This is a genomic window from Luteibacter sp. UNCMF366Tsu5.1 (assembly GCF_900119235.1).
Taxonomy (GTDB): domain Bacteria; phylum Pseudomonadota; class Gammaproteobacteria; order Xanthomonadales; family Rhodanobacteraceae; genus Luteibacter; species Luteibacter flocculans.
Genome location: NZ_FPIS01000003.1, coordinates 1 through 57,671 on the forward strand (window position 1 = coordinate 1; position 57,671 = coordinate 57,671).

The 57,671-nt window shown below is 64.6% G+C and carries 52 protein-coding genes (1 of these 52 running past the window's edge); 27 read left to right on the top strand and 25 right to left on the bottom strand.

The window, feature by feature from the left end; translation table 11 throughout:
* Positions 1–458: 458 nt before the first annotated feature.
* Positions 459–1,664, bottom strand: a complete 1,206-nt coding sequence (tyrS, locus tag BT115_RS13845; protein WP_072323224.1) for a tyrosine--tRNA ligase — start codon at positions 1,662–1,664, stop codon at positions 459–461.
* Between the two features lie 178 nt (positions 1,665–1,842).
* Here tyrS and BT115_RS13850 point away from each other — a divergent pair, with 178 nt between their 5' ends.
* Together BT115_RS13850 and BT115_RS13855 are read left to right on the top strand one after the other, a co-directional pair.
* Complete coding sequence (locus BT115_RS13850; protein WP_072323225.1) at positions 1,843–3,300, top strand: OapA family protein; 1,458 nt, start codon at positions 1,843–1,845, stop codon at positions 3,298–3,300.
* Between the two features lie 15 nt (positions 3,301–3,315).
* Complete coding sequence (locus tag BT115_RS13855; RefSeq protein ID WP_072323651.1) at positions 3,316–4,443, top strand: anhydro-N-acetylmuramic acid kinase; 1,128 nt, start codon at positions 3,316–3,318, stop codon at positions 4,441–4,443.
* Between the two features lie 171 nt (positions 4,444–4,614).
* On the opposite strand, the gene BT115_RS13860 is transcribed toward BT115_RS13855, so the two are convergent.
* The 3 genes from BT115_RS13860 to BT115_RS13870 all read right to left on the bottom strand — a co-directional run bounded on the left by BT115_RS13860 (position 4,615) and on the right by BT115_RS13870 (position 7,083).
* Complete coding sequence (locus tag BT115_RS13860) at positions 4,615–4,908, bottom strand: hypothetical protein (RefSeq protein ID WP_250339414.1); 294 nt, start codon at positions 4,906–4,908, stop codon at positions 4,615–4,617.
* Positions 4,909–5,011: 103 nt separating this feature from the next.
* Positions 5,012–6,316 carry an AmpG family muropeptide MFS transporter gene (locus BT115_RS13865; protein WP_072323226.1) on the bottom strand — a complete coding sequence of 435 codons (1,305 nt, stop codon included), beginning with the start codon at positions 6,314–6,316 and terminating at the stop codon, positions 5,012–5,014.
* Positions 6,313–7,083 carry an exodeoxyribonuclease III gene (locus tag BT115_RS13870; protein ID WP_072323227.1) on the bottom strand — a complete coding sequence of 257 codons (771 nt, stop codon included), beginning with the start codon at positions 7,081–7,083 and terminating at the stop codon, positions 6,313–6,315. Before BT115_RS13870 ends, BT115_RS13865 begins: the two co-directional genes overlap by 4 nt.
* A gap of 114 nt (positions 7,084–7,197) precedes the next feature.
* Here BT115_RS13870 and BT115_RS13875 point away from each other — a divergent pair, with 114 nt between their 5' ends.
* The 3 genes from BT115_RS13875 (at position 7,198) to BT115_RS13885 (ending at position 9,104) form a co-directional block, all read left to right on the top strand.
* Positions 7,198–7,698, top strand: coding sequence for a GNAT family N-acetyltransferase (locus BT115_RS13875; protein WP_072323228.1), 501 nt, complete (start codon positions 7,198–7,200; stop codon positions 7,696–7,698).
* Between the two features lie 12 nt (positions 7,699–7,710).
* The gene (gene pyrE, locus BT115_RS13880) at positions 7,711–8,358 is read left to right on the top strand and encodes an orotate phosphoribosyltransferase (RefSeq protein WP_072323229.1); all 648 of its coding nucleotides are present in this window, start codon (positions 7,711–7,713) and stop codon (positions 8,356–8,358) included.
* A 98-nt stretch (positions 8,359–8,456) separates the two neighbouring features.
* Entirely contained in the window at positions 8,457–9,104 is a 648-nt protein-coding gene (locus BT115_RS13885) for a DUF4124 domain-containing protein (protein WP_072323230.1), read from the top strand.
* Between the two features lie 8 nt (positions 9,105–9,112).
* Here BT115_RS13885 and BT115_RS13890 read toward each other — a convergent pair whose 3' ends face one another.
* From BT115_RS13890 to coaBC, 3 genes are read right to left on the bottom strand one after another with little or no spacing between them, the layout of a single operon-like run.
* Positions 9,113–11,413 carry a phosphomannomutase/phosphoglucomutase gene (locus BT115_RS13890; RefSeq protein ID WP_143144574.1) on the bottom strand — a complete coding sequence of 767 codons (2,301 nt, stop codon included), beginning with the start codon at positions 11,411–11,413 and terminating at the stop codon, positions 9,113–9,115.
* A gap of 54 nt (positions 11,414–11,467) precedes the next feature.
* On the bottom strand, positions 11,468–11,923 hold the full coding sequence (gene dut, locus BT115_RS13895) for a dUTP diphosphatase (protein WP_072323232.1): 456 nt from the start codon (positions 11,921–11,923) through the stop codon (positions 11,468–11,470).
* The gene (gene coaBC / locus BT115_RS13900; protein ID WP_072323233.1) at positions 11,920–13,131 is read right to left on the bottom strand and encodes a bifunctional phosphopantothenoylcysteine decarboxylase/phosphopantothenate--cysteine ligase CoaBC; all 1,212 of its coding nucleotides are present in this window, start codon (positions 13,129–13,131) and stop codon (positions 11,920–11,922) included. The genes dut and coaBC overlap by 4 nt, the downstream gene beginning before the upstream one ends.
* A gap of 220 nt (positions 13,132–13,351) precedes the next feature.
* Here coaBC and radC point away from each other — a divergent pair, with 220 nt between their 5' ends.
* The 3 genes from radC (at position 13,352) to BT115_RS13915 (ending at position 16,914) form a co-directional block, all read left to right on the top strand.
* Positions 13,352–14,041, top strand: coding sequence for a RadC family protein (gene radC, locus BT115_RS13905; protein ID WP_072323653.1), 690 nt, complete (start codon positions 13,352–13,354; stop codon positions 14,039–14,041).
* Between the two features lie 444 nt (positions 14,042–14,485).
* A complete protein-coding gene (gene argS / locus BT115_RS13910; protein WP_072323234.1) occupies positions 14,486–16,174 on the top strand; it encodes an arginine--tRNA ligase in 1,689 nt (562 codons plus the stop codon).
* Positions 16,174–16,914: an SPOR domain-containing protein gene (locus tag BT115_RS13915; protein WP_072323235.1), complete on the top strand. Its 741-nt coding sequence runs from the start codon at positions 16,174–16,176 to the stop codon at positions 16,912–16,914. The genes argS and BT115_RS13915 overlap by 1 nt, the downstream gene beginning before the upstream one ends.
* A gap of 224 nt (positions 16,915–17,138) precedes the next feature.
* Here the strand turns inward: BT115_RS13915 and BT115_RS13920 are convergent, their stop codons facing one another.
* Together BT115_RS13920 and speA are read right to left on the bottom strand one after the other, a co-directional pair.
* Positions 17,139–17,999, bottom strand: a complete 861-nt coding sequence (locus BT115_RS13920) for an NAD(P)-dependent oxidoreductase (RefSeq protein ID WP_072323236.1) — start codon at positions 17,997–17,999, stop codon at positions 17,139–17,141.
* A 71-nt stretch (positions 18,000–18,070) separates the two neighbouring features.
* Entirely contained in the window at positions 18,071–19,960 is a 1,890-nt protein-coding gene (speA, locus tag BT115_RS13925; protein ID WP_072323237.1) for an arginine decarboxylase, read from the bottom strand.
* Positions 19,961–20,275: 315 nt separating this feature from the next.
* Here speA and speE point away from each other — a divergent pair, with 315 nt between their 5' ends.
* Together speE and BT115_RS13935 are read left to right on the top strand one after the other, a co-directional pair.
* Positions 20,276–21,133 (top strand): polyamine aminopropyltransferase, encoded by an 858-nt coding sequence (gene speE / locus BT115_RS13930; RefSeq protein ID WP_072323238.1) that lies wholly within the window; start codon positions 20,276–20,278, stop codon positions 21,131–21,133.
* Positions 21,134–21,534: 401 nt separating this feature from the next.
* Complete coding sequence (locus tag BT115_RS13935; RefSeq protein WP_143144575.1) at positions 21,535–22,017, top strand: hypothetical protein; 483 nt, start codon at positions 21,535–21,537, stop codon at positions 22,015–22,017.
* Between the two features lie 94 nt (positions 22,018–22,111).
* On the opposite strand, the gene BT115_RS13940 is transcribed toward BT115_RS13935, so the two are convergent.
* A complete protein-coding gene (locus tag BT115_RS13940) occupies positions 22,112–23,128 on the bottom strand; it encodes a hypothetical protein (RefSeq protein ID WP_255369440.1) in 1,017 nt (338 codons plus the stop codon).
* A gap of 113 nt (positions 23,129–23,241) precedes the next feature.
* Complete coding sequence (locus BT115_RS13945) at positions 23,242–24,387, bottom strand: trypsin-like serine peptidase (RefSeq protein WP_072323241.1); 1,146 nt, start codon at positions 24,385–24,387, stop codon at positions 23,242–23,244.
* A 98-nt stretch (positions 24,388–24,485) separates the two neighbouring features.
* Here BT115_RS13945 and BT115_RS13950 point away from each other — a divergent pair, with 98 nt between their 5' ends.
* From BT115_RS13950 to BT115_RS13970, 5 genes are all read left to right on the top strand, one after another.
* Positions 24,486–24,683: an antitermination protein NusB gene (locus BT115_RS13950; RefSeq protein ID WP_072323242.1), complete on the top strand. Its 198-nt coding sequence runs from the start codon at positions 24,486–24,488 to the stop codon at positions 24,681–24,683.
* Between the two features lie 69 nt (positions 24,684–24,752).
* Complete coding sequence (locus tag BT115_RS13955) at positions 24,753–25,385, top strand: nucleotide-binding protein (RefSeq protein ID WP_072323243.1); 633 nt, start codon at positions 24,753–24,755, stop codon at positions 25,383–25,385.
* A 61-nt stretch (positions 25,386–25,446) separates the two neighbouring features.
* Positions 25,447–25,917 (top strand): SixA phosphatase family protein, encoded by a 471-nt coding sequence (locus BT115_RS13960; RefSeq protein WP_072323244.1) that lies wholly within the window; start codon positions 25,447–25,449, stop codon positions 25,915–25,917.
* A gap of 9 nt (positions 25,918–25,926) precedes the next feature.
* Complete coding sequence (locus tag BT115_RS13965; protein ID WP_072323245.1) at positions 25,927–26,481, top strand: YceI family protein; 555 nt, start codon at positions 25,927–25,929, stop codon at positions 26,479–26,481.
* A 61-nt stretch (positions 26,482–26,542) separates the two neighbouring features.
* Complete coding sequence (locus tag BT115_RS13970; protein ID WP_072323654.1) at positions 26,543–28,480, top strand: phospholipase D family protein; 1,938 nt, start codon at positions 26,543–26,545, stop codon at positions 28,478–28,480.
* 3 nt (positions 28,481–28,483) lie between these two features.
* Here BT115_RS13970 and BT115_RS13975 read toward each other — a convergent pair whose 3' ends face one another.
* A complete protein-coding gene (locus BT115_RS13975; protein ID WP_072323246.1) occupies positions 28,484–29,041 on the bottom strand; it encodes an energy transducer TonB in 558 nt (185 codons plus the stop codon).
* Between the two features lie 40 nt (positions 29,042–29,081).
* Positions 29,082–30,368 (bottom strand): acetyl-CoA C-acetyltransferase, encoded by a 1,287-nt coding sequence (locus tag BT115_RS13980; protein ID WP_072323247.1) that lies wholly within the window; start codon positions 30,366–30,368, stop codon positions 29,082–29,084.
* Positions 30,369–30,554: 186 nt separating this feature from the next.
* Between BT115_RS13980 and BT115_RS13985 the strand changes: the two genes are divergently transcribed.
* Both BT115_RS13985 and BT115_RS13990 read left to right on the top strand, forming a co-directional pair.
* Positions 30,555–31,682 carry a hypothetical protein gene (locus BT115_RS13985; protein ID WP_072323248.1) on the top strand — a complete coding sequence of 376 codons (1,128 nt, stop codon included), beginning with the start codon at positions 30,555–30,557 and terminating at the stop codon, positions 31,680–31,682.
* An 80-nt stretch (positions 31,683–31,762) separates the two neighbouring features.
* Positions 31,763–34,258: an EAL domain-containing protein gene (locus BT115_RS13990; protein ID WP_072323249.1), complete on the top strand. Its 2,496-nt coding sequence runs from the start codon at positions 31,763–31,765 to the stop codon at positions 34,256–34,258.
* 14 nt (positions 34,259–34,272) lie between these two features.
* Here the strand turns inward: BT115_RS13990 and BT115_RS13995 are convergent, their stop codons facing one another.
* The 5 genes from BT115_RS13995 to BT115_RS14015 all read right to left on the bottom strand — a co-directional run bounded on the left by BT115_RS13995 (position 34,273) and on the right by BT115_RS14015 (position 41,634).
* Positions 34,273–34,728, bottom strand: coding sequence for a GNAT family N-acetyltransferase (locus BT115_RS13995; protein ID WP_072323250.1), 456 nt, complete (start codon positions 34,726–34,728; stop codon positions 34,273–34,275).
* A gap of 4 nt (positions 34,729–34,732) precedes the next feature.
* Entirely contained in the window at positions 34,733–36,118 is a 1,386-nt protein-coding gene (ntrC, locus tag BT115_RS14000; protein ID WP_072323251.1) for a nitrogen regulation protein NR(I), read from the bottom strand.
* Positions 36,115–37,122 (bottom strand): two-component system sensor histidine kinase NtrB, encoded by a 1,008-nt coding sequence (locus tag BT115_RS14005; RefSeq protein WP_072323252.1) that lies wholly within the window; start codon positions 37,120–37,122, stop codon positions 36,115–36,117. The genes ntrC and BT115_RS14005 overlap by 4 nt, the downstream gene beginning before the upstream one ends.
* A 309-nt stretch (positions 37,123–37,431) precedes the next feature.
* Entirely contained in the window at positions 37,432–40,032 is a 2,601-nt protein-coding gene (locus tag BT115_RS14010; RefSeq protein WP_072323253.1) for an AAA family ATPase, read from the bottom strand.
* Positions 40,033–40,476: 444 nt separating this feature from the next.
* On the bottom strand, positions 40,477–41,634 hold the full coding sequence (locus BT115_RS14015) for an alpha/beta hydrolase fold domain-containing protein (protein ID WP_255369441.1): 1,158 nt from the start codon (positions 41,632–41,634) through the stop codon (positions 40,477–40,479).
* Positions 41,635–41,663: 29 nt separating this feature from the next.
* Between BT115_RS14015 and BT115_RS14020 the strand changes: the two genes are divergently transcribed.
* Positions 41,664–43,406: a sensor domain-containing diguanylate cyclase gene (locus BT115_RS14020; protein ID WP_255369442.1), complete on the top strand. Its 1,743-nt coding sequence runs from the start codon at positions 41,664–41,666 to the stop codon at positions 43,404–43,406.
* Positions 43,407–43,478: 72 nt separating this feature from the next.
* Here BT115_RS14020 and BT115_RS14025 read toward each other — a convergent pair whose 3' ends face one another.
* Positions 43,479–44,234, bottom strand: a complete 756-nt coding sequence (locus BT115_RS14025) for a DeoR/GlpR family DNA-binding transcription regulator (protein WP_072323255.1) — start codon at positions 44,232–44,234, stop codon at positions 43,479–43,481.
* 110 nt (positions 44,235–44,344) lie between these two features.
* Between BT115_RS14025 and BT115_RS14030 the strand changes: the two genes are divergently transcribed.
* From BT115_RS14030 to BT115_RS14060, 7 genes are all read left to right on the top strand, one after another.
* The gene (locus tag BT115_RS14030) at positions 44,345–44,929 is read left to right on the top strand and encodes an NUDIX domain-containing protein (RefSeq protein WP_072323256.1); all 585 of its coding nucleotides are present in this window, start codon (positions 44,345–44,347) and stop codon (positions 44,927–44,929) included.
* Between the two features lie 123 nt (positions 44,930–45,052).
* On the top strand, positions 45,053–46,132 hold the full coding sequence (locus BT115_RS14035) for an alpha/beta fold hydrolase (protein WP_083527490.1): 1,080 nt from the start codon (positions 45,053–45,055) through the stop codon (positions 46,130–46,132).
* 246 nt (positions 46,133–46,378) lie between these two features.
* Positions 46,379–46,726: a hypothetical protein gene (locus BT115_RS14040; protein WP_072323257.1), complete on the top strand. Its 348-nt coding sequence runs from the start codon at positions 46,379–46,381 to the stop codon at positions 46,724–46,726.
* Between the two features lie 134 nt (positions 46,727–46,860).
* Complete coding sequence (locus tag BT115_RS14045; RefSeq protein WP_072323258.1) at positions 46,861–47,652, top strand: helix-turn-helix domain-containing protein; 792 nt, start codon at positions 46,861–46,863, stop codon at positions 47,650–47,652.
* A gap of 60 nt (positions 47,653–47,712) precedes the next feature.
* Positions 47,713–48,102 (top strand): VOC family protein, encoded by a 390-nt coding sequence (locus tag BT115_RS14050; RefSeq protein WP_072323259.1) that lies wholly within the window; start codon positions 47,713–47,715, stop codon positions 48,100–48,102.
* A gap of 233 nt (positions 48,103–48,335) precedes the next feature.
* Complete coding sequence (locus tag BT115_RS18480; protein ID WP_143144576.1) at positions 48,336–48,809, top strand: hypothetical protein; 474 nt, start codon at positions 48,336–48,338, stop codon at positions 48,807–48,809.
* 157 nt (positions 48,810–48,966) lie between these two features.
* Entirely contained in the window at positions 48,967–49,869 is a 903-nt protein-coding gene (locus BT115_RS14060; protein ID WP_255369443.1) for a hypothetical protein, read from the top strand.
* Between the two features lie 9 nt (positions 49,870–49,878).
* Here BT115_RS14060 and BT115_RS14065 read toward each other — a convergent pair whose 3' ends face one another.
* Together BT115_RS14065 and BT115_RS14070 are read right to left on the bottom strand one after the other, a co-directional pair.
* Positions 49,879–50,655: an OBAP family protein gene (locus BT115_RS14065; RefSeq protein WP_072323262.1), complete on the bottom strand. Its 777-nt coding sequence runs from the start codon at positions 50,653–50,655 to the stop codon at positions 49,879–49,881.
* A gap of 121 nt (positions 50,656–50,776) precedes the next feature.
* Positions 50,777–51,061, bottom strand: a complete 285-nt coding sequence (locus tag BT115_RS14070) for a hypothetical protein (RefSeq protein ID WP_072323263.1) — start codon at positions 51,059–51,061, stop codon at positions 50,777–50,779.
* A gap of 207 nt (positions 51,062–51,268) precedes the next feature.
* Between BT115_RS14070 and BT115_RS14075 the strand changes: the two genes are divergently transcribed.
* Positions 51,269–52,171 (top strand): LysR substrate-binding domain-containing protein, encoded by a 903-nt coding sequence (locus BT115_RS14075; protein WP_072323264.1) that lies wholly within the window; start codon positions 51,269–51,271, stop codon positions 52,169–52,171.
* A gap of 71 nt (positions 52,172–52,242) precedes the next feature.
* Here BT115_RS14075 and BT115_RS14080 read toward each other — a convergent pair whose 3' ends face one another.
* Positions 52,243–52,509: a DksA/TraR family C4-type zinc finger protein gene (locus BT115_RS14080; RefSeq protein WP_072323265.1), complete on the bottom strand. Its 267-nt coding sequence runs from the start codon at positions 52,507–52,509 to the stop codon at positions 52,243–52,245.
* A 79-nt stretch (positions 52,510–52,588) separates the two neighbouring features.
* Positions 52,589–54,055 carry an alpha-L-fucosidase gene (locus BT115_RS14085; RefSeq protein ID WP_083527492.1) on the bottom strand — a complete coding sequence of 489 codons (1,467 nt, stop codon included), beginning with the start codon at positions 54,053–54,055 and terminating at the stop codon, positions 52,589–52,591.
* A 122-nt stretch (positions 54,056–54,177) separates the two neighbouring features.
* Here BT115_RS14085 and BT115_RS14090 point away from each other — a divergent pair, with 122 nt between their 5' ends.
* Positions 54,178–55,731: an MFS transporter gene (locus BT115_RS14090; RefSeq protein ID WP_072323267.1), complete on the top strand. Its 1,554-nt coding sequence runs from the start codon at positions 54,178–54,180 to the stop codon at positions 55,729–55,731.
* Positions 55,732–55,808: 77 nt separating this feature from the next.
* On the opposite strand, the gene BT115_RS14095 is transcribed toward BT115_RS14090, so the two are convergent.
* Both BT115_RS14095 and BT115_RS14100 read right to left on the bottom strand, forming a co-directional pair.
* The gene (locus BT115_RS14095) at positions 55,809–56,732 is read right to left on the bottom strand and encodes a copper resistance protein B (RefSeq protein WP_255369444.1); all 924 of its coding nucleotides are present in this window, start codon (positions 56,730–56,732) and stop codon (positions 55,809–55,811) included.
* A protein-coding gene (locus BT115_RS14100) for a copper resistance system multicopper oxidase (RefSeq protein WP_072323268.1) crosses the window boundary here: on the bottom strand, positions 56,729–57,671 show its 3' portion. It continues 743 nt past the right edge of the window; the window shows 943 of its 1,686 coding nt (coding positions 744–1,686); its start codon lies beyond the right edge, outside the window; its stop codon occupies positions 56,729–56,731. The genes BT115_RS14095 and BT115_RS14100 overlap by 4 nt, the downstream gene beginning before the upstream one ends.

Consider the following 57,671-nt stretch of genomic DNA (forward strand, 5'->3'; position numbering starts at 1 on the left):
GTGTTAAGCATGCCGCCAGCGTTCAATCTGAGCCAGGATCAAACTCTTCACTTAAGTTTTCGACCATCCGAAGATGATCTATCTTTCTGAAGTGCTTAACCCCAACAAGAAAAAACTCATTGCTGACTTCTTTCTAGTGGGACACTTGCATTTGGTTGACTGCTTTCAGTCCACCGCAAGGCGTCCACACAATTCACCTGCGCACACTGTCAAAGATCAATCACTTGCGACATCTTTCGCTGTCGCCCTCTGAACATTTCGTCCCGAGGTGAGCCGCCCATTCTATATCGTTTTTCCTTTCCGTCAACACCCTCGTGATGCTTTTTTTCGAGGTCGCCGACGAGGCGATACAGCTACCGTAGCGTTCGTCTTTCGGCGTGGGCCGCTGCGGGGAGGCGAATAATACGGATTCCTAAGAATGCCGCAACCCCTTTTGTGAATCTTTTTTGAAAGTGCCGTTAAATCAGACGGATGCGGGCGAAGTTTCGCTTGCCCACTTGGAGCACACCCTCGAAACCGGCCGTGAAGACGCGCGCAGCGTCCTCCACCACGTCGCCGTCGATCTTCACTGCACGCTCCTTGAGCTTCCGATTCGCTTCCGAGTTGCTCGGCGTGACGCCGGCAGCCGTCAATAGAGCCGCCAGTCGAAAGCCCTCAGGCGGCGCAACGATGTCCACCATGGGAAGCAGGGACGTATCGCCCTCGCCCCTCACCACCGCATGCCAGCCGGCAATCGCCTGTTCGGCGCTCGCCGCGTCGTGGAAGCGCGTAGCGAGTTCGCGCGCGAGGCGCAGCTTGGCATCGCGTGGATTCAGCGCACCCGAAGCGATATCGGCCTTCATGGTGGCCAATTCGTCCAGCGACACCTCGAAGCTCAACAGCTCGTACCAGCGCCACATGAGCTCGTCGCCGATCTTCATCGTCTTGGTGACGATATCGATGGCCGGCTCGTTGATGCCTATGTAGTTGCCCAGGGACTTGGACATCTTGTTGACGCCGTCCAGTCCCTCGAGCAGAGGCATGGTCAGAACGATCTGCGGTGGCTGGCCGTGGTGTTCCTGCAGGGCGCGTCCCATAAGCAGGTTGAACTTCTGGTCCGTGCCGCCGAGCTCAACGTCACATTCAAGGGCCACCGAGTCGTACCCCTGCACCAGCGGGTAGAGGAACTCGTGGATCGCGATCGGCTGCTCCGATTTGTAGCGCTTGGCGAAATCGTCGCGCTCGAGCATGCGCGCCACCGTGTGCTGCGCGGCGAGGCGGATCATGTCCGCCGCGCCCATCTTGCCGAACCACTCGGAATTGAAGCGGAGCTCCGTCCTGTCGCGGTCGAGCACCTTGTAGACCTGCTCGGCGTAGGTTTCCGCGTTGGCCAGCACATCCTCGCGGGTCAGCGGCTTGCGCGTCACGTTCTTGCCGGTCGGATCGCCGATCATTCCCGTGAAGTCGCCGATCAGGAAGATGACCTGGTGACCCAGATCCTGGAATTGGCGCATCTTGTTGAGCAACACCGTATGGCCCAGATGCAGATCCGGCGCCGTCGGGTCGAAGCCCGCCTTGATGCGCAGCGGGCGCCCCAGCTTGAGACGCGCCTCGAGGTCGTCCTTCTTGATGATCTCGTCGGCGCCGCGGGCGATCAGCGCCAGGGCCTGGTCCAGCTCGTTCATGCGTTCTCTCATTCGAATGGTCTTCGGCCTTCACATTCGTATGTGAAGACGTCGTGGGGTTAATTGTGCGTTAACCGCAAGAAGCGATGCAAAGCCTTGATGGGAAAGGCGTTGACGGACTTTGCACAGGGCCGTTATGGTACGCGACAAGTCGGGGCGAGCGGATACAAGAAAGACAATGGGTGATGTGAACCGCGGAGCGCATGACGCACGCAAGCAGGCCATCCGGCGCAAGGCGCAGCGCCGTCATTCGCACTTCTATGATAGTCGCGCCGCTCACTGGTCCTTCAGTCGCAATGCGTCCGCGGAACCGCTGAGCTGGACACGCGAGCGTTGGATCCTCGCCGGCACCGCGTTCCTTCTCGTCATTCTGTCGGCGCTCGTGATTCCGGCCTGGGCCGGCGCGATGAAGAAGCAGACGGTCACCAGCGCCACGCCGCCGATCCACGCCGTTGTCCCGCTGGCCGTACCGAAGATCGATCCCGCCAGCATCAAGCCGCTTGCCCCTGTGGAAACGTGGCAGACGGTCCAGGTGCAGCCTGGACAGACCCTCGCCGACATTTTCCTTGCCCAGGGTCTCAGCATGACGGACCTGCAGCACGTCATCGACGGCGCGGGCGGTTCGAAGGCCTTCCACCAGATCAAGCCGGGCCAGGAATTCCAATTCCTTATCAGCGGCGACCACGTCCTCAAGGGCGTGCGCTTCGATCAGGACGAAGCCAGCATCGCCACGTTGCGTCTCGACGGTGCGTCGCCGCAGCTCACCACGCAGAAGCGCGACGTGCAGCGTCGCGAGCACATCGCACACGGCGAAATCGACAGTTCGTTGTTCGGTGCCGCATCCAAGGCCGGCATGAGCAACGCGATGGTGTTGAAGCTCGCGGAAGTGTTCAAGTTCGATATCGACTTCGTGCAGGACCTGCGCGTCGGCGACAACTTCACCGTCATCTATGACGACGTCTACAGCGATGGCGCGTTCCTGCGCGAAGGCGACATCGTTGCCGCCGAGTTCGTGAACCAGGGCAAGCGCTATACCGCGTATCGCTTCAAGAACAGCGACGGCAAAGTCAGCTACTTCAGCGAGGAAGGCCGTCCGCTCACCGGCTCGTTCCTGCGCATCCCCGTCGACTTCACCCGTATCTCGTCGCAGTTCAGCGCCGGTCGCATGCATCCCATCCTCGGCAAGATGCGCGCGCACAAGGGCGTCGATTATGCCGCGCCCACCGGCACGCCTATTCACGCGGCGGGCGACGGTGTGGTCAAGTTCCGCGGCTGGATGAACGGCTACGGCAACTTCGTGGTCATCCAGCACAACGCCACCATCAGCACGGCCTACGGCCACATGTCGCGCTTCGCGAACTTGCGCGTCGGCCAGCGCGTGAGCCAGGGCAGCACCATCGGCTACGTCGGCATGACCGGCCTCGCCACCGGCCCGCATCTGCATTACGAATTCCGCGTCAACAACGTGCAGCGCGATCCGCAGACGGTCACCCTGCCCAAGCCCGAACCGTTGCCGGCGGCGCAACTCGCGAAGTTCAAGAAGGAAGTGGTCGGGCCGCAACTGGCGCGACTCAACCAGGTCGACAGCAACGTCAAGCTGGCCCGCACGGACACCGGCAAGCAAGACAACGACTGACCCATGACCCAGGGCATGGACGGCCTCTACCTCGGCCTTATTTCGGGCACCAGCGCAGACGGCATCGACGCTGCGCTGGTCCACTTCGACAACGGCCGCCCCGCGCTGCGCGCGGCCGCGACGCATCCTTGGGACGATCACCTCCGTCGCCAGGTCCTGGCGGTGGCACAGGACGAAGTCCGCCTCGACCTCGACGCCTACGGTCGACTGGACGTTGCCATTGGTCGTGCCTTTGCGGATGCGGCCAGCGCACTGCTCGCGTCGGCTGCCGTGTCTTCGCGCGATGTGATCGCCATCGGCTCGCACGGACAGACGATCCGCCATCGCCCTAGCGGCGACTACCCTTTCACCCTGCAAGTGGGCGATCCCTCCGTCATCGCGGAATGCACGGGCATCGACACGGTCGCCGACTTCCGTCGCGCCGACGTCGCGGCGGGCGGACAAGGCGCTCCCCTCGTGCCGGCCTTCCACGCCACCGTGCTCCGCCCGGAGCATGGCGCCCGCGTGGTGTTGAACCTGGGTGGCATTGCCAACGTCACGCGCCTGGACGCGTCAGGTGCGGTCACCGGCTTCGATACGGGACCGGCCAATGGCCTCATGGATGCCTGGTGCCTGCGCCATCGCGGCGAAGCCTTCGACCGCGACGGCCACTTCGCGGCATCCGGCCGTATCGACGACGCGTTGCTTGCCGAACTCCTGGACGACGCCTATTTCGCACTGCCGCCGCCGAAGAGCACCGGGCGCGAGCATTTCCACCTGGCATGGCTCGACATGCATTCGCGCGTGACCGAGCTTTCGCCGGAAGACGTGCAGGCGACGCTACTGGCCGTCAGCGCCCACTCGGTGGCCGACGCCATTGCACTTCATGCAGGTGACGCCATCGACGTCGTCGCCTGCGGTGGCGGGGTGCATAACACCGCATTGATGCAGGCGATCGCCAGCCGATTGGAAGGCCGGCCGCTGCACATCAGCTCGGCCTTCGGCATCGATCCCGACGCCATGGAGGCCATGGCATTCGCGTGGCTCGCGTACCGCCGCCTGCGCGGTGAGCCTGGGAATCTACCCGCGGTGACTGGTGCCCGTGGCCTGCGGTTGCTTGGCGCCCTCTACGCGGCGCCTTCTAGGCGGGCCGACGGCCTGTAGGACCGCTGTCTTTGCCAACCCTTGTGGGAGCCGCCATGGCGGCGAGAAGCCAACGAAGCGGTGTAGCCTAGCCGCAAGGTCGCCCGTCGCCGCCATGGCGGCTCCCACAAGGGTACCCCGGCGGTTTCGCGGCGCTGCATCGAAACCACGGACACGCCCCGGAGAAACGCGTCAGAAAGTCTCGGAAGTCTTCGCAGGGCGCGGGACGACATCGGCCAGCGCAGAAGGCGAGGCCTGCGCCAGGGCGGACAGCGCATCCTGAAACGCGGCCTGCTCTTCCGCGTCCCATGCGCCGGTGAGGCGCGCGATATCGCCTGGTTCGAGCAAAAGCTCGTTGAACACGTCACCCGGGCTCAAGCCGAGCCCGTAGCGCAACGCGTGCAGGATCACCTCGTTGATCGACCAGCGGCGTTCGCGCGCAAGCGTCTTGATGCGCTCCGCCATCTGTTCGTCGATATGTCTCACCACTATATCCGGCACGTGCGTAACCTCCTCGCGCATGCCCCCTGTGGCGGCGATCTTACACAGTTTTGGCAAGCGACGAAGCTCGTCCGTCCGGCCGAGGTCATTAGTCCGTCCGGCTATGTGCCGGCACCGGCATCCGTCGCCACAGCACTGCCAGCACGATCAGCGTCGGCACGATGGATATCGTGCTGACAACGAACAGCGAGGGGTACCCGTCGCTCTTGACGAGGAAGCCGGAGAACCCGCCGAGCAACTTGCCTGGCAGGTTTGCCAGCGCACTCAGCAAGGCGTACTGCGTGGCCGTAAAGCTGCGGTTGACCAGACCTGACATGAAGGCGACAAGAACCGGCCCCGCGAACCCCTGGGCGAAGTTGTCGCCGGACAGCGTGGCAACGAATGCCCAGGTCTGACCGGGGTGGTTCGCCATGATCAGGTAGAGCATGTTCGACAGCGCGACCCCGACCGCCGAGATCGCCAGCAATCGGCGCATCTCGAAGCGGGTAACGGCCCAGCCGCCGAGCAGCGCCCCAACAATGCCGATGATGACGCCATAGACCTTCGACACCTCGGCGATCTGGGTCTTGCTGAACCCGGCGTCCTGATAGAACGGATACGCCATGACGCCAAGCATCTGGTCGGGCAGACGGAACAGCGCCACAAACAGCAACAGTCCCAGCGCAAGGCCAAGGCCATAGCGCGAAAGAAAGTCGCGGAAGGGCTCGACGAAGCCTTCCTGCACGGCAACCCGAAGCGGCACGCGCTCGCGTACGCGGTGCTCGGGCTCGCGGGCGACCAGCACGGCAACGATGGGAATGATGAGCAACCCGCAGATGGCGAGGTAACCTGCCTGCCAGCCCAGCGCATCGGCGAGGAGAAGGATGCCTGCGCCACCGGCGATCAATCCGAGGCGGTAACCCAGCGTATAGGTCGCGGCCAGCGCACCCTGCGCTTCCTGCGGCGCGATCTCCACGCGGTAGGCGTCCACCACGATGTCGATGGTGGCACCGGCCAGTGCGGCCACCAGCGTCATCGCCATGAAGCGCAGCAGTGAGGCTGTCGGCGGCATGGCGGCCATGCCGAGCAGGCCGGCCGCCAGCAGCACCAGGGCGAACATCATCCAACCCCGACGCAGGCCAAGCCGACCGAACAGCGGCAACTTGAACCGATCGACGGCGGGCGACCAGAGAAACTTGAAGTTATAGGCAAAGGTCACGTAGCTGGCGATGCCGATCGCCCCGTAGTCCACGCCGGACTCCCGAAGCCATGCCGAGAGCGTGTTGCCGACCAGCAGGAACGGCAGGCCCGAAGCCAGGCCGAAGAACAGCATGATGACGGCGCCAGGCTGGGCGAACGCCGCCACGACGCCGCGCAAGCCCTTGTAGCGAACCGCGCCTGTCGGCTCGCTCACTCGGCGTAGTCCACGGTGAACGGGGCGTGGTCCGAGAAACGCTCGTCGCGATAGATCGAGCAGCCGCGCAGGCGATCGCGAAGGCCCGGGGTCACGATCTGGTAGTCGATGCGCCAACCGACGTTGTTCGCCCGCGCCTGGCCGCGGTTCGACCACCAGGTGTATTCCACCGCATCGGGCTTGATCGCACGGAAACTGTCGACCCAGCCGATCTCCTTGAAGAGGAGGTCAAGCCAGGCGCGTTCCTCGGGCAGGCAACCCGAGTTCTTCTGATTCGACGTCCAGTTCTTGATGTCGTTCTTCGTGTGCACGATGTTCCAGTCGCCGCACAGCACGTAATCGCGGCCGCTCGTCGCCCACTCGCGCAGGATCGGCGTCAGCCATTCCATGATCCGGAACTTGTACTGCTGACGTTCGTCGCCCGACGACCCGGACGGGATGTAGAAGGACACGACGCTGAGGTTGCCGTAGCGGGCCTCGATGTAGCGGCCCTCGCAGTCGAAGTCCTCCCGACCCAGCGACACGCGCACTTCGTCCGGCTCACGCTTCGAATAGATGGCCACACCGCTGTAGCCCTTCTTGCTGCGGGCGTCGTGATAGAAGCAGTGATGCCCATCGGGGCGGAACATGGGATCGGTGAGCTGCGCCTCCTGGGCCTTGGTTTCCTGCAGGCAGACGACGTCGGCGTCCTGCTTGCGCAGCCACTCGAAGAAGCCCTTGGTGGCGGCGGAGCGGATGCCGTTGGCATTCAGCGAAATAATGCGCATGGGACCTTGCAGTTGACGTTCGACGATCCGCCATCATAACCCGCAGCCGATGCCTCCCAGACGCTGCGGGCTCTCGCCGCGGCCCCTCAACCGTGAGTCCTCTACAATGGGCGCATGCCTCCCACGATTCGCGTGCTGCCGGTCGACGACGCGCTGCTTCCTGCCGTGCTGGCCCTTGCCGTTCATCCCGACCAGGTCGCCTTCGTCGGCCATGTCGCCGATTCCCTGGCCGACGTGGCCGTGTGCCCGGGCAGCGAAGCGTTTGCCTTGCTGCACGGAGACGATCCCGTCGGTTACGTACGGATCGATCGCCATGCCTATGCGCTGGGCGACCACCCCGTGGCAACAGGCGCCGTGGCGCTGCGCAGTTTTCTGATCGACGCCACCCGGCAAGGCCAGGGGCTGGGCGCGGCCGCGCTCGCCGCGATCCATGACCAGGTGGCGCGCCGCCACCCCGATCGCACGCGCATCCTGCTCACGGTCAACGTGCGCAATGCCGCCGCGGTGCGCGCGTACCAGCGCGCCGGATACCGCGACAGCGGCGAGTTGTACCATGGCGGCAGTGCGGGACCGCAGCACATGCTCTGGTATCCGCTGCCTTCTTCCCATCCTTAGACGAGACGGCCCGTGCACGATTACCAGCGCGAATTCATTGAACTCACCCTCGCCCGCGACGTTCTCCGCTTCGGCGAATTCACGCTGAAGTCCGGCCGCAGCAGTCCTTACTTCTTCAACATGGGCCGGATCGACTCCGGTGCGGCCCTGGGCCGGCTCGGTCGCGCCTATGCCGAAGCCGCCACGCGCTCCGGCGTGCCGTTCGACATGCTGTTCGGCCCCGCCTACAAGGGCATCGCCCTCGCCGCGGCCACCGCCATCGCGCTCGCCGATACGCAGGGCCGCGACGTGCCCTGGGCCTATAACCGCAAGGAAGCGAAAAGCCATGGCGAGGGCGGCACCCTCGTCGGCGCCCCGTTGCATGGCCGCGTGCTGATCGTGGACGACGTGATGACCGCCGGCACGGCCGTGCGCGAGTCGCTCGAACTCATCCGGGCGCAGGGCGCCGAGCCGGCGGGCGTGCTGATTGCACTGGATCGCCAGGAGCGCGGCCAGGGCGAGCTGTCGGCCGCACAGGAGGTATCCGCGCAGTTCGGCATTCCCGTCATCGCGATCGCGAGCCTGGCCGACGTGCTCGCCTATGCCGGCGAAAACCCTGCCTTGGCGGCCGAGCATCGCCGCCTGCTCGCCTACCGCGAGGAATACGGCGTGGCGACCTGAGCGAAACCGCGACTGCGTCACGTGGCCGGGCGAACCTCCCGGCCATGCGCGATGGTTCCTCGTCCGCTGGCTATACTCCGCCCACAGGAGGGGAAAGCATGCGAGCAGCGCGATTGATCCTGGCGGGGGCGGCCTTGTGCATAGGCACGACCGCGCTGGCCCAGAACACCAACAGCAATGGCTACCGTTACCGCTGGAAGGACGCCTCCGGTCAGTCCTATTTCAGCGATAGCCTCACGTCCGATGCGATGAAGGTCGGCTACGACGTCGTCAATCCGGCGGGGGTCGTGGTGCGCCATGTGGATCGGCAGCTGACGCCCGAAGAACGCGCCGCCGCCAAAGCGCTGGCCGACCAGCGTGCGGCAGAGGAACAGGCGCGACAGCAGCGTCAGCGCGAGGACGCGCAGATGTTGAATGCCTACCCCGATGAAGCCTCCTTCGCCGCCGCCAAGAACGCGGAACTGGACAACTTCGAGCAGGCGGCTCGTACCACGCGGCTGAATCTGCAAGGTCAGGAGAAGGCCCTGGCGGATCTGCTCACGCGCGCGGGCGACATGGAACGCGCCAAGCAGCCGGTGCCCAAGTACCTGAACGATCGCATCGCGGAGCAGCGCAATACGGTGGCGTCCCTGCGCGCGACGCTGCAGCGCCAGCAGGCGGCCAAGGAAGCCGCACGGGCCAACACGGACGCGCAACTGCGCCACTACCGCGAACTCAAGGCGGCCGCGGCGAACCCGGGAAACTGAGTGCTGCCCTAGAAGGGCAGCACCAGGTGGCCGTCCACGGCCAGCAGGCGTTCGCGAAACGCCTGCTTGACCCGCTCGAGCGAGCGCCCATTGTCGGCATCGAAACGGAAGATCAGCGCAGGCGACGTATTCGACGCCCGCACGAGCCCCCATCCATCCGGCCAATCCGCGCGGATGCCGTCGATCGTCGTCACCCGCGCATCGTCGAACGTGGCCGAAGCACGGAACGCATCCATGAAGCGCAGGTGGGCACCTTCGGCCATGGGTAGACGAAGCTCCGGGGTGGACACGCTCTTGGGCAGACTGTCGAACAATTCGGTGACGGAGCGCTCTTCCACGTCGCCCGCCACGATTTCGAGCAGTCGAGCGGCGGCGTAGATACCGTCGTCGAAGCCATACCAACGGTTGTTGTCGGCAAAGAAAAAGTGGCCGCTCATTTCACCCGCCAGCGCCGCGCCGGTCTCGCGCATCTTCGCCTTGATCAGCGAATGCCCGGTACGCCACATCAACGGCACACCCGCCGCTTGTTGGATCACCGGGCGCAGATGGCCCGTGCACTTCACGTCGTAGATGACCGTAGCGCCCGGATTGCGCGCCAGCACGTCCTGGGCGAACAGCATCAGCAGGCGGTCGGGGTAGATGATCTCGCCGGCCTGGGTCACGACACCGAGCCGGTCGCCATCGCCGTCGAATGCCACGCCGATGTCCGCACCGATCGTGTGCACCGCCGCGATGAGGTCCGCAAGGTTGCGTGGATCGGAAGGGTCCGGGTGGTGATTGGGAAAATGACCGTCCACATCGCAGTAGAGAGGGATCACCTCGCAACCGATGTCCTCCAGCACGCGTGGCGCCACAGCACCCGCAGCGCCGTTGCCAGCGTCGACCACCACCTTCAGGCGGCGCTCCGCAGCGACGTCGCCGGCCACGCGCGACACGTAGGCCTCCACGATCGACTGCTCACGCCACGTGCCACCGCCGTCGGAGGGCAACCGATCTTCGGCGATGCGCCGATAGAGATCGGCGATGGCCTCCTCCGCGAGGGTCTCGCCACCGATGACGATCTTGAAGCCGTTATGGTCCGGCGGATTGTGACTACCGGTGACTGCGATGCCGCATCCCGTACCGAAGTGATACGCCGCGAAGTAGACCAGCGGCGTCGGCACCATGCCGAGGTCGATCACGTCGATGCCCGCCGCACGCAGGCCGTCGGACAACGCATTCGCCAGTTCGGGACCCGACAGCCGCCCGTCGCGACCGACCACGATCTCGCGCAGGCCGCTTTCGAGCATGCGTGCACCCACCGCCTGGCCGATGCGATGAGCCACGTCGGCCGTGAGCGCCGTTCCCACCACGCCGCGGATGTCGTAAGCACGAAAGATGGCCCGATCCACGACGGTCGGCGCACGCGGCGCGGGCGTGGGCAGTGGCGCGGCAAGCGCGGCCGGCGGGGGTGGAAGCTTGGGTGCGCGAACGACGTCTGCCAGCAGCACGTCTTCGTCGGGCCCGGCCTCCGGCTCGACCGCCGTGCGCCGTTGCGACGCCCAAAGCAAGAGCGCGCCGCCGCCAAGACCGACGAGCGTCAGCAGCACCGCCAATGCCTCCGAGTGAGGAATGACGATGAAGGCCTGCGGCATCGCCGCGAAGACGAACAACGTGGTGCCCGTCACGCGCTGGCCTTCGGGCTCCAGGTCGGCCGACCGCGATCCCTTCGAAAGCAGTGACAGGCTGTCGCGACCGTCGCCCTGACGCAGCTCGATACGACCCGCGCCGGGAGAGAGACCGTCGAAACGAGCGGCAACCTCGTCAAAGGGATACTCGACCCAGATCCAGTCGTGCACCGAGCCATCGACGTTCACCGGCTCGACGATGGTCAACCGACGCTCGCCGCCGTGCAGCGACGTGGATGCGGGCGGGGGACCTTCCGAGCCCAGTGCCGCCATCAACTGCGCGGCCTTCGCATAGCCGAAGTCCCGGTAGTTGGCGCGCACCACTTCATCGAGCCCGCCGCTGTAGACCTCGACGTTGCGCGCGCCGGGCAAGGCCGCGCGCAGGCGTTCCGCGGCGGCCGTGCGGTCCTCAATGCCGGCCGCCATGCCGGCGTCGCCGAGCACACGATGCAGGCCCTGGCGCTTCGTCGCCACGAGGTCGCTCAGCTCGCGCACCGCCTGGCGCTGGGCTTCACGCGTACGCTCGGCCGCGCTGCCCTCGTCGGCGATCAGCCATGCCTGCCACGCGCAGAACGCGCCCGCCACGAGCAGCAACGTCGCCCCGGCGAGGGGCAGCAGACGTCGCAGATCGACCCGGGACATGCGTCCCGCCCCTCCCTCTTTCCGAGCCATGGTGCCCCTTTTTCCCTCGGAGAATCAGCCAACACCCGTGGAGCCGAATCCTCCCTCGCCCCGCTGCGAGGGGGTGAATCCGTCGACCACGCGCAAACGCGCCCGTCCTACAGGTACCAGCAATAATTGCGCAATCCGGTCGCCCGGCGCGATGGTCACGTCGGCGTTACCGCGATTCCAGCACGAAATCATCAACGGGCCCTGGTAATCGGCGTCGATCACGCCGACCAGGTTGCCCATCACGAGGCCTTGCTTATGGCCGAGCCCCGACCGCGGGACGATAAGCGCACACCATGCCGGGTCGCCGATGTGAATGGCCATGCCGGTCGGCACCAGCAGACTCTGTCCCGGGGTGAGCGTCGTCGGTTCGTTCACGGCGGCGCGCAGGTCCATGCCCGCGCTACCCGCCGTCGCAGGCTCAGGCAACGGAATGCTGTCGCCCAGGCGCGGGTCGAGAATCTTCAGTTCGATATCGATCAAGAGGTGCGTCCGGTGCCGGAAAGGAATCGTTCGGCGATGCATGCGACGAGCCGGCGGGCCAGCTCCGTCTTCGGCATCTCCGGGAGGGTGGCGTCGCCATCGGGCCAATACAGGTGCAGCGCGTTGTTCGCCACTTCGAATCCCTTGCCTTCGCCGACCTCGTTGGCCGCGATCATGTCTATACGCTTGCGACGCAGCTTGTCCTGCGCGTAACCGGCCAGTTCGCGCGTTTCCGCCGCGAAGCCGACCAGGAACGGACGCGACGGCCGGGTCGACAGCGTGGCGATGATGTCGGGGTTCTCGATGAGTTCGATGCGCAGCGGCGCGCCATCCGCCTTCTTCAACTTGTGCGCCGCCTCGACATCCGGTCGATAGTCGCCCACCGCCGCGGCACCGACGTAGATGTCGGCATGCTCTGCGGCAGCCAGCACGGCGTCGTGCATCTGCCGAGCGCTGCGCACGTCCACCCGCCGAATACCCGGCGGCGTGGGAAGGCTCACCGGTCCGGCAATCAGCGTGACGTCGGCGCCGGCATCGCGCGCCGCGGCAGCCACGGCGAACCCCATGCGACCGGAGCTGCGATTGCCGATAAAGCGCACCGGATCGATATCCTCGTAGGTCGGGCCGGCACTGACCACCACCGTTCGCCCGCGCAGCGGCTGCTCGCCAAACGAGGCCACAAGGATGTCGCGCAGTTCGTGCGGCTCCAGCATGCGGCCGGAACCGATGTCGCCACAGGCCTGGTCGCCGTCCGCCGGGCCAAGCACGCCGATGCCGCGCACCCGCAGCGTGCCCACGTTCGCCTGCACGGCGAGGTTCGCCCACATCTGCTGATTCATCGCAGGCGCCACGTAAACCGGTGCCGCGGTCGCCAGCACGACCGTCGAGAGCAGATCGTCCGCCAAGCCGTGCGCCAGCCGCGCGATCGTATCGGCACTGGCCGGGGCAATGAGCACGCGTTCGGCCCAGCGAGCGAGCTCGATATGACCCATCGCAGCTTCGCCGTGTTCGTCCCACAGGCTGACGCGCACCGGCTGGCCGGAAAGCGCCTGGAACGTGGTGGGCGTGACGAAATGCGTGGCGCCCTCGGTCATCACCACGCGCACCTCGGCGTCGAGGTCACGCAGACGGCGCACCAGTTCGCAGGTCTTGTAGGCAGCGATACCTCCGGTAACGCCAATCAGGATGCGACGCTGGCGAAGGCTCATGACGACACGGCGCTGTTCGGAAGGGTCATAAGCTTAACGGAAAACCCGCGACCCACCGCGCGCGCGATTTTTCAGAATCGTTCTATCGTCACGCCACCCACCGCAACCCTAAATTGTAGGTCGCGCCGCGCTTCCCATGCGGGCATCCACGTGAGGTGAGCACATGAAGCGCGCGTCCGACGAATCCGCTGCCGTCCGCGAAGCACCGGCATCCCCCGCGATGTATCACCCGCAGCCGATCCGAACATGGGCCGCTCACGAGCGCCCGCGCGAACGCCTCTACGCCCACGGTGCCGCCGCCTTGTCCGACGCTGAACTACTGGCCGTGCTGCTCGGCAACGGAAGCATGGGATGCGATGCCGTCGCGACAGGCCGCGCACTCCTCGCCGGGGCCGGCAGCCTTGGACGGCTGCTCGCCGAACCAGACGATCTTCCCCGGGTCAGCGGCGTGGGGCCGGTCAAGCGCGCTCGCCTGATTGCCACCCTGGAGTTGGCGCGGCGAGCCCTCGGCGAGGGGCTGGTCCAGCTTCCGTGCATCCAGAACCCTCGCGACAGCGCCGAATACCTCCGCGCACGGATGCGTCACCTGCGTACCGAAGTCTTTGCCTGCCTGTTTCTCGACACGCGGCACCGCGTGCTTGCCTACGAAGAGTTGTTCAGGGGCACGATCGACGGGGCCAGCGTCTATCCGCGCGAAGTGGTCCGCGCTTGCCTGCGCCACCACGCGAGCGCGGTGATCCTTGCCCACAATCACCCTTCGGGCATCGCCGAGCCTAGCCGCGCCGACCGCGACATCACTCTCACCCTGGTCAATGCGCTCGCTCTGATGGACATCCGGGTGCTCGACCACCTGATCATCGGGCAGGGCGACCCGTTCTCCATGGCGGAGCGGGGGATGCTGGCGGCGTAGCCCCCAAAGGCGGCCACGCAAAAAAAACGGCGCGAGTGCCGCTCGCGCCGTCTGGGTCACCTTCGAGGGAGGGGGCAGGTAACCCGTTGTGCCGCCGGGCCGGGGAGACACCTGGCACGAAGGGAAGTGTGACGCGGGGCGATGACAGGGCCGTGACGCGCATCCGCAAGCCCGGTGACGGCGCGGCTGTCCCGACTTATGCACACCGGGCCTTTTTGCCACTTGGGCGTCACAGTTGCTGTCCGCGCGCAGGTCACTCATCCAAGTACATGATTTAATTGAAATCCCTCTGTTACGGGGTGGTTTCATCAACGACGACCGCCGGGGAATCGCCTGAGTCCCTCTTATTGCCCACAGAGTTATCCACAGGCTGTGGATACGTGGAGACGGTCGATCCACCCCTTCTGCTACGATTGCCGGTTCCATATCCGCGCCGCCCATCCCGTGAAACAAGAGCTGAAACAACTCGTCCTGCAGGCCATCGGAGCGTTGCGGGAGTCAGGCAAACTGCCGTCCGACTTCGTCGCGCCTGTGTTCGTCATCGAGCGCACCCGCAGCCGCGAGCACGGGGACTTCGCCACCAACGTCGCCATGATGATGTCGAAAGCCGCGGGCCGTAAGCCGCGCGACATCGCGACCGATCTGGTCGAGGCGCTGCCGGCGTCGCCGATGGTCGGCAAGGTGGAGATCGCCGGACCGGGCTTCATCAACTTCTTCCTCGCCCCTGCCGCGTTCCACGCCGAGATCGTGCGTGCGCTCGGCGAGGGTGACCGCTACGGCCACAACAAGGATGGCGCGGGCCGCACGGCGGGCGTTGAGTTCGTCTCGGCCAACCCCACCGGTCCGTTGCACGTAGGCCATGGCCGTGCCGCGGCGATCGGCGACAGCCTCGCCCGGCTTCTCGGCGCCGCCGGCTGGAAGGTGTTCCGCGAGTTCTACTACAACGACGCAGGCGTCCAGATCGCCAACCTCGCCCTGTCCACCCAGGCGCGGGCCAAGGGCATCGCGCCGGACGAGCCGGGCTGGCCGGAATCGGGCTACCGGGGCGATTACATCGCCGAGGTCGCGCGCGCCTTCCTTGCCAAGGAATCCGTGGAGGCCGACGGTGAGACCGTCACCGCCACGGGCGATGCGGACAACCTGGACGACGTCCGCCGCTTCGCCGTGGCCTACCTGCGTCACGAGCAGGATCTCGACCTCAAGGCGTTTGGCGTCGACTTCGACGTCTATTACCTGGAGTCCTCCCTCTACACCGAGGGCAAGGTCGAGGAGACCGTGCGCGAACTGGTCGCCCATGGTCACACTTATGAAGAGGGCGGCGCACTCTGGCTGCGTTCGACCGATTTCGGTGACGACAAGGACCGCGTCATGCGCAAGTCCGACGGCACCTACACCTATTTCCTCCCGGACGTGGCCTATCACCGCACGAAGTGGCAGCGCGGCTACGAGCGCGCCATCACCGAGCTGGGCTCGGACCACCATGGCTCGCTCGCTCGCGTGAAGGCCGGCCTGCAGGCCCTCGATGCCGGCATTCCGAAGAACTGGCCGGAGTACGTGCTGCACCAGATGGTGACGGTGATGCGCGGCGGCGAGGAAGTGAAGATCTCCAAGCGCGCCGGCTCCTACGTCACGTTGCGCGATCTCATCGACGAAGCCGGGCGCGACGCGACGCGTTATTTCCTCATCGCGCGGAAGGCCGATTCGCAGCTGGTCTTCGACATCGACCTCGCTCGCTCGCAGAGCAACGACAACCCGGTGTACTACATCCAGTACGCCCATGCCCGCGCGTGTCGTGTCTTCCGTGAGCTCGCCGATCGCGGCCTCACCACCGATCGAGGCCACGGCCTGTCGAAGCTCGACCGCCTCGATACCGAGCACGAATCGATCCTGATGGTGGAACTCTCGCGCTACCCCGAGATCGTCGAATCGGCAGCCGCCAACCTCGAACCGCACCTGATCGCGCAATACCTGCGCGAGCTTGCTGGCGCGCTTCACAGCTACTATCACGAGCACAAGTGGATCGTCGACGACGCCGAGCTGCGCGATGCACGCCTGGCCCTCGTGGCCGCAACGCAGCAGGTGCTCAAGAACGGTCTTGATCTGCTGGGCATTTCCGCCCCGGAGAGCATGTAATGGCAACACGCAAGAAGGGCAAAGGTCGCCAGGCCGTCCGCAACGGCTCCAGCGGTATGCCGGGCTGGAGCTGGGCGTTGATCGGTATTCTTGCGGGCGCCCTGCTCATGGCTTTCGCCATGCGCGGTGCCTGGATGCCGATGATGCGCCAGCACGACGGCCCCGAACCGAATCCCAACGCCACGGCGCAGAAGAGCAGCGATCCGGGCGTCGTAGACCAGGCCGAGCCGGAAAAGCCGAAGAAGCCCTCGTACGATTTCTACTCTGTGCTTTCGGAGAAGGAAGTACGCATTCCGGATGCGGAGATTCGCGCGCAGGCCAGCGCCGAGGCACAGCAGAAGCAGCAACAGCAGCAGGCGGCCCAACAGCAGGCTCAGGCCCAGCAGGCAGCGGTGGCTCAGCAGCAGGCCCAGGCCAACGCCGCAGCGGCCAATCTGCCGAAGGCCACCACGCAGACGGTGACCGCCGTGCCAGCGCAACCGGCACCGGCAGCCGCTTCCGCCGGCTCGGGTTACCTGCTTCAGGTGGGCGCGTTCCCGAGTGCGAGCGACGCCGAGGCACTCAAGGCGAAGCTGGCACTCCAAGGCTTTGTCGCCAACGTGCAGTCGGTGAAGGTGGGAGCGCAGACCTACAACCGCGTGCGTCTGGGGCCGTTCAAATCGGCCACGGAACTGGAAAGCACGAAGCAGCGCCTGCAGTCGGCCGGCATCAGCGCGATCGCACTGAAAGAAGGCAGCTAGTCGGACACCTGTGGGAGCCGCTATAGCGGCGAGAAGCCAACGAAGCGGTGTAGCGGCGAGGCAAGTCCCCATCGCCAGCAGGCTGGCTCCCACCAACAGCCGCCCCTCGTGCTGAATTCTGACTGTGGGAGCCGCCATGGCGGCGAGAAGCCGACGGAGCGGTGTAGCGGTAGCGGTGAGACCCCACCCCCTCGCCGCCATGGCGGCTCCTACACGAGCCGCGATCAGCTCTTTCGCTTGAGCCGAATCAAGGCCGAGATGTCGTCGTCGCCATAGCCGCGTGCCATCAGTTCGGCGAAGTCGGCCAGTGAACGTTCGATGATGGTGCGATCGGTACCGGCCTCGTCGGCCATGCCGCGCACGATGCCGAGATCCTTGTGCAGCAGGGCGAGCTTGAAGCCGACGGCGAACTCGTCGCGCAGCATCGTGGCGCCACGCTTGTCGAGAAACCAGTTGCCGGCCGCGCCGGCAGACAAGGTGGGAATCAGCCGTTCCGGATCGAGTCCGAGCGCTTCGCCCAGGGCAAGGCCTTCGGTCACCGCCTGCGCGATGCCCGCGACCAATACCTGATTCACAGCCTTGGTGGCCTGGCCGCTACCGACGTCCCCCATGGGCGTGATGCGCGCGCCATAGGCTTCCAGTACCGGTCGCACATGTTCGAGCACGCCGGCGTCGCCACCGACCATGATCGAGAGCTTGCCGTTCTTCGCGCCCTCGACACCGCCCGACACCGGCGCATCCAGAAACGCAGCGCCGACGTCCGCCAGCAGACTTGCCGCTTTCTTCGCGGTGGCCGGGGCGACGGTCGAGTGATCGATAACCGTGGCGCCTTGCTTCAGCGACGGCGCCAGCGCATGGACCACGCCGATGACGTCCGCATCGGCGCTCACACAAAGCACGATGACGTCGCAGGACGCCGCGATCTCGGCGAGAGACGGTGCCGCGACACCCAGCTCTGCCGCCAATGCATCGGCTTTCGCCTGCGAGCGATTGCCCACGGCCTGGAGCAGGCCCTTGGCGTGGAGATGACCGGCCATGGGCGCGCCCATCGCGCCGAGTCCGATGAATGCAGTCTTGAGGGTCATGGGCGTGCCTGATGAATGCTGCGTGGAAACATACGAGACGGCGCGGTGCACAAGGTGCACCGCGCCCCTTCTCAGCGCCCCGCGTTCTCGGCGAGGTAGGTGTAGCCGGTGAGGCCGTTGTCCAGCGTCGTGTAAAGCGTGTCCGCTTCTGCACCGACGATACCGGCGGCGGCGAGGCGATCCGCATACGACTTCCGCAACGCCTTGAGGTCGTAGCCCACGTAGTCGAGCATCAGGTCCGTCGTATCGCCGCGACGGATGTGCGCGAATTCGTAACCGTCGGCCGTGGCGCGTACGTTGACCGCGTCGGTATCACCGAACAGGTTGTGGATGTCGCCCAGGGTTTCCTGGTACGCGCCGACCATGAAGATGCCGAGCCGATAGGACTCGTCTTCTTTGAGCGCATGCAACGGCAGGCTCACGTCCACGCCTTCCGCGTCTACGTAATGGTCGATCCGGCCGTCCGAGTCGCAGGTGAGGTCGGCGATCACGCCGCGTCGCAGCGGTTCCTCGTCGAGACGTGCGATCGGCACGATCGGGAAGATCTGATCGATCGCCCAGATGTCCGGCACCGACTCGAAGACCGAGAAATTCACGAAGTACTTGTCGACGAGCTTCTCGTCCAGGTCGTCCAGCGCCTGACGGTGCGCGCGCTCGGCCGGAAGCAGGCGCGACCGCACCGCATTGGCGATGGCATAGAACAGTTCATCGAGACGCGCGCGGTCGCGCAGGTCGAGCTGCCCCAATGCATACAGGGCCTGGCCCTCGGCGAAGTGATGCTGCGCCTCGTGGAAAAGCTCCAACGCCGGACGGTGGTCAAGTTCCGCGTGGGTGTCGCGCAGGTGGCGAAGCACGGCGGGCTCGCCCAAACGCTCCGGCGGAATGGCGCCCTGCGGCACCGGCTCCACTTCGCTCACGTTGACCACCATGACCGCGTGGTGAGCGGTCATGGCGCGGCCGGATTCGGTGAAGATCGTCGGCGCCTTCATCCCGTGCTCGGCCACGGCCTCGGCCAGCGGCTGCACGATGCTCGCTGCGTACTGGCCCAGGCTGTAATTGATCGAGTTGTAGCTGCGCGAGCGCGTACCCTCGTAGTCCACGCCGAGGCCACCGCCGACGTCCACGACGTCGATCGGCACGCCCAAACGATGCAGCTCCACGAAGTAACGCACGGCCTCGCGCATGCCCGCCGCGATGTCGCGCACGTTCGAGATCTGCGAACCCATGTGGAAATGCTGCAACTTCAGCGTGTGCTTCAGACCCGCGGCGTCCAGCCGCTCGATCAGCTCGAGCACCTGGCCGGGGCTCAGGCCGAACTTGCCCTTGTCGCCACCAGTGTTCTGCCACTTGCCCGCGCCGATCGAGGCCAGGCGCACGCGCACGCCCAGCAAGGGCTCCACGTCCAGCGCCTTCGCCTCGGCGAACACCTGATCGAGCTCGGACAGCTTCTCGATCACGATGTGCACGCGCAGACCGAGCTTGAGGCCAATGAGGGCAAGGCGGACATATTCGCGGTCCTTGTACCCATTGCAAACGACCATGCTGCCCGGGCGGGCATGCGCCAGCACCGCCATCAGTTCCGGCTTCGAGCCGGCTTCGAGCCCGAAGCCCTGCTCGCCCGCGGCGACCAGTTCGCTGACGACGCCGCGCTGCTGGTTCACCTTGATCGGGTAGATCGCGGTGTAGGAACCGGCGTAGTCGGCGTCGTCGATCGCTTTGGCGAAGGCCTGCTGGAGCCGCGCAAGGCGGTCGGCCAGGATGTCGGGGAAGCGCACGAGCAGCGGCAGGCGAAGGCCTTCGGCCCGCGCGCGGTCGACGATCGCCGGCAGGTCGAGCGCCGGGCCGCCGTCGCCCCGGGGGCGGATCAGCAGGTGGCCGTTGTCGGCCACGTCGACGTAGCCGTTGCTCCAATGCGGGATCGCGTAGGTCAGCTTCGCGCGATCGGTGGTCCAGTTCGTCATGGGGGTGACGATCTCCAAGTGATTGTGTCGTGTCCCCGTCAGGGGGCGCGGAACAGTCGCAGCGGCGAACCTTGACCTGAAGCGGGCCTGGCGGCCGGGAGCCTCGCACGCCGCGGGGCCGACCAGACTTTGGCTGCGCGGCCGGGAGGGCCGGCGGCAGGCCGCCTATTGTAGCGGCGCGATGTGACATCCGGGTATCGCCGTCTCCCCGTCGGGAAAGCCCTACAGCCAGCTCCGGCCGGGGCTGGGCCGCATCCCGGCCCAGAGCCGGTACAATCCCCGGTTTAGTCCCCTACTCGTCTTCAGGAAAGCGTCATGTCGCAGCAGCAGCTCAGCTGGTTTACCGAAGCCCACCAGGCCTCGGGCTCTTCCATCGGTTTCCGCGTCGAGCGCCTGTTGCACGCCGAGAAGACCCCGTTCCAGACCATCGAGATCTACCAGACCACCGACTGGGGCAACCTCATGGTGATCGACGGCTGCGTGATGCTCACCAGCCGCGACAACTTCCTCTACCACGAGATGATGACTCACCCGGCGCTGTTCACCCACGCCCGCGCCAAGCGCGTCGTCATCATCGGTGGCGGCGACTGCGGCACGCTGCGCGAAGTGCTCAAGCACGAGGAAGTGGAAAAGGCCACGCAGGTCGAGATCGACGAGCGCGTGACCCGCCTTGCCGAGCAGTACTTCCCCGAGCTGTGCGACGCCAACAACGACCCGCGTGCCGAACTCCTGTTCATCGACGGCATCAAGTACATGGCCGAGGCCGAGCCGGAATCGATCGACCTCATCATCGTGGACTCCACCGACCCGGTGGGCCCGGCTGAGGGTCTGTTCAACGCCGCGTTCTACGGCAGCTGCTACAAGGCGCTTCGCCATGGCGGCATTCTGGTGCAGCAGTCCGAATCGCCGCTGGCGCACATCGAGCTCATCAAGGCCATGCGCTCGGCCATGCGCACCTCGGGCTTCAAGGCGGTGCGCACCCTGCCGTTCCCGCAGCCGTGCTACCCCACCGGCTGGTGGAGCTGCACCATGGCGCGCAAGGACGGCGACCTGTCGGGCTTCCGCGAGCGCGGCGCGATCAGCAAGAACTTCGCCACCAAGTACTACAACGCCGACGTGCACAAGGGCGCGCTGGCGCAGCCGGAATTCATGCGCGAGCAGTTGGGCGATTGAAACGATTCTGCTTGCTGATGAACTGAGCGCATAGGCAACCGTGTCAGACCCCGCCCGACACATTCAAACCTGAAGCGCCGCACACCATGCCCTCGGCTATGCCGAGGGCATTTTTTTGTATGGCGTCTGGCGACGAGAGATTTGACATGGGTCGAATGCAAAGCGCCGGGAACTCCACTCGTGACGCGACGGACCGTCATCGCTGACCACCGCAGAGCGCCATGTTTCCGTGCTGTTTCCGCGCATCGGACACTTACAACGCATGGCGGATATAAGCGACCGGGATCGACGTCGATAATCGCTGCAGGCTTGGTCGCCACGGCGGCCAGGTCATTGCATCTTGGCGTCATGTCGCCTTGTGCGGCGCCAAGCCATCAAATGTGCCACGGAGAAGGCCCGCCATGGACCACAAAACACCCCACCATAGCCAAACGTCACCGACCGCTGTCCGCTTCAGTCTGATGGAGGATCACCAATCCATTTCCATGCCCGTAGATCTCCCAGAGGGAGTCGGAATGATCGCGGCAAGTGGATACGGCTGGGGTGTCTATTGGAATCCAGTAACGGGAATGCCCTACCGCAAGAATGTACTGACCAATGCAAGCACTATCGTTCCTCCACCCGACGAGCGCTATGCCATCATCTACTTGGCAGCGCCCGCGCGCTCACTCAAGTTTCGCATCGCTGCCTACGAGGCCAACGTGTTGCTCACGGGAGCTGATGGACAGGTTGTCTGGGAGTATGGCTGGGTCTCGAATGAGAACGGTCCCTATCTCTTCGAAAAATCGTTCGAAGAGAGCTTCGTCGTAATCAGACTCCAAGGCGCGCTCTCGTGTAGTGACATCGAACTGAATGTCGATCCGGCGCCCACGCACGAGAGGTAGCGCGAGGTCCCAACAAAGAAAGCCCGGTTTCCGTCGAGGCCGGGCTTTCTTGTTTCTGCTCATCAAGTCGCACGGAAAAACACGAGCGTCTCTTTTACTTCTCGACCTTCGCCGGCTCCCAACCCGCAGGCGCTTCCGGCGGAATGCCGTAGGCACGCAGCGAGGCGAGGATAACGCTCATTTCCGTGCCGCCGCTGCGGGCGAGCGCCAGCAGCTTCTGTGCGGTGGCTTTGTCGCCCTGTGCCTGCACATTGAGCTGAGCGAAACGCTGCATCTGCCAGATCAGGTTGAGGCGGGCGTTCTTCGCCGACTGCTGATCCGAGCTATCGGGCGACAGCGTCTCGCGCAGGTGCAGGCCGAGCGAGCGGCCCAGCGGGCTGCTACCCCACTCGAGCACCTTCGCCAGCTTGAGACAGTCCGCGGTGACACCCGCGTCGGTCTTGTTTTCCTCGCAGTACTTCGCCGTCGCCTGGAATCCGGGCAGTGGTTGCCCGCTGGCCAGACCGAACACGATCACCATCTGCACACCCGCCGCGCCGGCGCCCTGCAGGGGATTAAAGGTGTCTGCCGGCGGCGGGAGCTGGCTCACCGAGTTGGCAAGCGCCTTGAGGCTGGCGCCGAGGTAATCGTCGTACAGCTTGGCGCCAGCCGCGCGGGCCAGGTCGGCCCGCACGGCATCGCTCGCGCCGTTGTGTTCGTCGACACCGAGCTTGAGCAGCCAGACGGCGGCGTTGTCAGGCGCCTGCTTTTCCAGGGCGTCGAGAGCCTCGGTGTTCGGACAGTTGCCGGCTTTGGCCTCGCAGTCGGCCAAGCGGGCCCAGGTCACCTGCGGACCCGCGTCGGCATTACGCGACGCGCGCTCGAGGAGTGCGTGGTAGCTGAGCACTTCGGGAGGATTGGTCAGCGGACGGGCAAGCAACGCAGCACCCAGAAGCGGCTCGGACTCCGTACGCAGGGCCAGCACGCTGGCGAGATCCTTCTGAAACTGAAGCAGAGCCTTGGTCTGGTCCTTCTGCGCCAAAGGCGCTTTGGCCGGGGCCTTCGTGGGACCCGGCCACGGCGTGGCGGCCATGGCGGGTACCGACAGCAAGCCCGCGAGGGCCAGGGTCAAGAGGCGACATCCCCGCATGGACCATCTCCGTGAAATAAAACGACAAGGATACGGCTCGACCATGAACGGAAGCTGCGCCCACCGCCTGCGGACAGCAGGCGCAGCCGCTTGGCTCAGGGGCAGGGCGAGGTCGGCGCGGCGGACAAACCTCGGCGGTGCTCGCTGTTGGCCATGGCTTCGAGCGCAGGATAGACGTAAGGCAGCAACCGGGATTGCTCGAACGGGTTGTGCACCACGGCCGCCACCTGAACAAAGTTGTCGTCGTTGTCGTCCACGACCATCACGGGTCCGCCGCTGTTACCGCTTGCCAATCCGCACTGCAGCAGCCTGATACCGCTCGGCGTGAGGGAAAGCATCGTGGAGCTTTCGCAATGGAACTGCTCCGCCCCGGAATAAGCCGCGGCACTGGGATAACCGACAACCCTGACCTTGGGGAACGTGATCGGATCGTCCGGATTCGACAGGCGAGGCATCAATCCGCCGCAAACGACATCTTCGATCGGGCCGGCGTCGTCGAATACACCGGCGACTGCCACGTCGTAGTCTGTCCGGAAGAGGGTGATAGGGTTCTGCTTCCCGACCGCCGACACATAAACGCGGGTAATCGGCCAGAGCCCGTACGGTGCGTAGGCGCTGTCGCTGGGCGGGCGTGTCCCGTCGTAGGCCGGCACGAACATCAGGTGCTCGTTCCACGTGATAGGCGGCTCGATCGTCGCGGAAACCACGCAGTGCGCTGCGGTCAGGATCAACCGCCGACTCGCCGATTGAACGACGGACGCTGAGCAGTGCCCATCCTCCTTACGCAGCGGGTCGTGAAAGAACAACTGACCCGTCACACGGGTCGGCATGGACCTCGCATACGGCAAGGGCACAGGCGCGTAGCCGATTTCGTCACCACCGGGCGTCACCGGCGGTTCGACGGGCTTGCCCGTCGAACTGCTGGAAAGGACCGCGGCCTCGCGCATACGCTTCGGGGTCCAGTAGCGCAAGGTCTCCAGTCGGTCTTGCCAAGGACTGGCGGCAGGCTCTTCTTGAACCGGGCTGGCTACCGAACCATAGGACGTAAAAGCCGTCGCCAGGACCGCGCAAGCGATCGCGCGGCGCGTGAGCACCGAGATACGAGGATAAGCAGGGGGCATGCGTTTCTCTCCTGAGAAGACGTCGAGGTCATAGACCTTCGACGACGTGTCATCCAAGCGCGAACCACATTGCATGGTCGCGCCCTCGCGGACATCGCGAGGGCGCGGATGATGGTCCAAGGTCACTCGTTTGCCAACTCGGTTACTATCGAGGACCGGGGGCCGCCATCGACGATGGTCGTACCTATCCAAATCCTGCGGCAGAACGGGAGCTTATCGTGGACCAATTCGCCCTCATCGCCAGCGAGCGCGCCGGCTTCTTCGTCGGCTGGGGCACGCTCACGCTGATCAACGCCGGGCTTGCCCAGGGCAAGAACCGCAGCGGCCTGCTCTGGTGGTTGCTGTCGCTCTTCCTCGGCCCCCTGGCGACGCTGATCCTCGTCATCCTGCCCAAGGTCAGAGCGAAACTGTTCTAACGTCGCAGGCTTGGACCGCCGCTCGCCGGATGTGTAGGCTAGGAGCCCTCCCCAGGCAGGTGCGCGCGGATGCTTACGACGCTCGTGGCAAGCAGCAAGGGTGGTTGCGGCAAGACGACGCTGGTGACCCAGCTGGCAACCCATTGGGCCCAGTCGGGCAAGCAGACCGCCGTCATCGACGCCGACCGACAACATTCCAGCCTACGCTGGGTGGCGCGACGTCCGGAAAACGTCCCGGCCGTTACGGCCATCGAAGGCAGTCGGCGCGCTTTCGACCGGCTGCCAGGCGACGTGCAGCGCGTGATCGTGGACACGCCCGCGGGCGTGGACGAGAAAGACCTCGAGCCCTACCTGGAACACGCCGACGTGATCCTCGTGCCGGTGCTGCCGTCGCACTTCGACCTCGACGCCACGCTCGACTTTCTTACCGTGCTCAAGGGCATCAACCGGATCAAGCGCGGCAAGCTGCCGGTCGGCCTGGTGGGTAACCGACTCAAGCCCTGGACCAACGCCAGCCAATCGGCGCTCGCCGAGCTGGCCGAACGCGCGCCGTTTCCTGTCGTCGCGGAACTTCGCGACTCGCAAGCGTACGTCTTGCTCACGGCGCTCGGTAAAGGCATCTTCGACTACCACTCGGAAAACGTGCGCGGTCACCAGGAGGACTGGGCCAAGCTGCTGCGCTGGATCAAGCGCAGTACCTGAGCCAGGTGGCAACGCGTCAGCGATCACGCCACGAAGGTGGCCCAGCGGAGAGACCGTACCCATGCACGAACTCATCCTGTTACGCCATGCCGAAGCGACCCCGCACGGCAAGGACGGCAAGGACGACCGCGAGCGACGGCTGACCGAACACGGTCGCAACGAAGCCCGCGCCGCTGGCGAATGGCTTGCCTCTCACCACGTCTCCTACGACCGCGTCCTTTGCTCGCCCGCCGAGCGCACCAAGGAAACCGCCGCCCTCGCACTGGGCCAGATCGAACCGCTTTATATCGACGAGATCTACGACGCCACCGTCGGCATGCTCTACGACCTGCTCGACAAGCATGCCGATGCGGAACGCGTCGTGCTTGTCGGCCACAACCCCGGCATCGAGCAACTGGTCGCGTTTCTCGTCGAAGGCCGCTCCGAGGACTACCGCGGCATGCCGCCTGCCGGTATGGCCCGCCTTCACTTCGACGGGCCGCTTGAGCCAGGCAAGGCCAAGCTGGACATCTTCTGGTCCCCTCCTAACTGAGCCCCGCGGATGCGCCACCTGCTGTCGGCGATCGTCGTGCTTCTGGCGGCGGCGCCTGTCTCCGCCGCCGACCTGCGCATCGATCCCCAGCGTTCGCGCGCTCAGTTCAGCGTGCGGCTGCTCTGGGTCAGTACGGTCACGGGCAGCTTCGAGGGCATTCGCGGCGAGATCGCCATCGATTCCTCCACCCAGTCGGCGATCGTTCGCGCCGACATCGATACCGAAAGCATCAAGATGGAATCCGCCCGCCTGCGCCGTTGGGTGCTGGCGCCGGAGTTCTTCGATGCCAAGCGCTTTCCAAGCATCCACTTCGAATCGTCGCCGACCCCGCTCCATCTGCTGAGCGAGGGCGGCGACGTGAAGGGCAAGCTCACGCTGCGGGGTGTGACCCAGCCGGTCACTTTCCATCTGCAGGCGAACCGTTGCCCTCCGCAGGCCCTGGCAGGCTGCGTGCTGCAATTGCAGGGCATGATCGACCGTACGGATTTCGAGATGCGGGGCCGCCGCGGCGCCCTCTCCGACCGCGTGAACCTGGGCATGGCGATCGTGCTTATCCCGCCTTGATCCACCGCCCCGTGGGTACGGACTCACGTGGCGTTGGCGGCCGTCCCCTATGATCCGCGGCATGCGCCGCCTCCTTGCCCCTCTCGTTCTCATCGCCACGCTCGCCGCAGCCGGCTGCTCGGTGTCGCCGGCACGCATCCACAAAGCCGATGCCGTGGTGACTCTGACGATCGATCGGCAGGCCACCTGCGACGCCAACGATGCGTCCCACTGCGCCACGCCCTCGCCGCTGATCGACGCCGCCCTGGAAGCCGATGCCGCCTCCACTGCCGCGCGGCCCGTGCACGTCGCCACGTTGCTGGAGGATGGCGAGAGCGCCATGGCCGCGCGCATCAATCTGATTCGCGCGGCGCGCCAGTCCATCGACGTGCAGACCTACATCTGGGAGCAGGACGACGCGGGCAAACTCATGCTCGACGAGCTGATCCAGGCCGCGCGCCGCGGCGTCCATGTGAGGATTCTCGCCGACCAGCTGTTCTCGTTCCGCGATCCCGGCCTGCTGGCTGCCCTCGCCCGCGCCAGCGATCACATGGAAATCCGGCTGTACAACCCGACCTTCCATGCCGCGCGCACCCCGCCACTGGAATTCGCGGCCGGTATCGTCTGCTGCTTCTACAAGTTCAACCAGCGCATGCATAACAAGCTGATCGTGGTGGACGACCTGATCGGCATCACGGGCGGGCGCAACTACGAGGACCGCTACTTCGACTGGGACGACAGCTTCGACTACGTCGACCGCGACGTGATGGTGGGCGGCCCCGCCGCGAAGGCGATGGGCGCCAGCTTCGACCAGTTCTGGAACCACAAGCGCTCCGCGCCGCTGACCCATCTGCGCGACGTGAACCGCGAGCTGCTCGCCGACACCGACGATCCCAGGCACTGGAATCCGCCCCAGTACGCGCATCCGGAGCGCGTGGCGCAGACGATCGCCAACGCCACCGACCCAGCCTGGATCGACGAGCATCTTGGCCGGGCTACCCTGCGCCTGAATCGCGTGGAATACCTGTCCGACCTGCCCGGCAAGACGGACGAGCCGAAGCGTCGCGAAGTGCGGGCGCTCACGCGACACATCATGGGGCTGGTGCGCAACGCCAAGAGCGAAATCGTGTTGCAGACGCCCTACCTGGTGATGAGCAAACCGGCCAAGAAGATCTTCAGCGCCTTGCGCCAGCAACCGGACCCGCCGCGCGTCGTGGTATCCACCAATTCGCTCGCCTCGACGGATGCGTTCGCCGTCTATGCGATGTCCTACAAGCACCGCAAGCGCTATCTCACCGACTACGGCTTCGAGATCTATGAAATGAAGCCGCATCCCGCCAACGGCGATGCGGATGCGCTGGAAGGTCATTCGAGCGACGTGGCGACGCCGCCACTCAGCGAACCGGCCACGGCGCGCCGCCGAGGCCGCGAACGGCGCCCAGGCAGCCACGCCGAGGTCAGCGGCATGTGGCCGCCGTCGGATACGATCGGCTTCATCGGCAGCCGCGCCAGCCGCGGCCCGCGTAACCGACCGGCGCCGTTGCTCACCGCGGGTGTGCGTTTCGGTCTCCATGCGAAGTCCATCGTGGTCGACGACACGTTCGCCATGGTCGGCACGCACAACTTCGATCCGCGCTCGGACCACTACAACACGGAGTCCGGCGTGATCGTGTACGACAAGCGCTTCGCCGACCGGCTGCGCGATTCGATCATGCAGGACACCCAGCCGGCCAATGCATGGACCATCGCACCGCGGCAGAAGTCGATTCCGGTGCTTTCGTCGGTCAACGAGTTCATAGGCGACGTTTCCGAGCGCCTGCCATTCTTCGATCTCTGGCCGTTCCGCTACGCCACCAGCTACGAAATCAAGCCGGGCTGCATCCCCATGCGCTGGAGCGATCCACGCTTCTTCGAATGCTACGAGGCCGTGGGCGACTTCCCCGAGGTGGACGTGTCGCTGAAGCTGATCTACACGCGGATGATCACGGCCTTCGGCTCGTCGGCCTCAGGCATCCTGTAGCGATCAGCGACCGGTAAGTTCGAAGTTGACCGGCAGGTCGGCGGTGTAATGCGCCGGGCGGTCGTTGGCCGCGGCGAAGCGCCAACCACGAACCGCTTCCTCGGCCGCCCGGTCGAGCGCATCGTCGCCGCTGGACCGACCGACGCTGACGCCCGCCACCTCGCCCTCGGGCGTGACCGTCACGCTCAGCACCACCTGACCCTCGCGCCGGGCGCGCAGGGCCGACATCGGGTAACGCGGCGACGGCATGAAGACCGGCACCAGGGACGGCGCCGCGGGCTGCGGCGCTTGCGAGATCGAGGTACGCGTCGGCGCAGCGGATGCCCGCGTGCGCGATGACGCCACGGCATGCGATGTGTTGGTGGCAGATTTCGGCGACGGCGCGATCTGCGACACCGTCTTCGAGACCAGCGCCGGTGCCGCCGTGGGCAACGTGACCTCGGCCAGGCGCCGCGTCATGGGCGCGCGTTCGTAGGTGAGCGCGGTGAGCCAGCTCGTGCTGGCGATGCCGAGCACGAGGGCAAGGGCACTGAGGGATGTACTGGTGCGTAGTGCAAGCATGACGTAGCGCGGACGGCGCCGGAGCGCCGTCTCCTTCCGATCAGGGACGTTCGAGGATCGCCGTGACGCCCATGCCGCCCGCCGTACAGATGGAGATCAGGCCGCGGCCCGATCCCTTCTGCTCGAGCATCTTCGCCAGGGTGGCAACGATGCGCGCGCCAGTCGCCGCAAACGGATGGCCGGTTGCGAGGCTGGAGCCGTTGACGTTGAGCTTCGCCGGATCGATCGATCCCAGCGGGGCGGAAAGGCCCAGCCGGTTGCGGCAATAGTCTTCGCTCTCCCATGCACGCAGCGTGCAGAGCACCTGGGCCGCGAACGCCTCGTGGATCTCGTAGAAGTCGAAATCGCCGAGGGTGAGCCCGGCCTGCGCCAGCATGCGGGGGACGGCCACCGTCGGCGCCATCAGCAGGCCTTCGCCGTGCACGAAGTCCACCGCCGAAACCTGCGCATGAGTGAGATACGCCTGGATGGACAGGCCGCGCGCGGCCGCCCACTCATCGCTGGCGAGCAGCACGGCTGCGGCGCCATCGGAAAGACCGGTGGAATTGCCCGCGGTGAGGGTGCCCTGGCCGGACGTGCGGTCGAACGCCGGCTTGAGCGACGCCAGCTTCTCGAGCGTGGTATCCGGGCGCAGGAAGCCGTCGCGCTTCAAGCCACGGAACGGCACGATCAGGTCGTCGAAGAAGCCGGCGTCGTAGGCTGCGGCGAGCTTATGATGGCTGGCCAGCGCGAGTTCGTCCTGCGCCACGCGCCCGACCTTCCACTCCTTGGCCATCAGCTCGCAGTGATCGCCCATGGACTTGCCGGTGCGCGGCTCGGCCACGCCCGGGAAGGACGGCTTGAGTTCCTTGAGCGAGAAACCGCGGGTAGCGACCTGCAGCTTCTCCTTCAGCGTCTTCGCACGGTTCAGCGCCAGCAGACGCTTGCGGAACTTCTGTCCGTAGACGATGGGCACGTCGCTGGTGGTGTCCGAACCGCCGGCAATGCCGGCGTCGATCTGCCCCGTGGCGATCTTGTTCGCGATGAGGATGGCGTTGTCGAGCGAGGTGCCGCAGGCCCGCGCGGTCGTGATGCCCGGCGTGGTCGGGGCCAGGCCCGACGAGAGCAGCGCCTCGCGGGCGAGATTCCAGTCCGACGAATGGCGGATGACGGCGCCCATGGCGACCTCGCCCAGTTCCACCCCGTGCAGACCGAATTTCTCGACCAGGGAACCCAGCACCTTGACCGACATGCCGAAGTTGCCGACGTCGGCGTAGGCCGTGTTATTGCGGCAGAAGGGAATGCGGACACCGCCGACCACACCCACGCGCTTTTGCGTCTTATCCATGCTTTGACAAAAGATCCAGACCGAAGGGATGCCCGCAGGCAGCCAAATGCGAAGACGAAGGGGTCGCGGACGCCGACGATCGCCGACGAACGCGTGTCGGCAAGGCTAACCCGCATCCCGGCCCGGCGAAAGCCCGAACTGCCCGGATGGTAGAATTGCGTTCCTTTGCCGTTCGGAAAAACCTGCGTGAATGAGTCGCTGATCGCCTGCCCCGCCGTCCTGGCGCTGGAACTGGCCGGGGGCGAACCGCCTGAAAGGCTGGAACTCACCCGGGACGAAGCGCAGATCCTGGCCGGCCTTATGGCCGACGATCTCCGCGCGTTGTTGCCCGGGGTCGAAGCCTCCCGCCTGGCCGTCGCCGGTGCGCTGTTCGACGGCGTGGAACTCCTTCGCCCCGGTTTTCCCGTGTTTGCCACGCTGGAAGAACTGGCCCGGCGCGTGCCGCGGGTGACCACGGCCGGTGGCGTGGTGGCTTTCGGCACCCACGAAGGGCACATGCCCGCCCAGCCGCTGGTGCCCGACCCGGCCTACGTCGGCGGCCCGATGCGGCTGCTGCCGTGGATGGTGCTGGCGCCTGCCGACCTGGCCGAGGAACTGACCGCCCGCATGGAAGTGGAGCTGGTGGGCCGCGGCGAGGCCGGCACGGCCACGGCCGACTTCCTCATGCGAACCCTCGGCATGCGCCTCGAGCACGCGCGCTACCTCAGCCGCGACGATCTGCTCGCCCTCACCTGCGTGCAGTACGAGCATGTGAACCTGGCGCCGCTGTGGACGATGCTCGAAGCCGCGCTGCTGACGCCGTACCAGGAAGAGACTGCCCTCGGATCGCGCGGCCTGCCCCTTCACTACGCCGAAGGCCGCGTCGGCATTCCGGGCCCGTCCGCGTGGTTCGCTCGTGCGGGCACCCAGCGCGACAACCCCGTGCATGAATTCGCCGGCACGCTTTTCGAGCTGCGCCAGTACGCCGCCCTGCTGGCGGCGCACCACGTGCCGCTGCACCTGGAAGGGCAACCCGCCAGCACGGCCGGGTATCTGGTCGAAGCCGTGGCCGACGCCGATCCGACCCTGCCCACGCCAATGCTCTACGCCCATGAAGCGGCGGGCCTTGGCATGGCCGCCATCACCGTCGCGCAGCCGGCGCCCGGCAAGGCCCGGGTCCTGGCGCACGGTTACCCGCTGGCACCGGACGCGCTGGCTCCGCTGCTCGACGCACTGGCGGGGCGATACGGCACGGCGAGCGAGTTGCACGCGCTGGGACGCCTGCTCCTCGACGCCGACGGCGCCCTGTCCGCCCCCGCGCCCGCACTGCACTGAGCCCACTACTTTCACGAATCGTTCGATATACGCGGACGAGGTGAGCGATTACAGTGGCCCCAGGTCATTCCGGCGGCCGCATGCGCTCATCTCCTCCACCCACCAACGGTTCTCCCTCCGACTGGTCCGCTTATCTGCTTGAACGCGCACCGGCGATGATCGCCTACGTCGATACGACGATGCGCTACCGCTACGCCAGCCCCGCCTACCTCGCGTGGATGAACATGGCCGACACGGACATCGTGGGCCAGCGGGTGGACGAAGTGATCGGCGCCGACCTCTATGCGCAGATCGAGCCTGCGCTTACGGCCGCGCTCGCCGGCACCGCCAAGGTGGCCGACCGCGCCCTCCGCGACAGCGAGGGCATTCACTATGCGCAAGCCACATTCTCCCCGGATCTCGACCAGCACGACGCCGTGCGCGGGGTCGCGATTCTTCTCGCCGACATCTCCGGCCGACGCCAGCTCGAAGCGCGCCTTCGCGAGAGCGAGCGACGCTTCGCCCAGGCGTTTCGCTATGCCGCGATCGGCATGGCGCTGGTCCTGCCGGACGGCCGCTGGTTGCAAGTGAACGACGCGCTGTGCGCGATGCTCGGCTATCCGGAAAGGGAGCTGATGTCCGTCACCTTCCAGGACATCACACATCCCGACGATCTCGCCGCGGACCTTGCCTTGGTGGAGAAACTGCTCACCGGCGAGCAGCTCTCGTACCACATGGAAAAACGTTACCTGCATCGCGACGGGCATATCGTGCACGCCGAGTTGAGTGCATCCCTGGTGCGCGACGAACACGGTGAGCCGCTCTATTTCATTTCGCAGATGCAGGACATCAGCGAACGCAAGGCCTTCGAGGATGCCCTGTTCCGCGAACGCGAGCTGGCGGAAGTCACGCTCAAGTCGATCGGCGACGCGGTCATCACTACCGATACCAAGCTCATCGTGACCTCGCTCAACCCCATCGCCGAAGCGATGACCGGCTGGTCGAGTCACGAGGCCGTGGGCCGCCCGATGGACGACATCTTTCACCTGCGCGATCCGCTCACCCGCCAACCGATTCCCAACCCGCTCATCATGGCGGTCAGCAAGAACAGCATCGTCGGCCTTACCACCGATGCCATCCTCGTGCACCGCAACGGTTTCGACAGCCCGATCGAGGATTCCGCCGCGCCGATCCACGATCATGCCGGCAACGTGGTCGGCGGCGTGGTGGTGTTCCACGATGTAAGCGAGACGCGCGCGCTGGCGCTCAAGATGGCGCATCTGGCGCATCACGACACGCTGACCGGCCTGCCCAACCGTGCACTCCTCACGTCGCGCATGGAGTTCGCCGTATCGGTGGCCGCACGGCGCAACCAACGTGCCGCGCTGCTGTTCGTCGACATCGATCATTTCAAACAAATCAACGATTCGCTCGGTCACGCCACCGGCGATACGCTGCTGCAGGAAGTGGCGCGACGCGTTCGCGGCGCCGTGCGCAGCGACGATACCGTGAGCCGCCTGGGCGGCGATGAATTCGTCGTGCTTCTGCCACACATCGACAGCGCGGGCGATGCGCGCGACGTGGCTGAAAAGGTGCTGGCCGCCTGCAGTCAGGCCGTAGGCCTCGGCCCCGACAAGTCACCGATGACGATCAGCTTCAGCATCGGCATCAGCGTGTATCCGGATGACGCCGACGATGCCGAATCGCTGCTGCGCAACGCCGATACCGCGATGTACGAAGCGAAGATGCAGGGCCGCAATGGCTACCGCTTCTTCAACCCCAGCATGAACGAGCGCAGCACCGCACGCGTGCGCACCGAAGTGGCGCTACGCAAAGCGCTGGCACGCAACGAGCTGACCCTCTACTACCAGCCCAAGGTCGATGTGGAGTTGGGCACCATCGTCGGCGCCGAGGCCTTGCTCCGCTGGCAGGTGAATGGCGAGGACGTCTACACGCCCGAGGAGTTCGTGCCCGTGGCGGAAGACTGCGGCCTCATCGTAACGATCGGCGAATGGGCGCTGCGAGAAGCCTGCCGCCAGGCGGAGATATGGACACGCCTGTACCGCCCACTGTCGGTCTCGGTGAACGTGTCGGCCCTGCAGTTTCAGCACACGCGCTTTCTCGATTCGCTGCAGGCGATTCTCGCCGAGACGAAACTCCACCCCACCTTGCTCGAACTGGAAGTGACCGAGCGCACGGTCATGGAGGGCGGCGACCACATCGTCGAGCTGCTGCACAAGATCAAGGCGTTGGGTGTCACACTCAGCCTCGACGACTTCGGCACCGGTTACTGCAGTCTGTCGTACCTCAAGCACTTCCCTGTCGATACGTTGAAGATCGATCGCGCGTTCATTCGCGACGTGGCCTGGGACAACGACAGCGCGGCCATCGTCAGCGCCGTCGTCACCATGGGCAAGGGCATGAACAAGCAGGTACTTGCGGAAGGCGTGGAGAGCATGGACCAGGCCACCTTCCTCGGCTCCGTCGGCTGCTCGCAGATGCAAGGCTTCCTGTTCGGCAAGGCCATGCCCGCCCGCGAATTCGAGGAACGCATCTCCGTGGTGGACATGGGCGATCCACGCGTCGCGCTCGACTGAAGCGCGATGGCGGTTCAACCGCCGAGCGGCGCTTCATACATGTAGTAGTGGCAGCGTTCCATGCCAAGGCCCGCATAAGTCGCCTGGGCCCGCGCGTTCTCAAGCTCCACGTACAGGCGTAGGCCCACCGCACCCGCGCCCTCAGCCATCGCCTTGACGTGCGCGTACATACCGCGGAACACACCGTGGCGCCGCGCTTCCGGCGCAACGTAGACGCTCTGCACCCACCAGAAATCGCCGCAACGCCAATCGCTCCACTCGTAAGTGACGAGCAGGCAGCCCACGGCTACGCCCTCCCACTCCGCCACGAGATAGAACCCACGCCGCGGTTCGTCGAACACCGCACGTACGCCGCGTCCGATGGCATCCGGATCGAGATGCTTTTGCTCGGTCTCCCAGGCCATGGCGATGTTCCAGCGGGCGATGGCGTCGGCGTCGTCGGGTGCCGCGCGGCGAATCTCAAGAGACATGGCGTTATCCGTTGGAGGGGCGACGCTTGCGCGACGCACCCAGTTTGCGAGTAAGTGTGTTGCGGCCGACGCCGAGCGCCGCGGCGGCGTGTTGGCGGTGGCCCTCGTTGGCGAGCAGCGCGGCCTGCAGCAAGGTCTTGTCGAGTGCATCGCGGGCGCGTGCGTGAATATCTTCCTCGCCCTGCGCCAGGGCATCCTGCGCCCAAAGGCGCAATGCATCCGTCCAATCGCTGCCACGCGAAGTACGGGATGGCAAGGCACCGAGATCGCCGGGTTGAATCTCCGGACCGGGCGCGATGACCGCGAGGCGGCGGCAAAGGTTTTCCAGCTCGCGTACGTTGCCCGGGTAGTCGCGCTGCTCGATCAGCTTCATCGCACCACGGGAGAAGCGCTTCGGCGGCAGATGCAATTCCGCCGCGGCTTGCGCCAGGAAGTGCTTCGCCAGCAGCGGCACGTCGCCGCGCCGTTCGCGCAATGGCGGCAAGGCAATTCGCACCACATCCAATCGATGCTTGAGGTCCGCACGGAACTGCCCGGCAGCGACGCGCTCATCGAGATCCTGATGCGTGGCGGCGATGATGCGTACGTTGCCGTGCATCAACTCACGACCACCCACGCGATAGAACTCGCCGCCCGCGAGTACGCGCAGCAAGCGCGTCTGCAAAGCCAAAGGCATGTCGCCGATTTCGTCCAGAAACAGGGTGCCGCCGTCGGCCTGCTCGAAACGTCCGGCGTGCCTGCGCGTGGCGCCGGTGAAGGCGCCCGCTTCGTGGCCGAACAGCTCGCTCTCCAGCAATTCCGACGGAATGGCTGCGGTATTCAACGCGACATACGGTTTACCGCGCCGCGCGCTCTCGTCGTGCAGGGCGCGCGCCACCAATTCCTTGCCGGTGCCCGTCTCGCCGGTGATCAACACGTTGAGATCGCTCGCGGCCACGCGACCGATAAGACGAAACACTTCGCGCATCGCCACGCTTTCACCGAGCAGCGCATGCGCCTCCGGGCGTTGCGGCGGAACTACGACCTCTTCGCGCGCTGCGGCCAGCGCACGCTCCACGGTCTCCACCGCGTGATCGAGATCGAAGGGCTTCGCCAGGTAATCCGCCGCGCCGGCACGATACGCAGCCGCAGTCGTCGCGACGTCGGTAAACGCACTCATGACGATGACCGGACCGATGTTTCGCCGGGTCAGGTCTTCGAGCAAACGCAGACCATCCTCTCCCGGCATGCGAACGTCGGTGACGAGCAGCCCAGGGCGACCTTCGGTCAACGCGGCACGCACCGCGTCGCCCGCGCTGAACTCGCGCACGGTATGCCCCGCATCACGCAGGGCTTCCGCGAGCACGAAGCGAACGCCGCGATCGTCGTCGGCAATCCATATCTCGGTCATGACCGCTCCATGGGAAGGTAAAGCGAAAAGATCGTTTCGCCAGGCCGGCTCGTGCAGCGCAGGTCGCCGCCATGCTCGATGGCGATCTCGCGCGACAGCGCAAGACCGAGGCCCGTGCCGTCCGCGCGCCCCGAGACCAATGGCTGGAACAAGGTGTCGCGCAAGTCGTCCGGCACGCCGGGGCCGTCGTCCATCACATCCACACGCAATGCGGCGCGAACGGTGCGGTCGCCAAGTCGCGTGCCATGTTCGACGCGCGTGCGGAGAATCAGCGTGCCAGCTCCGGCTTCGATGGCATTGCGCGTGAGGTTGAGCAACACCTGCAGCAACCGGTCGGCGTCGCCGATCGTGTCGGGGAGACTCGGATCGTAATCGTGTCGAACAACCGGCGCCTCCGCTTCCGCAGCGACGATGCTCTCCAGCCGTTCCAGCAATTCGTGCACGTTGACGGGTGCGAGGCGAGCTACGCCGCCGTGACGCAGCAGGCCATCCGCCAGCGCCGCCAACCGATCCGCCTCGGCGATCACCATCCCCGCCAATTGCCGGAGATCGTCATCCGCGACGCGACGCTCAAGCAACTGCGCCGCCCCACGCAAGCCGGCCAACGGGTTCTTCACCTCATGCGCAAAACCGCGCAAGGTGGCCGACAACGGCGTGCCGGCAGCGGCAAGATCGGACGCCAACGGATGCACCTCGACCAACACCCGATCGCCATCGATCGGTTGCAGCGTAATATCCGCCAACAATTCCCGCCCGCGCGCCACACCAAACGTCGCGCCACGGAGGTTGAAGGCGTGCCGCTCCGCCACGGTCCGCGCCAGCTGCGCGGCGAAACCCGGCGCCCGCAACAACACCGAAAAGTCCTGCCCCACCGCCGTCCGCGGCCCCACATCCAGCATCTCCCCCAATGCCGGATTGAGCCAAAGCACACGGCCATCCGACCCAAGCACGGCCAAACCCGTGCCCAGCAACGTCAGCAGATCGATCTGTTCGGGTGCATGCATTGCACCAATGTAGGGAGTTGGGGGACGGGGTGCAATTGGGTGGCGGAGCACGAGCACGGTCGTGACTTTCAGTGGCAACTTCGAGGGTCGGGCTCAAGCCCTTCACCCACATCACAGGACTGCGCTGCACGCCCCGGTGAGCGACAAAAAAAGGGGGCTGCGGCAGGAGCCAGCCTGCCGTGCGGGAGGTGGTAGCGGGAAATGATGAACGAGGGTCCCCCCTTGCGCGGTACTTTCGCTAGCCATTCGACCACGAACAGTGCGAACCAGTATTGCGGGAAGCGGTGGACACCCCCTCGCCCCGCAGTATCACTTTCCCGGGAAGGCGGCCTTGACTCTCTGGTCGAATTCATCCAGCCAATTCTTCACCTGCGTCACATCGTCCTTGAGCACCTCAGCGGACGGGATTTTTGCAGGCGCTTCTTGAGCCTGCGAATGCACGAAACCGGAATATTTCGACATCATCTCATCGATGATTTGACAGTCCTCGATAGTCACCAGTGAAAGCTTTGCGATTTTATTTTTCGTCTGAACGTCCCTCCGATACCGAGCAATGACATCCGCGCACAAGTGGTATTCCACGATCTTTTCCAGGAACAGGCGAAACGTACTGCAAAGGCCAGCTCGCGCGAATGGCTCGACGTTCGCAGGCACATTGCCCAGGCTGCTTATCCCCTGGATCAGGTTATTGAGACCCGCCTTCGGTTTCTGGGAAAAGATGTCGAACTCTGACGGCATGCCCACACCATCAGCCGTTCGGGCGATCACCTGGACTGCTACGGACACTTGCTGACCAAATTCGACCATCTTGTTTGAGGCGACTTGAAGCAACGTCATCATCGACAAGCGATGCGTGAATACAATGACCTGTCGGGTCTGGCTCAATTCGACCAGCCGAGTGGCTACCGCCTCTTCAAAGTCTTGATCGAGTGATGAGATCGGATCGTCAAAGATCACCGGTGCTGCGCGCACGGCGCCGGTAACATCTGCAAGGAAAGACGCAAGCGCGACAGCTCGTTGCTCGCCTTCGCTCAAGATAAGTCGCGGAGCGACCTTCGTCTTCGAATCCCTCAGATCGAGGCTGAAGCTGAAGCGTCCCTTGCCCTCAGATTTCGTGTTCAACTTCACACGAACCTGGCTCCCACCCAGCACTGCAAGTTCTCTATTGAAACGCTCGACGTAACCCCCGACGAGATAATCATTAGCGATCTCGCCGACTTTCTTCGTCAGTGCATTAGTCGCGGTAAGCGCCACTGCATCATCGAGCGACTTAAGCGTTGACTGCCGCTCGCATTCTTCAAGCAAGGAAGGCTCGATACTCGCCAGCCACTTCTGTGCCTTCAGCACCCCTAGGCGAACTGTTTTCTCTGCCCGCCCCTGCGCCCCGGCCACCGCAATCAGTGCCGCCCGTTCACGCTGAAGTCGTAAATCCTCGTTATTTAAGGCATCAAGCAGGCGACTGAAGTCGAGAGGCGGCAGCCCAACTGGTTCGCCGGATTTATCGGCGGCCTCGAAACGGGCCGAGAGGGCCGTTTGAAGGGGCCTAAGTGCATCTTCTGTGAGACCGGTTGCCGCCTCGACCAGGGGCCAAAAGGTCGCTTCAGGGGCTTTTATAAAATCCGCCACGGCGTCACTCAGCACTTGCTCGGCGGCCTTGGCTGTGGTCTCCAACGCCCCTTCCAGATACTCGGAGAAGCTGCGCATGCGACCCTTCGCTTCGTCGCCAAGTTCTTGCTGACACAACACACACCGGGCTTGGTCGCCCAGCACGGGATAGTCACTGCCAACGTAGGCAACTTTTTCCGAATAATCCTTTGCGTGCGCCCAGAGTTCACGCCACACCGCCTCACCCACACCGGCCAGCGGAATACCCTCGAAGAGTTCCTTGGCGAAAGCGGTGGCTGCCGCACGCTTCGTGGTCGCTTCCTTCCGCGCGGTCACCACTATGCTGATGGTGGCATCGGCTAGCCCGTTCGCCAGATCCTCACAGGTCGAGCGGATATCCGTGTTGCGCTGGAGGCTAGCGGTTAGGGCGGCAATTTTTCCAGCGGGATCCTCTGCGGCAAGCGCCTCTTCCAATTCTGCAATCTCTTCGTCGATATTCTTCGGCAAGGCACAAGCCTCTTTGATTTCATGAGGTTTAGCCTTTGCTATCTGAGCAAAGAACTGCGCTGCCGGCGTGTTTGCATGTTCGGCAGGTGCGGAGGGCAACTTCGAGACAGAGAAATCCCTCCGCCGACGAAGTTCCGCCGCCACCCCTTCAGAAATCGTAATCAGCCCGGACAAGAAACGCATGGCGCGGGGTTCGTGGGTCGCCGCATTTGATTTGTCTGTGAAAAGTGTGGCTGCCGTCGTGTCGAACACCTGCACAGTCGACACTAGGTTCCGAATGGCACCCGTGGCTAGCTTCCACGGATGAGCGGGTTGATCTTTCGAGTCGATCGTCACCACAACCATCGCTTCGGGTGGGGTGTTGTCCCCGTCGAACACGTTTCCGTAGAGGCGGTCGTCCTTTGCCTTAGCTCCGCAGACCTCCTTGATCAATCGTGCATACCCTGTTTTGCCACTGCCATTTGTGCCGTAGACAACGGTGAGGTTGCCTTGATCCAGGTTGAGAACTGCATCCGGACGCAACGCATTCACCCCTTTGATCTGGCTCACGGACTTCAATCGAATCTCTGGCCCGGTGGGGACGGCCTCAATGGAACCACCTTCCAGTGGCGCGGACTTCTCCTTCAGCTCTTGCTTGGCTTCTGCCAGGCAGTGGTCGGCTAACGCCGCGATCTCTTCCTGTGTGGGATGACGACGCCTAGTGAGAAATTCAGAAGCCGCTCGCCGCAACCAGTCTCTACGCTCATTGAGCCAGCTCTCAATGGTCGGCGCTGCCGTCGTGCCCCCTGTCGCTGCCATAGTTCCATCCCTACTTTGAGTGGCCTAAGGTCACAGATTACTCCGCAGTGAAAATACATAGGAGGAGACTTCCGACAGGCAAACTATCGCTAGCTCAAAATTGGAACCTGGGCATATCACCCGCGACGACGGAGCCCGACCGTACGCCCCACCAATCACTCCTAGCGATTCCTCACGCGCTCGCCTAGATACAGGAATGTCAAATCTTTCAAGAAGCCGGATCAACCCGTGGCCAAGCCCCCTCCCTGACATAGGACGGTATCAATGGCCCGATGACGCACTAATGTTTAGTAAGGCCCACACGATAACTACAATCACCTTCAGGACCATGTTAACCGGATGGTCGTCACTGGCTTGGCATGGTGTCTGCACAAATAACTTATTGGCTTAGCAGAGTCGGCAACCCCATGCGCGAAGGCCGTGACTAGCGGCCGTACCGTCAGGCTATATTTCTATACCGACTTTAGGCTTTTTTCGTCGTAAGGCAGCCATCAACAAAACCCGTAAGCTCGCCCGCCAAGTCGTCGTCTTCAGGCGTGCCGCCCCCGAACCCTCCATGCGGCATACCTTCGAATACGTGCAACTCCGCGGCGACCTTGGCTTGTCGTAATGCACGATGGAGCCGCACTGCGTTGGACAGCAGCAAGTCTCTTGTCCCCGACTGAATGAACGTTGGAGGAAAGTCTTCGAACGTGCCAAACAGAGGCGCGACAGAGAAGGATGCGCTAGATCGTGACCCGCCGCGTAAAGGAGATTCTGCTTCATCAGTGAGCGGGGCAGTACGACGTCCAGGTCGCGGTTCGTTTGGAAACTGTCACCCGACTCGGTCAAGTCGACTTCCGGCGACAGCAACACCAGTCCGGATGGCATCGGCAAGCCTTCATCGCGCGCTCTATGCAACATGGCTACCGCCAGGTTCCCGCCTGCAGATCGACCACCTACGACGATGGCCTCTGCGGGGTATCGCGCCAGGAGAAATCGATACGCTGTGAGACAGTCTTCGAGAGCAGCCGGATAGGGATGGTCCGGAGCCAGGCGATGCAGTTCCGATTGCTGCTGAGCACCTACGCGGCAGGGTTCACCTTCTCCGAAAACCAAAGCTCCGCCATGGATGTCGAGATACACGGCTTCGCTCTTCGGATGGGAAGGCCGCGCAACGTGCATCGTCGTCGCCCCCTCGCGGATGGTTTGCAACGGGGCACCTGCTGCGCCGTGTTTGCCCGCGAGCATTTCTGCATATAGCGCAGCCGACATGGCTTGCAGACGCTTCCATCCTGAGTGGTCCGACACTTCGGGCAAGCTCATCAATGCATGACGAGCGACACCTTCACTGGTGATCTGTTTGCCCATCCAAGCCCTGGCGGCTGGACTGATCGAGGCTGGAAGCGGTATCTGCCTTGGTTCTAGATGGAGGGTGCCGTGCAAATCGTCTGTGGATTCGGTATTCATACCGCCAAGCTTATAGAACCCGGTAACACCCGCAACACCGTGAAGCAGGCGAAAGGCCTTGTCGGATGGAACTGCGAACTGAGGTGTCATTTGCTGCGCGCACGTATGCTTAACTCGGCGCTTGACCGACGCGCTGTCTGCTGCGAGGTTCATCACTCCTGTCGTCTGAGCGCGCGCGGCCTTTGAACGAGAACGAACGACTGCGGCGACTCCACGAACTGCGCGTGCTGGACACGGCGCCGGAAGCGCTCTTCGACGCCCTGGTCCAGGCTGCCGCGGCGATTACCGGCATGCCGATGTCCCTACTGAGCCTGATGGACCAGCATCGGCAGTGGTTCAAGGCCAACCACGGTTTGCCGGGCGTGTCCTCGACCCCGCGCGAGGTGGCGTTCTGCCATCACGTGGTGACTGACAGCCGGTCCGTGGAGGTGCATGACGCCCGGACGGACCCACGCTTCGCCAGCAACCCGATGGTGACGGGCGAACCGGGCATCCGCGCGTACGCGGGCTTCCCCATCCGAACCAGTAACGGCGCGACCGTCGGCTCACTGTGCGTGCTTGGCCCAGTGCCAGGCACGCTGACGGATGGGCAGCGAGAGGCGCTGGCTCGCTTGGCCCAGGCTGCGTCATTGGCCCTGGAGAGCCGCCTGGAATTGATGGAGCAGCGTGACCGGGCGGAGCACGAAGCCGCAGAGGCCCGCCGACTGGCGACAACCTCGCAGGCGCTCGAAGCCGAATTGCGCGAGCGCCAGCAGTTCCTCCAACGCACCGGGAAACTGTCGCGTGTCGGCGGGTGGGAACTGGACCTGGTCACGCATGCGTTGCGCTGGTCGGAGCAGACGTGTGCGATCCATGAGGTACCCGCCGACTACGTTCCGCCGCTTGACGAGGCCTTGTCGTTCTACCCGCCCGGGGCACGTCTTGTCATTCAGAAGGCCGTCGAACGATGTCTGGCCGAAGGCGAACCGTGGGATCTTGAACTGCCGCTCGTGACCGCACGAGGTCGGCGCATCTGGGTGCGTACCGTCGGTGCGCGTGAAACAAAAGCCGGACGGCCGGTGCGCCTGGCCGGTGCCATACAGGACGTCACCGATCGGCGGCGCGCGCTCGAGGCACTGCAGGCCAGCGAGCGACGTTTTCGGCAACTTTTCGAGTATTCCTTGAGCCTGATCTGCACGCATGACCTGGAGGGCGTCCTCCTGTCCGTCAACCCGGCCGCTGCGAACTCGCTCGGTTATGCCGTCCACCAGATGCTGGGTCGCTCGCTGACGGAGTTTATGCCCGCGCGGCGGCGGGCTGGGTTCGCCGACTATCTGCAACGAATCGCCACACAAGGCATGGACGCGGGTGTGATGGAGTTGGAAGCGGCAGATGGCGGCCAACGCTATTGGCGATACCAAAACCTGAGAGAGGACAGCACCGAGGGCCCCTATGTCCTCGGCAGTGCCCAGGACATCACCGAAGAACATCGCTATCAACGCCTGTTGGTCGAGTGGTCTACCCGCGATCCGCTTACCAAGGCGTTCAATCGTCGCTACCTGGAACAGTTGGAGCAGTGGGTTGTGGACGGTCGCCGATGGGGATGCGTGGTTTTGGATCTGGACCACTTCAAGGCCATCAACGACTCCTTCGGGCATGCACGTGGCGACGAAATCCTTATCGCCACAGCAACGCTTCTCGGCGACTGTTGCCGTGACGAGGACGCGGTGGTGCGTTTAGGCGGCGACGAGTTTCTGCTGGTGGTCAGTGACCCGCTTCGCCTGCCGGCATTGAGCACCGACATTCAGGCCGAAGCAGCACAGCGAGGCATTGGCGTGAGTACCGGGTGGGCAAAGGCCGAGCCCAGAGAACCCGTAGCCGTTGTCGTTGCTCGCGCAGATGAGGTGCTTTATGCGCAGCGGCTCGAGCGGCGCGCGCCTAAGTAGCGTGCGCGGCGACGGTGCACCGACGACTACAGCGCCGTCTCCGTCGTTACTTACGCACTAAGAATGCACACCTCACAAAGTAACGATCGAAAGCCCCGCCGCGTAGTACGGCGCCAGCACGTCGTCGGTTTCATCGACCTCGATCACCAGCGTCGACATCCCCGACAGCGGCATGATGCCGAACGCCGATGCGGCGCCCAGCTTCTCGCGCGTGGCCAGCACAATTGTTTCGGCGGCCTGCCGTGCGATGGTGCGCTTCATGGCGGCTTCTTCGTTATCGCCCGTGGTGGCGCCAGTCTCTGGGTGCAGTCCGGTGACGCCCATGAAGTACGTATCGACGCGGATGCGCGAGATCGCTTCGACGCTCGCTGAGCCCATGGCGACGATCGAGTGCTTGAAGAGTCGCCCGCCGATCAGCTCGACGTCTACCGATGGATGGCGCGCGAGTTCCACGGCGATGCTTGGGCTGTGGGTGACCACCGTGGCTTTCAGATCGGGAGGAAGCTGACGGGCCAGGTGCACGTTGGTGGTGCCACCATCGAGAAAGACGATCTGCCCTGGCCGGATTAGCCCGGCGCCGACGCGCCCAAGGCTTGCCTTGGCAGGCGATCCGGATTGTTCGCGCTGGGCAAAGTCAGCGACGGCCGGCGACGCCGGCAACGCGCCGCCATGCACCCGTTGCAGGACGCCCTCGCTCGCCAGCTCACGGAGATCTCGCCGGATGGTGTCTTCGGAGAGGCCGAGTTCCTGGCTGAGCGTCTTGGCGACCACCCGGCCGTCTCTCTTAAGCACCTTCTGGATCAAAGCCTTGCGCTCGCTTGTCAGCATGCCCGGTTACCGCCTGCACGAATTTCCTTGACCTTGCACGATATTGCACGACACTCCGGCGTCATCCAGAGGCGGATTTGCCAGCCTCAGCCACCGCCAGGGACCGCTTCATGAGCATTGCGCACCGTATCCGGGTCGAAGACGTCACCGTTCTGTCCAACGATTGGTATGTCCTGAAAAAGACGATCCTGTCGTTTCAGCGCAGCGATGGCGCGTGGCAGCGGCAGTCTCGGGAGACCTACGATCGCGGCAACGGCGCAGCCATCCTGCTTTACGATCCCCAACGGCGCACCGTGATCCTCACGCGGCAATTTCGATACCCCGCCTTCGTCAACGGCCATGACGATCTGCTGATCGAAGTACCCGCCGGCCTGCTCGACAACGCGGAACCGGAAGCCCGCATCCGCGCCGAAGCCATGGAAGAAACCGGTTTCAAGCTGCGCGACGTTCGCCCCGTCTTCGATGCCTTCATGAGCCCGGGGTCGGTCACCGAACGCCTGCACTTCTTCGTGTGCGAATACGAACCCGGCGACCGCGCCACCGCAGGTGGCGGTAACGAAGACGAGGGTGAGGACATCGCCGTGATGGAAGTCGATATCGACGAGGCGCTTGGCATGATCGCTTCGGGAACGATCCGCGACGGCAAGACCATCATGCTTCTTCAATATGCCGCCCTGCATCTTTTTCCTCGGTAGTCCCCCGCCGATGCATGGGAGGTAGCAACGGGAATGCGATCGCCACAAGGCGCATGACAGCGCCGCGGCGATCAGGCACTGTCTGAGGCAGCGCGCGGTCGGCCGCGACACAGGGGACATCGGATGACGAAGTGGATCGCGCTGGCCTTCGGGCTGGCGATGGCGGTGGGATCTTCTATTGCGGTCTGCGCCGAAGCGCCCAAAGGGAGCGCCGTTAGCCTCTCGCCATCTTGCAAGGGCAAACCCTCGAAGGTGGACGAGTCGGGCTACGTCGTCATCGGAGGCATCGAGCAATGGGTGACAGCCAAGGGAGATAGCTGCGCCAATCCCGTTCTACTCTTCATCAGTGGCGGCCCCGGTAATCCGCTCAGCGGCCTTTCCGACAGCATCTACGGTGATGGATACCGCGACTTTATTGTTGTCCAGTGGGACCAACGTGGCGCCGGCATGACCTACGGACGCAGCCCGCCGGCTCCCGACGAGAAGCTGACCATCGAGCGGATGACCCAGGACGGCGACGAACTGGCCGCTTACCTCGCCAAGCGCTACGGAAAGCGCAAGGTCATCCTGTGGGGTAGCTCATGGGGTTCGATTCTCGCCGTCTACATGGCGAAGTCGCACCCGGAGCTTTTCTACGCTTACGTGAGCACGTCCCAGATCGTCAATTCGGAGGAAGCCCAGGCGGAGAGCTACAAGAAGCTCGTTGTTCTGGCGACCGGGGCAAACGACAAGGATTCCCTCGCGGTACTCACACAGGTCGGGTCACCGCCGTGGACCGATCCACGCAGCTTCGGCAAGGTCCGCCGGATCATTCGCAAGTACGATGCAAAGGGTACCGTGCCGCCGCCCGATAGCTGGCACCGCGCGCCAGCCTATACGACGAAAAAAGCGGAAGCCGACTACGAAGCAGGCGAGGACTATTCGTTCCTCAACTTCGTTGGCATGCATGGCGACGGCATGCTGTCACAAGTGAACCTGCCCAAGTTGGGTACGGACTTCGCCATCCCCGTGTTCTTCGTCGAAGGCGCACATGATCTGCTGGCGCCCCCGGAACTGGCCCGCCGTTATTACGAGTCGATCACTGCACCGCAGAAAGGTTGGGTGCTGCTGGAACAGTCCGGCCACGACCCGAACCAGGCGGTTGTGGATGCCGAGTACAAGGTGCTTCGCGAGCGCGTGCTGCCGTTGATAAGGGACAAATGACCGGCCGTCGTACTTAACGTCGAGCGCCCGCGGCACTTCGATTGCGGGCGATAGGTCGCAACGTCGCGATCGTCCAAAAGCTCCCCGCTTTTCGGGCCGACCCCACTCGACCATGGGCGCCTACGATGCTGCCGCGCGTCATAACCGGAGCCTTAACCGCGCCGCTGGATAGTTGGTCCGCTCGTCAACCGGCAGGGATATACCTCGTTACGCGCCTACCATCCACGCCACACGAGGCACCGACCGATGACGACCCGATCTGCATTCGCCGTATTTGGCATGATTCTTGGCACTGCCCTTGTCTCTGCGAGCCCGGCTTTCGCGCAGGACGCCACGCCGGTGCCGGGGCACCCGCGAGTGAACGAGGTCAATCAGCGCTTGGATAACCAGCAGGATCGGGTCGCGAACGGCGAAGCCAATGGCACGATGAATGGCCGGCAAGCAGCCCGCGACGAGACCCGCGACGCCAACATCGCGCAACGCGAGAGCCGCGACGAGGCAGCGCACAATGGTCACCTGACCAAGCGCGAGCAGCACAATCTCAACAAGTCGCTCAACCGGAACAGCTCGGATATTCATCGTCAGAAGCATTGAGTCTTCCACGCGATGGTTTGAACCATGCCATGCGCGGCCTGGGCAGCTAGCAAAGGAGCTATCGGCGACGATCGATGCGGGACAGGTGAGTCGTCCAAAGCTAAGCTTCGTGCATTCAGCCACCCAGGCCGCGCATGCGCTATCGCTACATTGAACAACCTGCCTGCGACGATGCTCCAGACGCGGTCATCGAAGCGCTGTGGGAGACATCGATCATTTCGCCCGGAACCTACGTGGTGTTGCCGGACGGGCGCATGGACCTTGTTGCGCGCTGCGACGTTGCGGTGGCTGGCGAGGAGCGCGTGGTCTCGGTCGCGATCATTGGTGCATCGAGTCGACCGAACCGCCTTCCCGTGGAAAAGGATCAATGGTTTATCGGCGCGCGCTACTCGCCTGGATTCGGCGCCTGCCTGGGCGTCGCGCCCTCACGGGTGGCCGATGCTGCGCTGCGCGGCGATGACGTGCTCGTTGCGCTCGGCGATGATTTGTCTCCCCTCATGCAGGCTCGCGGCCTGCCGCAGATACGCGCCGCATTTCGTGCCCTTGCGCTGCGACGTGCCGCGATGGCGGCCGCCTTGCCTGAACCCGCTCGCATCGCTATCGAACGACTGCATCACAGTGCCGGTACGGTCGCGATCAGCGAACTGGCTTCGCTAACGGGCACGCCGGCGCGCACCTTGCGCCGTCACGTGCGACAAGCGATCGGCCTGCCGCCGAAGACATTCGCCGGCATACTGCGTTTCCATAAGGCCATGCGAATCATGAGCGCGGAATCCGCCCCCATGTTGGCCGACGTTGCCGCCGCCTGCGGCTACAGCGACCAGGCCCACCTGACGCGCGAATGCCAACGCTTCGGTGGCTTCACCCCAGGCCAGCGAACACCCGTCACCCTCGTTACGATGCCGCTCGGATCGTTGGCCGATTGATTCAAGCGTCGCCGTCGAGCGGCCCTTACCATGCGGGCTGATCTTCACAGGGAGTCCGCCATGCGCTTCGGCTACACCATTCTTTACGTTCCTGACGTTCCGGCAGCCGTCGCCTTCTACGAAGCGGCCTTTGGTCTGCACTGCCGCTTTCTGCACGAGTCCGGCATGTACGCCGAACTCGAAACCGGAACAACTGCGCTGGCTTTCGCCCACGAGTCCATGGCCGAGGCCAATGGACTGATCATCGATCACGCGACGCCGAACAAATCCGCACCACCGATGGAAATCGCCTTTGTCACCGAAGCACCCGAAGCCGCATACGCTCACGCAGTGAAACATGGCGCATCGGTCATCCGTCCCATCGAAGAAAAGCCCTGGGGCCAGCGCGTCGGTCACGTGCGTGACCTGAACGGCATCGTCGTCGAGATCTGTTCGCCGATGGGCGGGTGAGACGTACATGCCGCGCGCCGCTCCGCTGGAAGGCCTTCCGAAAGCTTCCGCGACCGATCCGTTACGCGCACGTTCCGATGCATAGACGCGGCAGCGACACGCGTGAAAGCGCATCGCATTCGATTCAGCGACGTGTTTCCGAAAGGGGTATCGCCTTGCGGTGGCTTCATCACCGTCCGTGCAAGGTGATGCGACGTCCACTTTTGGGCGTCGCAATCACACGGGAGACCGTCATGAAAAAGATCCTTATGTCCGGCTTGGCCCTTTCGCTTGCCGTGGTCGGCACGTCCGCCATGGCACAGTCCGCGGCGTCCGTGGGCCAGAACACCGACCCGCAGGACAAGCACGGAGCGCAGACCCAGGACCGCACTCGCAGCGGTAGCGGCCAGCAAGATGGAACGTCGAATGGCGGCGCGCAAAACGACTCGTCGAGGATGGGTTCGCAGGGCCGCGATTCCTCCGGCATGGACACGCAGAGTGGCGGCTCGTCGTCCAGCAGTGACGCGGCCGGAAACGCCGGCACGGGTCATCACCGCACGCGGTCCGGCTCATCCAGCGGCACGTCGGGTTCGGGAAACACGAGCGGCGGCACGTCGACGGGGACGTCGGGCGGTACCAGCGGTGGCACGTCCGGAGGCACGCAGGGCGGCACGTCGGGCGGCACCTCCGGTGGAACGTCGACGCCGACCTCCGGCGGCGGTCGCTGATCCGCTCGCTCGCGCTGCAACACGGTGTATGCCAGGAAGCAATCCAGGCTCCCTGGCACCGCGGGAGACCGTGACTAGCGTGAGATAGCCGAGCGATGTCATGGACCGAGCGACGCCGCGTCCTCTGTACAAGCCAGCGAAACGATGGCCTGCTTAGATGGACCGGATCACGTTACTCGGGGCGGCCGTTATGCAACACATCCTCCTGCAAACCACCATCGAAGGCGACAGGGACGACTGGCACATTGGTCGTTTCAGTCTTCTGAAAGCGTTCCTGGAGAGCCTTGTCGATGAGGACGGCGCAGCGGCCTTCCGGGTCACAGCGCGAAACCGCGCATCACTCGGCGCGCCCGACCCGGTGCTCTCTACGCTTCCCGACAGCGATGTTCGACAGGTGTGGCTGTTCGCGGTCGACACCGGCAACGGTCTGACCGCCGAAGACTGCGCCGGGTTGAGCGAGTTCCGCCGTCGTGGCGGCGGGCTGATGGTGACGCGCGACCATATGGACCTTGGCAGCTCCATCTGCGGACTGGCCGGCATCGGCGCGGCCCATCACTTCCACACGCACAACCTGGATCCCGATGCGAGTCGGCATTGTCGTGACGACATGGCGACCGCCGATATTTCCTGGCCGAACTATCACTCCGGTGCCAACGGCGACTTCCAGCAGGTGGACGCGGTCGGCAACGTGCATCCGGTGCTGCGCGATCCCGAGTCGCCGTCCGGCGTCATTGCGTTCCTGCCATCCCATCCGCACGAGGGCGCGGTCGATGCCCCGGCCGGGGACGCGAGTAGCCGCGTGATTCTGAAAGGGCGTAGCAAGATCAGCGGGCGGGATTTCAATCTTGCCGTCGCGTTCGACCCTTCCGACGCAGGCGGCCCCGCCATCGCGGAATCGACCTTTCATCATTTCGTCGATTACAACTGGGACACGGCGGCCGGTTGCCCCTCCTTCGTCTCCGAGGCGCCGGGCGATGGCATGCGTCGCCATCCCGAAGCGCTACGCTCGACCCATCGCTACGTCAGGAATCTCGCCTTCTGGCTCGCAGGCCGGGCGTGAGGCTGGGGTTCAATGCTCGCTCTCGGGCTGCGACTTGGCTCGCGAGGGCTGGTGACCCTTGGCGCCACTTGTCGGGTCAGCGAACTGCACCACCTCGCCTTCTTGCCACGCATCGGCGCCCGGCTCGACCGGTGGCGGTTTGATGTCGGCGCGCTCCTTGCGTTTCTCCGCCGTGTTCACGCCAAATCGCTCATCGCGTGTGCGCACCATCGCCGGATCGATCTGCCCGTCCTGAGTGAATCCCATCATGAGTTGCGGCACGCCCAACGGCAGTTGCTTGTCGAGATCCGTATGCCAAGTGTGGAAAGTCTTGCCGTAGGTACTGGCGAGCTTTTGCATCAGCGCGTGTTCTGCCACCTCCGGAAGCCCCGGCGCAACGAGTTCGCCGGAGGTTACCTCGTACGCATGACTGTGCCATAGCGGCTTCTCGTCATCGGGAAGCGCCCTGAAAAGTCGGGCGCTGATGATGTATTCCACGCCCATGATCTTGGCGTTCTTGTCGTTACCGTCATAGATGACGCACTGATTCACTTCCTCGTTGAGCGCCGAGCAATAGTGATGCGCTTCCATCTGGCTATCGCGGTGGCCGTTGTAGAAGTGGAAGCCGTCGAGGTACATGTCGAGCGCACCTATGGGGGGCGCTCGCTGCAACATCGCAGCGCCGACTTCGAGTGCCTTCGTCTTCGTCGACTTGTCCGCACCCGGCGCCTGCACCGGCGATTCGGTATGACCGCCACGGCAGGCGGCGAGCAGGACGACCAGCAGAGACGGGATGAGTTGTCGCATGGGTGCGCTCCAAGAGGACCTGCGCACACCGTTGCGCGACCACCGGCAAGAGGTGGTACAGATAGCGAGGAGCGGCATTACACCTTGCTGAACAGCGCGCGGCGAAACCGCGCCGATGCCGTTATCCGTTCGCGCTCACGCCATCGAGATCCGCTTCGCCACGCTCTTCGATGACAGCACCCACCGCCTGCAGCGTACTCACGCGTTTGCAGATATCGGTGGCCACCTCCTCGAACGACCGCGATGCGCCGAGGATCTCCGCCGGAGGTACCCCGGTGCCTGGAAAAACGGCATGCCAGAACCAACCGCTCGGCTCACGAGTGGCGGCTACCTCGGCGATCAAGGCGAGACCGGTTCGGTCGGTGCAAGACACACGGAACCGGCGTGCATGGGGCAGGGTATTCATAGGGAATTCTCCATCTGACCAGAGGCCAGGGCGAATTCCCCGTGGATGCTGGCACTCGACTGGCCCGCATCGTTCTCTCAGACCAGCCTCTCACGGACACGCCGAGCGTATGTGAAATTTTCGTGATGACCCTAGGAATAGGCGCTCGCCTTTATCCTTGCGCCCGAAGCGGGATATAAGCGACACATACTTGGCCTGTGCGCAACGATGAACATCACGCTCGACGAAATCCAGAACTTCATTGCCGTGGTCGATACGGGGTCGATCACCAGCGCTGCCCAGCAACTCGACCAGACGGTATCGGCGGCGAGCCGCACATTGGGCAGGCTGGAGCAGAAGCTCAACACCACGCTGCTGCGGCGCACCACGCGGCGCCTCGAACTCACCGACGAGGGTGAGGTGTTCCTCGAGCGCGCCCGTGACATCGTGGCCGCGGTGGAAAGTGCCGAGGAGCAGATGGCCTCGCGACGCGCCCGGCCTGCCGGGCGGCTTCGTGTCGATGCCGCATCGCCGTTCATGCTGCACGTGGTGGTGCCGTTGATTGCCGGATATCGGGAGCGCTACCCCGATGTGGCGCTGGAGTTGCAAAGCAGCGAGGGTTACATCGACCTGCTGGAGCGCCGTACCGATGTGGCCCTGAGGATCGGACGGTTAAAGGACTCCACCCTGCACGCGCGTCCGATCGCGACGAGCCAGATCCGTTGCCTCGCCAGCCCGGCTTACCTGCGTCGCCACGGCGCGCCGAAGCACGTGGCGGATCTGGCCAAGCACAGCCTGCTCGGCTTCACCGAACCGGATTCGCTCAACGAATGGCCTCTGCTGGATGGGCAGGGCCAACCGGTCCACATCAAGCCGACGATCGGTTCGTCCAGCGGCGAGACCCTGCGCCAGCTCGCGCTGGAGGGGAATGGCATCGTCTGCCTGTCCGACTTCATGACGCGTGTCGATCGTGAGGCGGAGCGGCTTGTCCAGGTGCTACCGGAGCAGACGGTAGCGTTCCGCCAACCGATCAATGCGGTGTACTACCGCAATACAGCCATCTCGGCCCGGATCGCGTCGTTCGTGTCCTATCTGGTCGAGGCCATCGGGGAGAACGGCTTCGACGGCTGAGGCCGCCTGGCGGCTATGCGGCACGCTATCGACATCGCGCTCGCGGACGGCCGAACATACCCCGAGGCACATCAGCGGAGCTGGCTGTCCTTGCTGCCGCGGCGGTTGTAGCCACTGAAAGCGGCGGCATCGCGGTCTGCCGCTTCCTGGCAGGCCACGCAAAGCCTGACCCCGGGCACGGCCTTGCGCCGTGCTTCCGGTATCGGCTTGTCGCATTCCTCGCAGCGCTCCAGGCTCGGCCCTTTGGCGAGTTGGCTGCGCGCGCGCTTGACCGCGTCCTCGATGGTGGCGTCGATCTGATCCTGTACGGCGGTGTCGCCCGCCCATCCGGTCGCCATGGTTCACCTCCCGGGCGTTGCCCCGATACCTGAAAATGGTGGCAAGTCCCGGGTTCCCAAGTCGTGATGGCAGCGTGTTTCAGGCGCGAGGTTCGTCGTAAAGCCCGAATTCCGTGATACCGGGCTGCTTGCCGTTCAATCGGAGGCGGACCCTCTGGGCCGTCGTGCGCGGCAGCTCATGAAACTGGTACGGCGCCGGCTTTCCGCCGGAGACGAGGGCCACCCAGCGCCCATCGCGCTCCGCCTCCACCGCGTACGACGCAATGCGGCTCGTGTCGCCATAGTCTTCGGCATGCAGCGGCTCTACGATCGACACCGTGTTGAACGACACGGGTGCATCGAAGCGCACCTCGATCCATGCGTCTTCCTTGCCGCGATCGGCAAGCCAGTAGGTGCGGAAGTTATCGTCGAAGGCCTGGTCGGGACCGACCGCTTCGTCGCTTACGCTGGCCCAGGCAGGGCGGCCAGCTGCGAGGTCCGGCGTGGTGATGGTGACCGAGCGGCCAATCTTCGGCGCGGGACCGGGGTTCTTCCAGAGCTGGCCGATCTCGGCCAGCCGGGCCACGGCGTTGTCGTCGAAGCGTCCATCGCGGTTGGGTGCGACGTTGAGGATGAGATTGCAGTGGTTATCGTTGAACGGCTTCAGCCACTCCTCGACGATCGTCTTCGCCGATGCCAGTTCCGACGTGGGATAAGCCTTCTTCCAGAACCAGTCGCTCTGCAAGGTGGTTCCCGACTGCGACGGCACGGGGCTGTTCGGAGGGATCTTCTGGCCGGCGTGTTGCTCGTACTGCTTGATGTCCGTGTAGTACAGCGCTGTGCCGGGGTAGCTGCCCGCGTTGTGATCGGTGAGCAAGCAATCGGGCTGCAACGACTTCACCAGATCGTAGATCTCGCGATACGCAAGCTCCGCATACGAAATGCGCGACCACGAGGCATTCCAGCCATCGAGGATCAGCGCCGTCAGCGGTCCGTACTGGGTCAGCAATTCGGTGAGCTGAGCCTTGATGAGGGCGATCTTCTCCGGCGTGACGGTGCGCGCGCGAATGTCCTGGCGCAGATCGAGAATGGAAAAGTACAGACACACCTTGAGACCGGCCTTGCGGAAGGAATCCACATAGCGGCGCACCACGTCGTGTGGAAACGACGACTGCATGACGTTGGCGCTGCCCGTCTTCGTCGGCCAGAGGCAGAACCCATCGTGGTGCTTGGTGGTGAGGCAGGCATAACCCATGTTGGCGGACTTGGCCGCGCGCGCCCATTGATCGGTATCGAGGTGTTTCGGATCGAACAGCGTCGGCGACAACGTGGGGTCGCCCCATTCGCGCTCCTCGAAAGTCGCCATGTTCAAGTGGATGAACATGCCGAAGCGCAGGTCGAGAAAGGCCTGTTGTAGCGCCAACAGCCGTTCGGAATCGACGATGACGTGCGACTTCGGCGTAGCTGGTGCGGCCGATGATGCTGCAAAGGCTCGCGCCCCCGGCCACAAGCTGCTGCCGAGAGCACCCGCGGCCGCCAAGGCCTTCGTGAATTCACGTCGATTCAATGCCCCGCTCCCCACGTCGTGTGATCCTCGAATGTCGCCGGATGGTCCTGGCCTGTCAACGCGATATCGTCGTGCCTCGGATGTACAAGACAGAGGTTCGCCCGAGCGAGTAGCCTCGGCCCATGACCGGCTTCCCTATCCTGCACGGCGAGAACGCTGAGGACGACGCCGTTGCCTGCAGCGAGGCGTCGAGGCGGTGGACGCTGGTCGCAGCGATCGTGGGATCGGGCATGGCCTTCGTCGATGGCACGATCGTGAATGTGGCGCTGCCAGCGATCCAGCGCGCACTCGATGCGACCACCGCGGACGCGCAGTGGGTGATGGAAGCTTATGCGCTGCTGCTCTCTGCGCTGCTGCTCGTTGGTGGTGTGTTGGGCGATCGCTACGGCCGGCGTCGCGTGTTCGTGATCGGTGCGGCCGTCTTCACGCTGGCCTCGCTTGCTTGTGCCGTCTCAACCTCCGCAGGTGCGCTCATCGGTGCTCGCGCATGGCAAGGATTGGGTGCCGCGCTGCTCGTGCCGGGTAGTCTCGCTCTTATCAGCAGTGCGTACCCGAAGGCGCGCCGCGGAGTGGCCATCGGTACGTGGTCCGCTTTCAGTGGCATCACCGCGGCGGCCGGCCCCGTGATCGGTGGTTATCTGGTGGAACACGTGTCGTGGCATTGGGCGTTCCTGATCAACGTGCCGTTGGGCGTCGCGTTGGTAGCCATCTGCCTGTGGCGCGTGCCGGAGAGCCGCGGAGCGCAGACAGGGCAGCTCGATATCATGGGCGCGGTGCTGGCGACGCTCTGTCTGGCGGGGGTCGTGTTTGCCTTGATCGAAGCACCGACGCGTGGGTGGTTGGCGCCGTCGGTGGTGGTCGCGGCAGTCGGCGGCGTCGTGGCATTGCTCGCGTTCGTTGTCGTTGAACGGCGGTCGATCTCGCCGATGCTGCCGCTGTCGTTGTTTCGCCATCGCGAGTTCGCGTCGGCCAATGCGCTGACGCTTCTGCTCTACGCCGCGCTCGGCGGCAGCCTCTTTTTCATTCCGCTCAATCTCATTCAGGTGCACGGCTATGGCGCCACAGCGGCAGGCGCCTCACTGCTTCCGACGATCCTCATCATGTTTGCGCTGTCGCGCTGGACGGGCCGGCTCGTGGATCGCGTCGGCGCGCGGCTGCCGCTGATGGTCGGGCCGCTGGTCGCGGGTGCAGGCTTCGCGCTGTATGCGTTGCCGGGCATCGATGGCAACTACTGGACGACGTTCTTCCCCGCGAGTTGCGTGCTGGGGCTCGGCATGAGCATCGTGGTCGCGCCGCTCACGACGACGGTGATGAACGCTTTGCCGCCACAACATGCTGGCACGGCGTCCGGCGTGAACAATGCGGTCTCGCGCACCGCGGGCCTGCTCGCCATCGCTGTCTTCGGCGTCATCCTCACCGTGGTTTTCAATGACTCGCTCGATACGCGACTGGCGGCACTCACCTTACCCGGCGACGTCGTCCGCGAGATCGGCGCACAGAGAGCGAAACTGGCAGGTATCCAGATCGGCGATCCACAAGCACGCGAAGCGATCGGCGTAGCGTTCGTGGCGGGGTTTCGTGTCGTGATGCTGGTTTCTGCCGCGTTGGCCGCGCTCTCGGCCGTCATCGCCGCCACCACCCTGCGGCCCGATCGACCGATCGCGGCGAGTCGGTAGCGACGTTGTCTATTGCACGCGTGTCTTCCGTTGTCGCCTGTCCGCCGCATCACATCTTGCGGCCAGATGCTGCGTGTTCAGAACCAAAGGCGAATGCCGGCCACCCAGCGGCGATCCGTGATGCGTCGGCCCGCGTCCCTCGCGAGATCCGCCGTGCCGCCTGTCAGATGTTCCCAAGTCACGCCGACATAGGGGGCGAACGATCGACGGATTTCATAACGCAGACGCAAACCGCCATCCACACTGGATAGCCCCGCACCGATCTCGCGCAACGGATCGGCCTTGCCGTACGCGTTGATCTCAAGCTCCGGCTGCAGGATCAGACGCTGCGTCAAACGCAGTTCGTACTCCACTCGCGCTCGTGCGGCCGTGCGGCCGTCCGCACCGGCGTACAGCGTCGCCTCGACTTCGAACCAGTAGGGTGCCAGCCCCTGAATGCCAACGGCAGCCCAGGTACGTGCCGGGCCTTCGCCGAAGTCGCGGCGCACACCGAGCTGCGTGTCCCAGAACGCCGCCACGGCATGGTTCCAGAAGGCTTCGACGTCGCCGTCCTGTGGGCGACTGCCCGTGCGCTCGCCTTCGCTGCGCAGCCAGAGTTTGTCGGTGTCGTTGCCGTACCAGCCATCGGCCTCCCACGACTGACCGTGGCTGCCTTTGCCAGCGAAGCTCTCCAGGTTATCGAGCAGCAGATTGGCAACGGACGAGCGATCGTCCATGTCCATCATCGTCATACCTTCCATGCTGGACGGTGCGACGCCATCGGACCAGTCTGGACTGCGCGCGTTTGATGGCGCCGCACCGCCCTGCATGGCGCCCATCGACATCGGGGCGTCGTCGTGGGCATCGGCGTGCGCCGGTTGAGCGTGTTCGTCTTGCGCCGGGGGCGAAGCCGGTACGTCGCCGTGACCCATGGCTGCATGATCCATAACGGACATCGACTGCGCGTTAGCAATACCGGGCGCGGCAAGAGCCAGCGAGAGGATGATTGCGCGCCAGTTCACGACACCACCACTTCGCGGAACATGCCGGCTTCCATGTGGAAAAGCATGTGGCAGTGGAAGGCCCAATGTCCCGGGTTGTCGGCGGTGACGGCATAACTCACCTGCTGCGCGGGCTGCACGTTGACCGTGTGCTTGCGCACCTGGAAGCTTCCGTCGGGTGATTCGACCTCGCTCCACATGCCGTGCAGGTGAATGGGGTGATTCATCATCGTGTCGTTGACGAGGCGGATCCGCAGCCGCTCGCCCTGGCGGAAGTGCACGGGCGTGGCGGATGAATACTTCACGCCGTCGAACGACCACGCGTAGCGCTCCATGTTGCCTGTCAGATGCAGCTCGATGGTCCGCCCCGGTTCGCGATCGTCCAGCGGGCCGCCGAGGGTTCGCAGATCGGCGTAAGTGAGCACGCGGTGCGTGCGCTCGCGCAGTCCTACGCCGGGATCGTCGAGGTTCGTGCGCGGCATGTCCACGCGCATGTCCACTCCGGGCCCGTATTCCGTGCGTGCGTGGTGGGCCATGGCCATCGGGCCGGCGTCCGCTTCACCATCCATGGCGCCCATCATGTCGCGCATCGACAACCTTGGGCGCGGATCGAGTGCGGGAACGGGCGCCGTCATGCCGAGACGCGGCGCGAGCGTGGCACGCGCATAACCGGACCGATCGATCGACTGCGCGACGATCGTATAGGCCCGATCCTCACGCGGCTCCACCAGCACGTCGTAAGTCTCAGCGGCGGACAGGCGCAGTTCGTCCACGTCGACCGGTTCGACGTCCTGGCCATCCGCGGCGATAACGCGCAGGCGAAGGCCGGGAATACGTAGATCGAAGATCGAGTTGGCCGACCCATTGATGACGCGAAGGCGCACGCGCTCGCCGGGACGGAAAAGTCCCGTCCAGTTGCCGGCGGGGGAGGTGCCGTTGATCAAATAGGTATAGGTCGCC

Coding starts and splice junctions, on each gene's coding strand:
- tyrS (WP_072323224.1), bottom strand. CDS start 1,664: ATGAACGAGCTGGACCAGGCCCTGGCGCTGATCGCCCGCGGCGCCGAC.
- BT115_RS13850 (WP_072323225.1), top strand. CDS start 1,843: ATGGGTGATGTGAACCGCGGAGCGCATGACGCACGCAAGCAGGCCATC.
- BT115_RS13855 (WP_072323651.1), top strand. CDS start 3,316: ATGGACGGCCTCTACCTCGGCCTTATTTCGGGCACCAGCGCAGACGGC.
- BT115_RS13870 (WP_072323227.1), bottom strand. CDS start 7,083: ATGCGCATTATTTCGCTGAATGCCAACGGCATCCGCTCCGCCGCCACC.
- BT115_RS13875 (WP_072323228.1), top strand. CDS start 7,198: ATGCCTCCCACGATTCGCGTGCTGCCGGTCGACGACGCGCTGCTTCCT.
- BT115_RS13885 (WP_072323230.1), top strand. CDS start 8,457: ATGCGAGCAGCGCGATTGATCCTGGCGGGGGCGGCCTTGTGCATAGGC.
- BT115_RS13890 (WP_143144574.1), bottom strand. CDS start 11,413: ATGTCCCGGGTCGATCTGCGACGTCTGCTGCCCCTCGCCGGGGCGACG.
- coaBC (WP_072323233.1), bottom strand. CDS start 13,131: ATGAGCCTTCGCCAGCGTCGCATCCTGATTGGCGTTACCGGAGGTATC.
- radC (WP_072323653.1), top strand. CDS start 13,352: ATGTATCACCCGCAGCCGATCCGAACATGGGCCGCTCACGAGCGCCCG.
- BT115_RS13915 (WP_072323235.1), top strand. CDS start 16,174: ATGGCAACACGCAAGAAGGGCAAAGGTCGCCAGGCCGTCCGCAACGGC.
- BT115_RS13920 (WP_072323236.1), bottom strand. CDS start 17,999: ATGACCCTCAAGACTGCATTCATCGGACTCGGCGCGATGGGCGCGCCC.
- speA (WP_072323237.1), bottom strand. CDS start 19,960: ATGACGAACTGGACCACCGATCGCGCGAAGCTGACCTACGCGATCCCG.
- speE (WP_072323238.1), top strand. CDS start 20,276: ATGTCGCAGCAGCAGCTCAGCTGGTTTACCGAAGCCCACCAGGCCTCG.
- BT115_RS13935 (WP_143144575.1), top strand. CDS start 21,535: ATGGACCACAAAACACCCCACCATAGCCAAACGTCACCGACCGCTGTC.
- BT115_RS13955 (WP_072323243.1), top strand. CDS start 24,753: ATGCTTACGACGCTCGTGGCAAGCAGCAAGGGTGGTTGCGGCAAGACG.
- BT115_RS13960 (WP_072323244.1), top strand. CDS start 25,447: ATGCACGAACTCATCCTGTTACGCCATGCCGAAGCGACCCCGCACGGC.
- BT115_RS13965 (WP_072323245.1), top strand. CDS start 25,927: ATGCGCCACCTGCTGTCGGCGATCGTCGTGCTTCTGGCGGCGGCGCCT.
- BT115_RS13970 (WP_072323654.1), top strand. CDS start 26,543: ATGCGCCGCCTCCTTGCCCCTCTCGTTCTCATCGCCACGCTCGCCGCA.
- BT115_RS13975 (WP_072323246.1), bottom strand. CDS start 29,041: ATGCTTGCACTACGCACCAGTACATCCCTCAGTGCCCTTGCCCTCGTG.
- BT115_RS13980 (WP_072323247.1), bottom strand. CDS start 30,368: ATGGATAAGACGCAAAAGCGCGTGGGTGTGGTCGGCGGTGTCCGCATT.
- BT115_RS13990 (WP_072323249.1), top strand. CDS start 31,763: ATGCGCTCATCTCCTCCACCCACCAACGGTTCTCCCTCCGACTGGTCC.
- BT115_RS13995 (WP_072323250.1), bottom strand. CDS start 34,728: ATGTCTCTTGAGATTCGCCGCGCGGCACCCGACGACGCCGACGCCATC.
- ntrC (WP_072323251.1), bottom strand. CDS start 36,118: ATGACCGAGATATGGATTGCCGACGACGATCGCGGCGTTCGCTTCGTG.
- BT115_RS14005 (WP_072323252.1), bottom strand. CDS start 37,122: ATGCATGCACCCGAACAGATCGATCTGCTGACGTTGCTGGGCACGGGT.
- BT115_RS14010 (WP_072323253.1), bottom strand. CDS start 40,032: ATGGCAGCGACAGGGGGCACGACGGCAGCGCCGACCATTGAGAGCTGG.
- BT115_RS14015 (WP_255369441.1), bottom strand. CDS start 41,634: ATGAACCTCGCAGCAGACAGCGCGTCGGTCAAGCGCCGAGTTAAGCAT.
- BT115_RS14025 (WP_072323255.1), bottom strand. CDS start 44,234: ATGCTGACAAGCGAGCGCAAGGCTTTGATCCAGAAGGTGCTTAAGAGA.
- BT115_RS14030 (WP_072323256.1), top strand. CDS start 44,345: ATGAGCATTGCGCACCGTATCCGGGTCGAAGACGTCACCGTTCTGTCC.
- BT115_RS14035 (WP_083527490.1), top strand. CDS start 45,053: ATGACGAAGTGGATCGCGCTGGCCTTCGGGCTGGCGATGGCGGTGGGA.
- BT115_RS14040 (WP_072323257.1), top strand. CDS start 46,379: ATGACGACCCGATCTGCATTCGCCGTATTTGGCATGATTCTTGGCACT.
- BT115_RS14045 (WP_072323258.1), top strand. CDS start 46,861: ATGCGCTATCGCTACATTGAACAACCTGCCTGCGACGATGCTCCAGAC.
- BT115_RS14050 (WP_072323259.1), top strand. CDS start 47,713: ATGCGCTTCGGCTACACCATTCTTTACGTTCCTGACGTTCCGGCAGCC.
- BT115_RS18480 (WP_143144576.1), top strand. CDS start 48,336: ATGAAAAAGATCCTTATGTCCGGCTTGGCCCTTTCGCTTGCCGTGGTC.
- BT115_RS14060 (WP_255369443.1), top strand. CDS start 48,967: ATGGACCGGATCACGTTACTCGGGGCGGCCGTTATGCAACACATCCTC.
- BT115_RS14065 (WP_072323262.1), bottom strand. CDS start 50,655: ATGCGACAACTCATCCCGTCTCTGCTGGTCGTCCTGCTCGCCGCCTGC.
- BT115_RS14070 (WP_072323263.1), bottom strand. CDS start 51,061: ATGAATACCCTGCCCCATGCACGCCGGTTCCGTGTGTCTTGCACCGAC.
- BT115_RS14075 (WP_072323264.1), top strand. CDS start 51,269: ATGAACATCACGCTCGACGAAATCCAGAACTTCATTGCCGTGGTCGAT.
- BT115_RS14080 (WP_072323265.1), bottom strand. CDS start 52,509: ATGGCGACCGGATGGGCGGGCGACACCGCCGTACAGGATCAGATCGAC.
- BT115_RS14090 (WP_072323267.1), top strand. CDS start 54,178: ATGACCGGCTTCCCTATCCTGCACGGCGAGAACGCTGAGGACGACGCC.